The following is a 56,863-nucleotide window of genomic DNA, read 5'->3' on the forward strand; positions in this document are numbered from 1 at the left end:
CGCGCAGCGTGTGCAGCGGCACGCGGCCTTCACGGTACCACTCGGTACGGGCGATTTCCGCGCCGTTCAGGCGACCCGCGCTCATGATCTTGATGCCCTGCGCCCCCAGACGCATGGCGTTCTGCATCGCGCGCTTCATCGCGCGACGGAACATGATGCGCTTCTCGAGCTGCTGGGCGATCGAATCGGCGATCAGCTTGGCGTCGACCTCCGGCTTGCGAACTTCCTCGATATTGACGTGCACCGGCACGCCCATGATCTTCTGCAGTTCGCGCTTCAGCAGTTCGATGTCCTCGCCCTTCTTGCCGATCACGACACCCGGACGCGCACTGAACAGGGTGATCCGGGCGTTCTTGGCCGGACGCTCGATGACGATGCGGCCGACGGACGCGTGCGCGAGCTTCTTCTTAAGGAAGTCACGGACCTTGATGTCCTCGTGCAGCATCTTGGAGTAGTCGCGGCTCCCGGCGAACCAGCGCGAACTCCAGTCACGGGTGACCGCAAGACGGAATCCGGTCGGATGAATTTTCTGACCCATAATTACCCCTTATTCCCCGACGGTCACGTAGACATGGCAGGTCGGCTTGAGGATGCGGTTACCGCGCCCTTTCGCGCGCGCCGTAAAGCGCTTCAGCGACGTACCTTCCTCGACGTAGATCGTCTTCACCTTCAGGGTGTCGATGTCTGCGCCTTCATTATGTTCGGCATTGGCGATCGCCGACTCGACGACCTTGCGGATGATCTGCGCGCCTTTCTTCGGCGAGAAGGCGAGAATATTCAGGGCCTGATCAACCGGCTTGCCCCGCACCTGGTCGGCCACCAGACGGCCCTTCTGGGCCGACAGGCGAACGCCACGGAGGATTGCTTTGGTTTCCATGGTGGCTCCTTACCTCTTTGCCTTCTTGCTCGCGGCGTGACCCTTGAACGTACGGGTCAGCGCAAACTCGCCGAGCTTGTGACCGACCATGTTCTCGGAAACGAACACCGGAACGTGCTGGCGGCCGTTATGCACCGCGATCGTCAGACCGACGAAGTCGGGCAGCACCGTCGAACGGCGCGACCACGTCTTGATCGGACGCTTGTCGTTGCTCGCCCGGACGGCGTCGACCTTCTTGAGCAGGTGCGCGTCGACAAACGGGCCTTTTTTAATAGAACGTGCCATCTGTTACCCCTTAACGCTTGTGACGACGCTGCACGATCATGGTATCGGTGCGCTTGTTGCTGCGCGTGCGATAGCCCTTGGCCGGCTGGCCCCACGGGCTCCGCGGCACACCACCTTCGCCGGTACGGCCTTCGCCGCCGCCGTGCGGGTGATCAACCGGGTTCATCGCCACACCGCGAACGGTCGGACGAATACCACGCCAGCGATTCGCACCGGCCTTGCCGATCTTGCGCAGACCGTGCTCTTCATTGCCCACCACGCCAATCGCGGCGCGGCATTCGACATGCACGCGACGGACTTCGCCGGAGCGCAACCGAATCTGGGCGTAGGCGCCTTCACGCGCCAGGAGCTGCACCGAAGTACCGGCTGCACGCGCGATCTGCGCGCCCTTGCCCGGCATCATTTCGACGCAGTGGATCGTCGAACCGACCGGAATGTTGCGGATCGGCAGAACGTTGCCCGGCTTGATCGGAGCTTCAGCGCCGCTCATGACCGGCTGACCAACTTCCAGACCCTTCGGGGCGATGATGTACGCACGTTCGCCATCTGCGTAGCAGATCAGGGCGATGTTCGCCGAACGGTTCGGGTCGTACTCGATGCGCTCGACGCGCGCTACGATCCCGTCCTTGTTGCGACGAAAATCCACCAGGCGGTAGTGTTGCTTGTGACCACCGCCCTGGTGACGAACGGTGATATGGCCGTTGTTGTTACGGCCGGCATTCTTCGACTGCTTTTCGACCAAGGAGGCGAGCGGGCGGCCTTTGTACAGGTCGGCGTTCACAACCTTGACCATCGCGCGACGGCCGGCAGACGTAGGCTTGAGTTTTACCAGTGCCATGACTATTACTCCCCGGCCGCGAAGTTGATTTCCTGGCCCGGCTTCAGGCACACGAAGGCTTTCTTCCAGCCCTTGCGACGCCCCATCGTCTTGCCGAAGCGCTTGACCTTACCCTTCACGTTCGCGATCTGGACCGACTTGACCTCGACCTTGAACAGCAGCTCGACCGCAGCCTTCACTTCAGGCTTCGTTGCGCACGACGCAACCTTGAACACGACCTGCTCGTTCTTGTCGGCAACGTACGTTGCCTTTTCGGAGATCTGGGGCGCGAGCAGCACCTGCATCAGACGCTCTTGGCTAAATCCGCTCATTGCCAGGTCTCCTCCATCTTGGCCAACGCCCCCTTGGTCACGATCACGCGATCGTAGTGCACCAGGGACACCGGATCCGTCTCGCTGACCTCGAGCACCAGCACCTTGTGCAGGTTGCGCGACGACAGGAACAGGTTCTCGTCGAACTGATCCGTGATCACGAGCACGGAGTCCAACCCCATGCCCTTCAGCTTCTGCGACAGAAGCTTGGTTTTCGGCGCTTCGACGCTGAAATTCTCGACCACCGCCAGACGATCCTCGCGAGCGAGCTGCGACAGGATCGACGCGACGCCGGCGCGGTACATCTTGCGATTCAGTTTCTGGGTGAAGTTCTCGTCGGGCGAATTCGCGAAGATCCGACCACCACCACGCCACAGCGGACTCGACGCCCTACCGGCACGCGCGCGGCCGGTACCCTTCTGGCGCCACGGCTTGCGCGTCGATTTGGCAATTTCGGAGCGCCCCTTCTGCGCGCGGTCGCCCGAGCGCGCGTTCGCCATATAGGCAACGACCACCTGGTGAATCAGCGCCTCGTTATAGTCGCGCCCGAACAGCGCATCAGAAGCCTGCAGCATTGCCGCCTGCACACCCTGATCGTTCAATAGTTTAAGTTCCATTACGACCTCGCTCAGCCACGGGCCTTGACCGCGGGACGAACGATCACGTCGCCACCCTTGGACCCAGGAACAGCCCCCTTGACCAGGAGCAACTGACGCTCGACATCGACACGAACCACTTCGAGGCTCTGCGTCGTGCGGGTCACGTTGCCATACTGGCCAGCCATCCGCTTACCCGGAAAAACACGACCCGGGTCCTGCGCCATACCGATCGAACCCGGCGCGTTATGCGACACCGAGTTACCGTGCGACGCGCGGTTCGACGAGAAATTGTGACGCTTGATGACACCCGAAAAGCCCTTACCGATCGACATACCGGTCACATCGACCTTCTGCCCGACCGCAAAGAGCTCCACGCTGATCACGTCACCTGCCTTGAGACTGGCCAACTGACCCGGCTCGACCGTGAATTCGCGAAGGGTGTGACCGGCTTCGACGCCAGCCTTGGCGAGATGCCCGGCGAGCGCCTTATTGACGCGGCTCGCACGGCGCTTGCCGAAAGCCACCTGAACCGCGGCATAACCGTCGCTTTCAGGCGTCTTGACTTGGGTAACGCGGTTGTTGGCAACATCAAGCACCGTCACCGGGACACTACGACCGTCCTCGGCGAAAATGCGAGTCATGCCAACCTTGCGTCCTACAAGGCCTAGACTCATTTTCTTCTCCTGATCCCCGGTTACGATTGACCGGGCCCTATCACATGAATTGCGCCAAAAGACGCAAAGGCCGGATTATACCGGCCTCTTTGAAAACTCCGCAAGCTCGGGAGCTTACTGCAGCTTGATCTCGACGTCGACACCCGCAGGCAGATCCAGCTTCATCAGTGCGTCGACCGTCTTGTCGGTCGGATCGATGATGTCCATCAGACGCTGGTGGGTGCGAATTTCGAACTGGTCGCGCGAGGTCTTGTTGACGTGCGGCGAACGCAGAAGGTCGAAGCGCTCGATGCGCGTCGGCAGCGGCACGGGGCCACGAACAACGGCACCGGTACGCTTGGCGGTATCGACGATCTCGAGGGCCGATTGGTCGATCAGACGGTAGTCGAATGCCTTCAGACGGATCCGAATCTTCTGGTTTTGCATGTTGCAGTCCTTTAAAGAGCAAAAACCCCGGGGCGAGTGGCCCCGGGGAGATTAGTCGAAACGATTACTCGATGATCTTTGCGACGACACCGGCACCGACAGTACGACCGCCTTCGCGGATCGCGAAGCGCAGACCTTCTTCCATGGCGATCGGTGCCAGCAGCTTCACCGTGATCGACACGTTGTCGCCCGGCATGACCATCTCGGTGCCTTCGGGCAGCGCGATCGAACCGGTCACGTCGGTCGTACGGAAGTAGAACTGCGGACGGTAGTTGTTGAAGAACGGGGTGTGACGACCACCCTCTTCCTTCGACAGCACGTACACTTCGCCCGTGAAGTGGGTGTGCGGCTTGATCGAGCCCGGCTTGCACAGGACCTGACCACGCTCAACATCTTCACGCTTGGTGCCGCGCAGCAGCACGCCGACGTTGTCACCCGCCTGCCCCTGGTCAAGCAGCTTGCGGAACATTTCGACGCCAGTGCAGATGGTCTTGACCGTGGGCTTGATGCCGACGATTTCGACTTCTTCACCGACCTTGACGACGCCACGCTCGACACGGCCGGTTACGACGGTACCGCGACCCGAGATCGAGAACACGTCTTCGATCGGCAGCAGGAAGGGCTTGTCGATCGCACGCTCCGGGGTCGGGATGTACGAGTCGAGCGCATCGGCCAGCGCCATGATCGCGCCTTCGCCCAGATCGCTCTTGTCGCCTTCGATCGCCTTCAGCGCCGAGCCCTTGACGATGGGAATGTCGTCGCCCGGGAAGTCGTACTTCGACAGCAGTTCGCGCACTTCCATCTCGACGAGCTCGAGCAGCTCGGCGTCGTCGACCATGTCGCACTTGTTCATGAACACGATGATGTACGGCACACCGACCTGACGGGCGAGCAGGATGTGCTCGCGGGTCTGCGGCATCGGGCCGTCGGCGGCCGACACAACGAGGATCGCGCCGTCCATCTGCGCGGCGCCGGTGATCATGTTCTTCACATAGTCGGCATGGCCCGGGCAGTCGACGTGGGCGTAGTGACGGGTCGCGGTTTCGTACTCGACGTGCGCGGTGTTGATCGTGATGCCGCGCGCCTTTTCTTCCGGCGCCGCGTCGATCTGGTCGTAGGCCTTCGCCTCGCCGCCGAACTTCGTCGACAGGATCGTCGTGATCGCCGCGGTCAGGGTCGTCTTGCCATGGTCAACGTGGCCGATCGTCCCAACGTTTACGTGCGGTTTCGTCCGCTCAAACTTGCCTTTTGCCATTGTGAGAATCCTCGCTTGAGTTCTATTACTTGCTACGATTGCTGATCACCGCCTCCGCAACGCTCTTCGGCGCCTCGGAGTAGTGCTTGAATTCCATCGAGTACGTTGCGCGACCCTGCGTAAGCGAACGCAGCTGCGTCGCGTAGCCGAACATCTCGGCCAGCGGCACTTCGGCTTTCACTTCCTTCATGCCGCCAGGCAGGTCGTCCATACCCTGAACGATGCCGCGACGACCGGAAAGGTCGCCCATGACGTTACCCATGTAATCCTCGGGCGTCTCGACAACCACCGCCATCATCGGCTCGAGCAGCACCGGACTTGCCTTGCGCATCGCGTCCTTGAACGCCATCGACGCGGCCATCTTGAATGCGTTTTCGTTCGAGTCAACGTCGTGGTACGAACCATCGAACAGGGTGACCTTCACGTCGACCACCGGGAAGCCGGCCAGCACGCCGTTCGGCAACGTTTCCTGCAGGCCCTTGTCGACTGCCGGGATGTATTCGCGCGGAACCACACCGCCCTTGATCGCATCCACGAATTCATAGCCCTTGCCGGCTTCGTTCGGCTCGAGCTTGATCCACACGTGACCGAACTGGCCGCGACCGCCGGACTGCTTGACGAACTTGCCTTCCTGTTCGACCGCCTTGCGGATCGCTTCGCGGTAGGCAACCTGCGGGGCGCCGACGTTCGCCTCGACGTTGAATTCGCGCTTCATGCGGTCGACGATGATCTCGAGGTGCAGCTCGCCCATCCCCGAGATGATCGTCTGACCGGACTCCTCGTCGGTACGCACGCGGAAGGACGGATCCTCGGCAGCCAGGCGGCCCAGCGCGATACCCATCTTTTCCTGGTCGCTCTTGGTCTTCGGCTCCACAGCGACGTGAATCACCGGATCCGGGAAGACCATGCGCTCGAGGATAATCGGTGCGCTCGGATCGCACAGCGTCTCGCCCGTGGTCACTTCCTTCAGACCCACGCAAGCAGCGATGTCACCCGCGAGAACCTCCTTGATCTCATGACGCTCGTTGGCGTGCATCTGGAGAATGCGTCCGATGCGCTCCTTCTTGCTCTTGACCGAGTTCAGCACAGTCTCGCCCGACTGCAGAACACCGGAGTACACGCGCACGAAAGTCAGCTGACCGACAAACGGGTCGGTCATCAGCTTGAATGCGAGCGCCGAGAACTTTTCTGCGTCGTCGGCTTTGCGCGACACCGGCTGATCGTCGTCGTCCACACCGGCGACCGGCGGGATATCAACCGGCGACGGCAGCAGTTCGATGACGGCGTCGAGCATGCGCTGCACGCCCTTGTTCTTGAACGCAGTGCCGCACAACATCGGCTGGATTTCGCACGCGATCGTGCGGGAACGCAGACCGGCGTTGATCTTCTCGATCGGCAGATCACCGTTCTCGAGATATTCATTCATCAGCTCTTCGCTGGCTTCGGCCGCGGCCTCGACCATCTTCTCGCGCCACTCGGCAGCATCGGCCTGCAGTTCGGCGGGAACGTCGCGATACTCGAACTTCATGCCCTGACTGGCTTCGTCCCAGTAGATCGCCTTCATCCGCGCGAGATCGACCACACCTGCAAAGGACTCCTCTGCGCCGATCGGAATGACGATCGGCACCGGGTTCGCCTTGAGGCGGGTACGCATCTGCTCGTACACCTTGAAGAAGTTCGCGCCCTGACGGTCCATCTTGTTCACGAACGCAAGACGAGGCACCTTGTACTTGGTAGCCTGACGCCACACGGTTTCCGACTGCGGCTGAACGCCGCCGACCGCGCAGTAGACCATGCAGGCACCATCGAGCACCCGCATCGAACGCTCGACCTCGATCGTGAAGTCGACGTGTCCCGGGGTGTCGATGATGTTGAAGCGATGCTCGGGGAACGACAGGTCCATCCCCTTCCAGAAGCAGGTGGTTGCGGCCGAGGTAATCGTGATACCCCGCTCCTGCTCCTGCTCCATCCAGTCCATGGTCGCCGCGCCATCATGAACTTCACCGATCTTGTGGTTAACACCGGTGTAAAAAAGAATGCGCTCGGTCGTCGTTGTCTTGCCGGCGTCGATGTGAGCGGAGATACCGATGTTGCGGTAGCGCTCAATGGGAGTCTTGCGAGCCACGGTTTATCCTGCCTTCCAGAATTCGCGCAGGGCGCGAAAGTCCAAGTGTCGTATTACAAAACAATCGAGCCCTTGCCAGGGCCCGATTTACCGCCGCATTAAATTTCTTAGAAGCGGTAGTGCGAGAAGGCCTTGTTCGCCTCGGCCATGCGGTGCACTTCTTCGCGCTTCTTCATCGCAGCGCCACGACCTTCCGCGGCCTCGAGGAGCTCACCAGCCAAGCGCTGAGCCATCGACTTCTCGGCGCGCTTGCGGGCGGCTTCGCGCAGCCAGCGCATCGACAGCGCCATGCGGCGCGACGGACGCACTTCGACGGGAACCTGGTAGTTCGCGCCACCGACGCGGCGGCTCTTGACTTCAACCACCGGCTTGACGTTCGCAACAGCCGACGAGAAGATCTCGAGCGGATCCTTGCCCGCCTTGCCCGAGATATGCTCGAACGCACCATAGACGATGCGCTCGGCAACGGACTTCTTGCCGGACTGCATGATCACGTTGATGAACTTGGAAACATCCTGCGAACCGAACTTCGGATCCGGCAGGATTTCACGTTTGGGTACTTCGCGACGACGGGGCATGACAACCTCTAGCTATTTCTGAAAGCCGACAATTAGGACTTCTTCGGGCGCTTTGCGCCGTACTTCGAGCGCGACTGCTTACGATCCTTGACGCCCTGAAGGTCAAGAGAGCCGCGCACGATGTGATAACGCACACCCGGCAAGTCCTTCACACGACCACCGCGAATCAGGACCACGGAGTGCTCCTGAAGGTTATGACCCTCGCCGCCGATGTACGAGATCACTTCGAAACCGTTTGTCAGACGAACCTTCGCCACTTTACGCAGCGCGGAGTTCGGCTTTTTCGGCGTCGTGGTATAGACGCGGGTGCAGACGCCGCGCTTTTGCGGGCAGGCGTCGAGCGCCGGCACTTTGCTCTTTACGACTGCAAGTTGCCGGGGCTTGCGGACGAGCTGATTAATTGTTGGCATAGCTTGAGAATTTTCCATTATACCGAGGCAGCCCCAAAGGCCGCCCCGGGCGGTTGATTCCGGCTGAGGCTGACTACGATTGGTCAGTCCACAAAAAGAGGCCGGATGTTATCCCGACAGGCCAGCGAAAGTCAACCGGCCTGCACATCTTGCGAGACGCCATCGGGCACTTCCGACGGTTGTTCTTGCATCGCCGCCCATGCATGCTCGGCTGCGAGATCCTCGCCCGCCGACTGCGCCCGGCGGTTGCGGTGGTACGCCATGCCGGTACCGGCGGGAATGAGCCGGCCGACAATGACGTTTTCCTTGAGCCCGCGCAGTTCGTCGCGCTTGCCCATGATGGCCGCTTCGGTCAGCACGCGCGTCGTTTCCTGGAAGGACGCGGCGGAGATGAACGAATCGGTCGACAACGATGCCTTCGTGATACCCAGCAGGATGTTCTGATAGTGGCCCGCCAGCTTGCCGTCGGCTTCGACACGGTCGTTCTCGTCGAGCACTTCCGAACGTTCGACCTGCTCCTCGCGGATGAACTTGGTGTCACCCGCGTCGGTGATGACCACGCGGCGCAGCATCTGACGGACGATCACCTCGATGTGCTTGTCGTTGATCTTCACGCCCTGCAGACGGTACACGTCCTGGACTTCGTCGATGATGTAGCGCGCGAGCGCCTCGATGCCCTGCAGACGGAGGATATCGTGCGGGTCGGCCGGGCCGTCGACGATCAGTTCGCCCTTGTTGACGACCTGGCCGTCGTGCACCATCACGTGCTTGTCCTTCGGAATCAGGAACTCGTGCGCGGTGCCGTCGGCTTCGGTGATCACCAGGCGCTGCTTGCCCTTGGTGTCCTTGCCGAACGAAACCGTGCCGGTGTATTCGGCGAGCACCCCGGCATCCTTGGGCGGACGCGCTTCGAAGAGTTCCGCCACGCGCGGCAGACCGCCGGTGATGTCGCGGGTCTTGGCGGATTCCTGCGGGATACGCGCCAGAATGTCGCCGACGCTGACAACCTGACCATCCTTGACGGTAATCAGCGAACCGACCTGGAAGGTGATCGCCACCGAATGGTCGGTGCCTGCGATCTTCACTTCCTCGCCGCTCTCGTCGAGCAGCTTGACCTGCGGACGCACGCCCTTCGACGACGAACCCGCCTTGCGCTTGCCATCGATGACGACCAGAGTCGACAGACCTGTCACTTCATCGATCTGCTTGGCAACGGTCGCACCTTCCTCGACGTTCTCGAATTTCACGGTACCGGCGTATTCCGTGACGATCGGGCGGGTATGCGGATCCCAGGTCGCGAGCATCACGCCGGCCTTGATGGCGGCGCCGTCATCGACCAGCAGCGTTGCACCATAGGGGAGCTTGTGGCGCTCGCGCTCGCGGCCCATGTCGTCGGCGACGACGATCTCCGCCGAGCGGGCGATGATGACCTTCTCCCCCTTGGCGTTCGAAACGTAGCGCATGTTGCCGGCAAAGCGGATGGTACCGGCCGACTTCGACTCGACACCGCTCGCGGCGGCAGCTCGCGACGCCGCACCACCGACGTGGAAGGTCCGCATCGTGAGCTGCGTACCCGGCTCGCCGATCGACTGCGCGGCGATGACACCGACCGCCTCGCCGACGTTGACCAGATTGCCGCGACCGAGGTCGCGCCCGTAGCACTTGCCACACAGGCCGTAGCGGGTCTCGCAGGTCAGTGCAGTGCGCACCTTCACTTCGTCGATGCCGAGGCTCTCGATCAGATCGACCGCGTTCTCGTCGAGCAGCGTGCCGGCCTCCATGACCGTTTCCTGCGAATCGGGGTTGACGATGTCCTCGGCGCAAACACGGCCGAGGATGCGATCGCGCAGCGGCTCGATGACTTCGCCGCCCTCGATCAACGCCTTCATCACGAAGCCGTCACGCGTGCCGCAATCATCTTCGGTGACGACCAGATCCTGGGTCACGTCGACCAGGCGACGGGTCAGGTAGCCGGAGTTCGCGGTCTTCAGCGCGGTATCGGCCAGACCCTTACGGGCGCCGTGGGTCGAGATGAAGTACTGCAGAACGTTCAGCCCTTCACGGAAGTTCGTCGTGATCGGGGTCTCGATGATGGAGCCGTCCGGCTTCGCCATCAGGCCGCGCATGCCGGCGAGCTGACGGATCTGCGCGGCCGAACCGCGCGCACCCGAGTCCGCCATCATGTAGATGGAGTTGAACGACTCCTGCTTGACTGTCTCGCCCTTGCGGTTGACGACGTCTTCCTGGCCGAGTTGGTCCATCATCGCCTTGGCGACCTGGTCACCGGCGCGGCCCCAGATATCGACCACCTTGTTGTAGCGCTCGCCGTCGGTCACAAGGCCCGACGTGTACTGCCGGGCGATTTCCTTCACTTCCTGCTCGGCGGCGTGGATCAGCGAATCCTTCAGGTTCGGGACGAGCATGTCCTTGACCGCGATCGAGATACCGGCGCGGGTCGCCAGACGGAAGCCGAACTGCATCAGCTTGTCGGCAAACACGACGGTTTCCTTCAAGCCGCAACGACGGAACGACGCGTTGATCAGCCTGGAAATTTCCTTCTTCTTCAGCGGCTTGTCGATCACGCTGAAGGGAAGGCCCGGCGGCAGGATCTCGGACAGCATGGCGCGGCCGGCCGTCGTGTTGTAGCGGGTGATCTTCTCGCGGCGTTCGCCGTCGGCGCCGACTTCGATCTCCTTCAGGCGGACCGAGACACGGGCGTGGAGCGACAGCTGCTTCGACTCGTAGGCGCGCTTGAGCTCGCCCACGTCGGACAGGGCCATGCCTTCGCCGAGCACGTTGACGCCTTCGCGGGTCGCGTAGTACAGGCCCAGGACGATGTCCTGCGACGGGACGATGATCGGCTCGCCGTTCGCGGGCGACAGCACGTTGTTCGACGCGAGCATCAGCGTGCGTGCTTCCATCTGCGCCTCGAGCGACAGCGGCACGTGGACGGCCATCTGGTCGCCGTCGAAGTCGGCGTTGAACGCGACGCAGACGAGCGGGTGCAGCTGGATCGCCTTGCCTTCGATCAGCACCGGCTCGAACGCCTGGATACCGAGGCGGTGCAGGGTCGGCGCGCGGTTCAGCATGACCGGATGCTCGCGGATGACCTCTTCGAGGATATCCCAGACCACCGGCTCCTGGCCCTCGACCATCTTCTTCGCCTGCTTGATGGTCGTCGCCAGCCCCATCAGCTCCAGCTTGTTGAAGATGAAGGGCTTGAAGAGCTCGAGCGCCATCAGCTTCGGCAGGCCGCACTGATGGAGCTTCAGCTGCGGACCGACGACGATGACCGAACGGCCCGAGTAGTCGACGCGCTTGCCCAGCAGGTTCTGACGGAAGCGACCGCCCTTGCCCTTGATCATGTCGGCGAGCGACTTGAGCGGGCGCTTGTTCGCCCCGGTCATCGCCTTGCCGCGGCGGCCGTTGTCGAGCAGCGAGTCGACGGCTTCCTGCAGCATGCGCTTCTCGTTGCGCACGATGATTTCCGGCGCCTTCAGCTCCAGCAGGCGCTTCAGGCGGTTGTTGCGATTGATGACGCGACGATAGAGGTCGTTCAGGTCGGAGGTCGCGAAACGGCCGCCATCCAGGGGCACCAGCGGACGCAGGTCCGGCGGCAGCACCGGCAGGACCTCGAGAATCATCCATTCGGGCTTGATGCCGGACTGCTGGAAGGCTTCGAGCACCTTGAGGCGCTTCGAGAACTTCTTGATCTTGGCTTCGGAGTTGGTGGTCTCGAGTTCCCCGCGCAGCTTCTCAATCTCGAGCTGGATGTCGAGCGTGCGCAACAGGCCGCGGATGCCCTCGGCGCCCATCAGCGCGTCGAATTCGTCGCCATACTCCTCGACCTTCGCGAGGTAGTCGTCCTCGGTCAGGAGTTGACCACGGTTGAGCGGGGTCATACCCGGCTCGACGACGACAAAGGCTTCGAAGTACAGCACGCGCTCGATGTCGCGCAGGGTCATGTCGAGCACCATGCCGAGACGGCTCGGCAGGCTCTTCAGGAACCAGATGTGGGCGGTCGGGCTGGCGAGCTCGATGTGCGCCATGCGCTCACGGCGCACTTTCGACAGCGTCACTTCGACGCCGCACTTCTCGCAGATCACGCCGCGATGCTTGAGCCGCTTGTACTTGCCGCACAGGCATTCGTAATCCTTCACCGGCCCGAAGATCTTGGCGCAGAAGAGGCCGTCGCGCTCGGGCTTGAAGGTGCGATAGTTGATGGTCTCGGGCTTCTTGACCTCGCCGTAGGACCACGAGCGGATCTTGTCCGGCGACGCGAGGCCGATCGTGATCGCATCGAACTGGTCTTCGTTCGGCAGGGTTTGCTTGAACAGGTCAGCGAGCAGGCTTTTCATTAATCACTCCGTCCGGGTGGCTTGATGGGCATTCACCCGGTTCAGTACGTGTCCAGATCGATGTCGATCGCGAGCGAGCGGATTTCCTTCACCAGCACGTTGAAGGACTCGGGCATGCCCGCGTCGATCTTGTGCTCGCCCTTGACGATGCTTTCGTACACCTTGGTACGGCCGGTCACGTCGTCGGACTTCACGGTGAGCATTTCCTGCAGCGTGTAGGCGGCGCCGTAGGCCTCGAGCGCCCACACTTCCATTTCGCCGAAACGCTGGCCGCCGAATTGCGCCTTGCCGCCCAGCGGCTGCTGCGTGACGAGCGAATACGGGCCGGTGGAACGCGCGTGCATCTTGTCGTCGACGAGGTGGTGCAGCTTGAGCACGTGCTTGTAGCCGACGGTGACCTTGCGATCGAAGGCTTCGCCGGTGCGGCCGTCGTACAGCGTGACCTGGCCGCCGGACTCGATGCCGGCCAGCGCGAACATCGCCTCGATCTCCTCTTCCTTCGCACCGTCGAACACCGGCGTCGCGAACGGCACCCCCTTGCGCAGGTTCGACGCGAGTTCGACCACTTCCCGGTCGTCGAGGGTGTCGAGCGCCTCCGGCCGACCCTTCGTGTTGTAGATCTGCTCGAGCAGGCCCCGAATCTCGGCAGCGGCGGCATTCGACCGCACCATCTCGCCGATCTTGTTGCCAAGCGCCTTCGCCGCCCAGCCCAGATGCGTCTCGAGGATCTGGCCGATGTTCATACGCGACGGAACGCCGAGCGGGTTCAGCACGATGTCGACCGGCGTGCCGTCGGCCATGTGCGGCATGTCCTCGATCGGAACGATGCGCGACACGACGCCCTTGTTGCCGTGGCGGCCCGCCATCTTGTCGCCGGGCTGCAGGCGGCGCTTCACGGCGAGGTAGACCTTCACCATCTTCTGCACGCCCGGGGGTAATTCGTCACCCTGGGTGAGCTTCTTCTTCTTGATCTCGAAGGCCTGCTCGAAGTCCTTGCGGGTTTTCTCCAGACCTTCGCGCACCGCTTCGAGCTGCGCCGCCAGTTCCTCGTCCGCCATGCGGATGTCGAACCAGTGGTAGAACTCGAGCGAGTCGAGGTATTCGCCGGTGATCTCGGCGCCCTTCGCCAGCTTCTTCGGACCGCCGTTGGCCTTCTGGCCGGTGATCAGACGGCGGATACGTGCGAAGGCGTCGCGTTCGACGATGCGCATCTGGTCCGCGAGGTCGGTCTTGAAGCTGCGCAGCATGTCGTCGATGATCGACTGCGCGCGCTTGTCGCGCTCGATGCCTTCGCGCGTGAACACCTGCACGTCGATGACGGTGCCGTTCATGCCCGAAGGCACGCGCAGCGAGGTGTCCTTCACATCCGAGGCCTTCTCGCCGAAGATCGCGCGCAGCAGCTTCTCTTCCGGCGTCAGCTGGGTTTCGCCCTTCGGCGTGACCTTGCCGACCAGCACGTCGCCCGCATCGACTTCGGCGCCGATGTAGACGATGCCCGACTCGTCGAGGCGCGACAGCTGCGCTTCGCCCAGCGACGCGATGTCGCGGGTGATTTCCTCGGGTCCGAGCTTGGTGTCGCGCGCGACGACGGTGAGTTCCTCGATGTGGATCGAGGTGAAGCGGTCTTCGGCGACGACGCGCTCGGAGATGAGGATCGAGTCCTCGAAGTTGTAGCCGTTCCACGGCATGAACGCGACCAGCATGTTCTGGCCGAGCGCGAGTTCGCCCAGGTCGGTCGAGGCACCGTCGGCGATGACGTCGCCCCTGCCGATCAGGTCACCGACCTTCACGATCGGACGCTGGTTGATGTTCGTGTTCTGGTTCGAGCGCGTGTACTTGATCATGTTGTAGATGTCGACGCCGACTTCGCCCGCGAGGGTCTCATCGTCGTTGACACGCACCACGATCCGGTTGGCATCGACATAGTCGACAACGCCGCCACGCATCGCCTGCACGGCGGTGCCGGAGTCGACGGCGACGGTACGCTCGATGCCGGTGCCCACCAGCGGCTTCTCGGGACGCAGGCAGGGAACCGCCTGACGCTGCATGTTCGCGCCCATCAGCGCGCGGTTCGCGTCGTCGTGCTCGAGGAACGGAATCAGCGAAGCCGCGACCGACACGATCTGGCCCGGCGCGACGTCCATGTACTGGACCTGGTCCGCCGTCGCCAACAGGAATTCGCCCTTGTGCCGGCACGACACGAGGTCACCCTGCAGCGAACCATCTTCGCCGACGTCGGCGTTCGCCTGCGCGATCACGTACTGGCCTTCCTCGATCGCGGAGAGGAAGTCGATCTGATCGGTGACCTTGCCATCGGTAACCTTGCGGTACGGCGTCTCGAGGAAGCCGTGGCGGTTGGTCTGGGCATACACCGCGAGCGAGTTGATCAGGCCGATGTTCGGGCCTTCCGGCGTCTCGATCGGGCACACGCGGCCGTAGTGCGTCGGATGCACGTCGCGCACCTCGAAACCGGCGCGCTCGCGCGTCAGACCGCCCGGGCCGAGAGCCGACACACGACGCTTGTGCGTGATCTCGGACAGCGGGTTGGTCTGGTCCATGAACTGCGACAACTGACTCGATCCGAAGAATTCCTTGATCGCGGCCGAAATCGGCTTCGCGTTGATCAGGTCGTGCGGCATCAGGTTGTCCGACTCAGCCTGCGACAGGCGCTCCTTGACGGCGCGCTCGACACGGACGAGGCCCGCGCGGAACTGGTTTTCGGCGAGTTCGCCGACCGAGCGCACACGCCGGTTGCCGAGATGGTCGATGTCATCGATCTCGCCGCGACCGTTGCGCAGCTCGACGAGCACGCCCATCACCGCGAGGATGTCTTCGTTCGACAGCGTCGCCGGGCCCTCTTCTCCGCGGGCGCCGACCGCCCCGTAGAAGCGCTTGAGCCAGCCCGGTGCCTTGTCTTCGATTTTTTCCGGATAGGCGCGGCGGTTGAACTTCATGCGGCCGACCGACGACAGGTCGTAACGCTCTTCCGCATAGAAGAGCCCCTGGAACAGTGCCTCGACCGCTTCCTCGGTGGGAGGCTCGCCCGGGCGCATCATGCGGTAGATCGCGACGCGCGCGGCCCACTGGTCGGCCGTCTCGTCGATGCGCAGCGTCTGCGAAATGTACGGACCGCGATCGAGGTCATTGACGAACAGGGTCTGCAGCTCCTTGACGGCTGCATCGCGCAGCTTGCCGAGCAGATCTTCCGTGATCTCGTCGTTGGCGCGCGCGATCAGTTCGCCGGTTTCGGGATCGACGACGTTACGGGCGATGATCCGCCCCAGCAAGAACTCCTCCGGCACGACCATCGTCTTGATGCCGGCCTGTTCGATCTCGCGGATGTGCTTCGCGGTAATGCGCTTGTCGCGCGCGACGATGATCCTACCCGAATCGTCGGTGATGTCGAACTTCGCGACGTCACCGCGCAGGCGATCGGGCACCAGTTCGAAGGCAATCTCTTCGCCCTTGAGCTGGAACGTGTCGAAATCGTGGAAAGTGTCGAGGATCTGCTCGGGCGTCATGCCGATCGCGCGCAGCAGGATCGTCGCAGGCATCTTGCGGCGGCGGTCGACGCGGAAGAACAGGCAGTCCTTCGGGTCGAACTCGAAGTCGAGCCACGAGCCGCGGTAGGGGATGATGCGCGCCGAGAAGAGCAGCTTGCCGGACGAATGGGTCTTGCCCCGGTCGTGCTCGAAGAACACACCCGGCGAACGGTGCAGCTGCGAGACGATGACGCGCTCGGTGCCGTTGATCACGAACGAACCGGTAGAGGTCATGAGCGGGATCTCGCCCATGTACACCTCCTGCTCCTTGACTTCCTTCACCGTCTCCTTGGGCGCGTCGCGGTCGAGAATGACCAGGCGCACGCGCGCGCGCAGCGGCGAAGCAAAGGTCAGGCCGCGCTGCTGACATTCCTTGACGTCGAACGCCGGCTCACCAAGCATGTACTGGACGAATTCAAGCCGCGCGTTCCCGCTGTGGCTGACGATCGGGAAAATCGACGTAAAGGCGGCCTGCAAGCCCTGGTTCAGGCGCGACATCGGCGGCGTTTCAGCCTGCAGGAACGAAGCGAAGGATTCGATCTGGGTGGCGAGAAGGAAAGGGACGTTCAGCACTGTCGCGCGCTTGGCGAAACTCTTGCGGATACGTTTCTTTTCGGTGTAGGAATACGCCATGGATGCTCCGGGTAGAGGTCGGACGTCAAAGAGACAGAACACAGCGTCCCGAGGAGTTCGGGCCAGGCGATAGGCTAATAGACACCATATCTCGCGCTGGGTTCTGCCTTCTTGGATTCACAAAGCACGAAAGGGCTGGCGCCCGAACGAGCGCCAGCCCCGAGAGACAACTCGGTATTACTTGATCTCGACCTTCGCGCCGGCGTCTTCCAGCTGCTTCTTGATCGCTTCGGCGTCGGCCTTCGGTGCGCCTTCCTTGACGGTCTTCGGTGCGCCGTCGACGAGGTCCTTGGCTTCCTTCAGGCCCAGGCCGGTAGCAGCACGCACGACCTTGATGACCTCGACCTTCTTGTCGCCGGCTGCAAGCAGCACGACATCGAATTCGGTCTTCTCTTCGGCAGCCGGAGCAGCAGCGCCGCCAGCCGGAGCAGCAACTGCCATCGCAGCGGCGGAAACGCCAAACTTCTCTTCGAACGCCTTCACGAGGTCGTTCAGTTCCATAACGGTCATCGAGCCAACGGCTTCGAGGATGTCTTCTTTGCTGATTGCCATGTCAAATCACTCCTAAATCGAAACTTTTTCGGAAAACGGTCAGGCAGCTGCCTCTTCCTCGCGCTTCTTGGCGAGGGCGGCCATCGCGCAAGCGAAGCCGGAAACCGGCGCCTGCATGACGCCCAGCAGCGTGGCGAGCAACTCTTCGCGGCTCGGGATCGACGCGAGCGCCTGCACGCCGGCCTTGTCGAGCGTCTTGCCCGCGTAGGAACCGGCCTTGAGCACCAGCTTGTCGTTGCCCTTGGCGAAGTCGTTCAGCACCTTGGCTGCGGAAACCGGATCTTCCGAAATGCCATAGATCAGCGGACCGGTCAGCTGATCCGACAACCCGGCGAACGGGGTTTCGGCGATCGCACGGCGCACCAGGGTATTCTTCAGCACACGCAGGTACACGCCAGCTTCGCGGGCCTTCGCACGCAGCACAGTGAGATCACCCACTTCAATGCCGCGATACTCGGCCACCGCGATGGTCTGAGCGTTGGCCACCTGTGCCGACACCTCTGCCACTACGGCTTTCTTGTCATCAAGATTGAGACCCACAGGTCTGTCCTCCTTTCAAGTCCACACGCGAACCACACGAGCGGTTCGCACCCACGGCGACCTGGATCAGGAGCGCGGCCGACAAATCAGCCAGAATCCTGTTCTGGGCACACCGTCTGCGCAGGCCGTCCTTAAACGCTTAAGCGATCGCCGAAACGATCGCACCTGCGGTCTTTGACGATCCGCTCCGCCGCCTGCGCGGCGGAACGTCCCAAAGTTCTTTCCTGCAACCCGATCAGGCTGCGACGATGCTTGCCGGTTCGACGCGCACGCCAGCACCCATGGTGCTCGACACCGCGACGCGGCGCAGGTAAATACCCTTCGCAGCCGCCGGCTTGGCCTTCTGCAGCGCTTCGATCAGCGCGCCGAGGTTCTGCTGCAGCGCTTCGACCGAGAACGACGCACGACCGATCGTCGCGTGCACGATGCCGGCCTTGTCGGTGCGGTACTGGACCTGACCAGCCTTGGCGTTCTTGACGGCGGTGGTGACGTCCATGGTCACTGTGCCAACCTTCGGGTTCGGCATCAGGCCGCGCGGACCGAGGATCTGGCCCAGTTGGCCAACGACGCGCATGGCGTCCGGCGTGGCGATACACAGATCGAAATCGATCGTACCGGCCTTCACCTGCTCGGCGAGATCGTCGAAGCCGACGACGTCGGCACCTGCGGCGCGAGCGGCTTCAGCCTTGTCGCCCTGGGCGAACACGGCAACGCGCACCGACTTGCCAGTACCCGCGGGCAGCACGACGGAGCCGCGCACGACCTGGTCCGATTTGCGCGCATCGACGCCGAGATTCACGGAAATGTCGACCGACTCGTCAAACTTGGCGGTCGCGCACTCTTTCACCAGCGCGAGGGCGTCGGCGACGGGATAGACGCGGTTGGGGTCAACCTTGGCGCGCAGCGCCTGAACTCGTTTCGAAAGCTTCGCCATGATTACAGCCCCTCCACCGTGATGCCCATGCTGCGCGCGGAACCGGCGATGGTGCGCACGGCGGCGTCCATGTTCGCCGCGGTCAGATCAGGCATCTTGGCCTTGGCGATCTCTTCGACCTGAGCACGCGTGATCGAGCCGACCTTGTCGGTATGCGGCTTCGGCGAACCCTTCTGGATCTTCGCTGCCTTCTTGATGAGGACCGTCGCGGGCGGGGTCTTCATGATGAAGGTGAAGCTCTTGTCCGCGTAGGCGGTGATCACCACGGGGATCGGCAGACCGGGCTCCATGCCCTGGGTCTTGGCGTTGAACGCCTTGCAGAATTCCATGATGTTCAGACCACGCTGACCGAGCGCCGGGCCGATCGGGGGACTGGGGTTGGCTTTACCAGCTGGCACTTGCAGCTTGATATAGCCGATGATCTTCTTTGCCATCGCGGCTAGCTCCTGTTATGAGTGCAAACGCGCCGACAATTGCCGGCGCTCCTCCTGTCTGCCCGCGCGCGGCGGGCGTTTTCGGGCCTTGCGGCCCACCTGCATCAGGTCTTTTCGACCTGACTGAAATCCAGCTCGACCGGCGTGGCACGACCGAAAATCGTGACCATCACGCGCAGCTTGCTCTTGTCGTAGTTGACGTCTTCCACGGACCCGTGGAAATCGGTGAAGGGGCCTTCCTTGACGCGCACGACCTCGCCAAGTTCCCACAGCACTTTCGGACGCGGCTTGTCGACGCCTTCCTGCATCTGCTGCATGATCTTCTCGACTTCCTTCTCGGAAATCGGCGTCGGCTTGTTGGCGGTACCGCCAACAAACCCGGTGACCTTGGGCGTCGACTTGACCAGGTGCCAGCTCTCGTCGTTCATGTCCATCTCGACGAGCACGTAGCCGGGAAAGAACTTCCGCTCGGAAATGCTTTTCTGGCCACTCTTCATCTCGATGACTTCTTCGACGGGAACGAGGATCTGCCCGAAGGAATCCTGCATCCCGGCACGCGCAATGCGTTCCACGAGCGCGCGTTGAACGGACTTCTCGAAGCCCGAATAGGCATGCACCACGTACCAGCGCTTCGTCATGATTACTTCCAGCCCAGGATAAGGTCGTAGAGGACCCACTCGAGGCTCTTGTCAGTCAGCCACAGAAAAACCGCCATCACCACGGCGAAGGCGAACACCATTCCGGTCGTCTGCACCGTCTCCTTGCGCGAAGGCCACACGACCTTCTTCGCCTCGGTGATCGCCTCGCGCGCGAACTCGACGAAACGACGCCCGGGCTCGGACTGCCACGCAACCGCAGCTCCGGCCGCAACACCAGCCAGAACCGACAGCACGCGGAACACCATCGCTTGCTCGGAAAGCAGATAGAAGCCGACGACGCCGGCTGCAAGCAGGGCGAGAGCCAGCGCGAACTTGATCTTATCGGCCATCTGGATAGAGAGAACCACGAATTTGAGTGGCAGGGGCAGAGGGAATCGAACCCCCAACCTTCGGTTTTGGAGACCGACGCTCTGCCAATTGAGCTATACCCCTGCAGCAGAGACTACAAGGCGCCCCGACTAGCGAGACGCCCTCGATCAGGCAATCGCTACAGCAATTACTCGATAATCTTGGCGACGACACCGGCGCCGACAGTACGACCGCCTTCGCGGATCGCGAAGCGCAGACCTTCTTCCATGGCGATCGGTGCCAGCAGCTTCACCGTGATCGACACGTTGTCGCCCGGCATGACCATCTCGGTGCCTTCGGGCAGCGCGATCGAACCGGTCACGTCAGTCGTACGGAAGTAGAACTGCGGACGGTAGTTGTTGAAGAACGGGGTGTGACGACCACCCTCTTCCTTCGACAGCACGTACACTTCGCCCGTGAAGTGGGTGTGCGGCTTGATCGAGCCCGGCTTGCACAGGACCTGACCACGCTCAACGTCTTCACGCTTGGTGCCGCGCAGCAGCACGCCGACGTTGTCACCCGCCTGCCCCTGGTCAAGCAGCTTGCGGAACATTTCGACGCCAGTGCAGATGGTCTTGACCGTGGGCTTGATGCCGACGATTTCGACTTCTTCACCGACCTTGACGACGCCACGCTCGACACGGCCGGTTACGACGGTACCGCGACCCGAGATCGAGAACACGTCTTCGATCGGCAGCAGGAAGGGCTTGTCGATCGCACGCTCCGGGGTCGGGATGTACGAGTCGAGCGCATCGGCCAGCGCCATGATCGCACCTTCGCCCAGATCGCTCTTGTCGCCTTCGATCGCCTTCAGCGCCGAGCCCTTGACGATGGGAATGTCGTCGCCCGGGAAGTCGTACTTCGACAGCAGTTCGCGCACTTCCATCTCGACGAGCTCGAGCAGCTCGGCGTCGTCGACCATGTCGCACTTGTTCATGAACACGATGATGTACGGCACACCGACCTGACGGGCGAGCAGGATGTGCTCGCGGGTCTGCGGCATCGGGCCGTCGGCGGCCGACACAACGAGGATCGCGCCGTCCATCTGCGCGGCGCCGGTGATCATGTTCTTCACATAGTCGGCGTGGCCCGGGCAGTCGACGTGGGCGTAGTGACGGGTCGCGGTTTCGTACTCGACGTGCGCGGTGTTGATCGTGATGCCGCGCGCCTTTTCTTCCGGCGCCGCGTCGATCTGGTCGTAGGCCTTCGCCTCGCCGCCGAACTTCGTCGACAGGATCGTCGTGATCGCCGCGGTCAGGGTCGTCTTGCCATGGTCAACGTGGCCGATCGTCCCAACGTTTACGTGCGGTTTCGTCCGCTCAAACTTACCCTTAGCCATGCCAGTACCTCTTTGACAGAATCAGAAAACCGGACCGAACAGATCGACCACAACAACGCGAAAAGCCGTGGTGCCCATGACGTGGATTGAACACGTGGCCTCTCCCTTACCAAGGGAGTGCTCTACCACTGAGCTACATGGGCTCCGTAAAACTCAAGCACACCAAGCCTGGAGCGGGTGAAGGGAATCGAACCCTCGTCATAAGCTTGGAAGGCTTCTGCTCTACCATTGAGCTACACCCGCATACAACGCAGACGATACGTCTTTGCACCCTGACCAACCCGAACAACGAGCCGATCACAGAAACTTGGTGGAGGGGGAAGGATTCGAACCTTCGAAGGCAGTGCCGTCAGATTTACAGTCTGATCCCTTTGACCGCTCGGGAACCCCTCCAAGCGAAGACGCGCACTATAGGGGATGATTACGCGTGTGTCAAACACCACATGAGCTTTTTTGCAAAGGGCGATTCCCCGACCACGGCCTGAACGGGAATGCGGCAGTGCGACGTGCCGTGACGTGGCAAATGGGTGAAGATGACCGCCCCTTGCCTGGAGTTAACGCCGATGACGCCCCCTGCCCCTGCTTCGCGCAATCCGCTTCCCGCCGGCTTCGTTGATGCGCTGCGGGCACGCTTCGGCGAACGGTTCTCGATGGCGGAGGCGGTGCGGGCGCACCACGGACACGACGAATCACATTTCCCGGACATGCTGCCGGATGCCGTCGTGTGGCCGCGCACGACCGGCGAGGTGGTCGAGATCGCGCGGGCCTGCCACGCGCACCGCGTGCCGATCGTGCCCTTCGGCATCGGCAGCTCGCTCGAGGGTCACGTACTGGCGCTGCACGGCGGCCTGAGCGTCGATTTCTCGGAAATGAACAAGGTGCTCGCGGTCCACGGTGACGACATGGATGCGGTCATCCAGCCGGGCATCACGCGCAAGCAGCTCAATGCGGAGTTGCATGGCACGGGCCTGTTCTTCCCGGTCGATCCGGGCGCGGACGCGAGCCTTGGGGGAATGGCGTCGACGCGGGCGTCGGGAACGAACGCGGTGCGTTACGGGACGATGCGCGACAACGTGCTGGCGATGGAAGTGGTGCTCGCGGACGGGCGCGTCATCCGCACCGGCGGGCGGGCGCGCAAGTCGTCGGCAGGCTACGACCTGACCGCGCTGATGGTCGGCTCGGAGGGCACGCTGGGTCTTGTCACGGAACTCACGGTGCGGCTGCATCCGCTGCCCGAGGCCGTGTCAGCCGCGGTGTGCGCATTTGCCGATGTCGACGATGCGGTGCGCACGGTGATCCAGACGATCCAGCTGGGGGTGCCGGTCGCACGCATCGAGTTGCTCGACACGCTGACGGTGCAGGCGATCAATCGCTACAGCAAGACGAACCTGCGCGAGGCGCCGATGCTGTTCTTCGAGTTCCACGGTTCGCCGGCCGGCGTGGAGGAACAGGCGCAGACGGTGCAGGAGATCGCGCGCGAGAACGGCGGTCAGGATTTCGAGTGGGCGACGCGCCCGGAGGACCGCAGCCGGCTGTGGGCGGCGCGCCACGACGTGTATTTCGCGTCGATCAACCTGCGCCCGGGTTGTCGCGGCGTGACGACGGACGTGTGCGTGCCGATTTCGCGGCTCGCGGACTGCATCGGCGGCGCGCGTGCGGACATCGCGGAGAGCGGCTTCATCGCCCCCATCGTCGGTCATGTCGGCGACGGCAATTTCCATACGGTGATCCTGGTCGATCCCGACAGCCCGGACGAGATCGCGCGCGCCGAAGCGCTGAACCGCAGGATCGTGGAGCGCGCGCTGGCGATGGGCGGCACCTGCACGGGCGAGCACGGCATCGGTTTCGGGAAACAGGATTTCCTCGTCGCCGAGCACGGCCGCGCCGCCGTCGACGCGATGCGCGCGTTGAAGCTGGCGCTGGATCCGCACAACCTGATGAATCCGGGCAAGGTCGTCCCGGCGGGTTGACGGCCGCCGTCCGGCCCCGCCACCTCCCCCACGATGCCCCCTGCACTCCAGGCCCTCCTCGCCCAGATCGCCGGCTGGGCATGCGCCGCCGCGCTGGCGCGCACGGGCTGGCTGCCGGCGGGGATCTGGCCCTTCGTGGGTGTTCAGGCGCTGGCGGCCACCGTTGCAGCGGCGCTGCTGCGCAGCGCGCGCTGGTGGCTGCCGATCCACGCGGCCTTCGCGCCCCTGCTGATCGTCGCCGGGCGGCTCGGCATTGCGCCGGGCTGGTATCTGGCGGCCTTCGCGCTGCTGCTTGCCGTGTACTGGACGAGCTTTCGCACCCAGGTGCCACTGTTCCTTTCGAACGCGGCGACCGTCGCGGCAGTCGCGGCGCTGCTCCCGGCCGGCAGGCCGTTCCGGCTCCTCGACCTCGGCAGCGGGACCGGCGCTCTGCTGCGGCCGCTGGGGCGCTTGCATCCCGAGAGCCGCTTCGAGGGCATCGAGGCCGCGCCCGGGCCGTGGCTGCTGAGCCGCTTGCTCGCGCGCGGCGCGGGTAACGTGAGCGTCCGCCGCGGGGACTTTTTCGCCGAGCCATGGTCGCGCCACGACGTGATCTATGCGTTCCTGTCGCCGGTACCGATGGCACGGGTGTGGGCCAAGGCGGAACAGGAACTCGCTGCGGGGGCGATCGTCGTAAGCAACAGTTTTCCGATTCCCGGCCGTAAACCGGACAGGGTCGTCGAGGTCGGCGACCGGCGGGCGACTCGGCTGTACCTCTATCGGATGGCGGGCGGCCCGGCGGCGAAATAGCGGGACTATCCAGGCGCTTTTTCGCCGCTTGCGCGAGGCGCCCCGCGCCGATAATGCAATCGAGCGGCGAAGAGGCCGCGAGCGAGGAACACCGGCATGGCTGAAATCATCTGTGTGATCGGGAACAAGGGGGGTACGGGAAAGACCACCCTGTCGCACATGCTGTCGCAGGGCCTGGGGCTGTTGGGCCACCGCGCCGCATGCGTGCTGACCGACACATCGCGCGAACCGCTGAATCCGGCGGGGCGCCGCTACATCACGGCCGATGCGCGCACGCGTGAGGCGCTGACCAAGGTCGTCGACAAGCTGCGTTCGCTCGACGGCTGGCTCGGCGTGATCGACGGGGGCGGCAACCGTACGGAGATGGACCGCAAGCTGTATGCGATGTCGGACATCGTGCTGCTGCCTTTCCGCGAATCACACGAAGACATCCGCACCGTGGTGCGCGATCTGGAGATGTTTCCGCGCGCCTACGCGGTGCCGACGCAGTGGCCGACCAATGCGTGGCAGCGCGAGGCCGTCGACCGCAGCGTCGCGCAGCTGATGGGCGCCTACCGCCACCGCATCCTGAATCCCGTGCAGGCCTTGTCGGGGACCAAGCTGCTGCTGCAGAAGCAGCTTCCCGAGCACCTGCCGACCGCCGTCGCGAATGCGTGCCGTGCGCTCGCCCGGCAGGTGCTGGAATTGATGGACATCGATCACGCGGACACCGCGGCGTCCCTGGATGACGATGACGAACCGCAGCTGAGCGGCCACCTGTCGCCGGCCGACATGCCGCTGCGCCTGCAGGCGAACCGACGGCCCCACTGAGCGGGGCGCGCGACGCCGGCGGCGGATCAGAGCCGCGGGCCGTGGCGGGCGATGACGATCAGCGCCTGGGCGCGGCTGCTGACGTTGAGCGCACGGAAGATCGCCGACATGTGCACCTTCACGGTGCCTTCCGACAGGCCGAGGAGGTCGGCAATCTCCCGGTTGGTCTTGCCCTGGGCGAGAAGTTCCAGCACGCGCGTCTGGCCGGCGGTCAGGCCGAAGCGCTCGCTCACCGGGGCGCCGGCGCGCTTTGCGGCGGCGTCATTGCCGTTGTCCGGCGCGTACACGCCCCCCTCGAGAACGCAGCGCACGGCATCGCGCAGCACGTCGCCCGAACTTGCCTTCGACACGAAACCGGAAGCGCCCCCCTTCATCGCGCGCCGGATCGACGCCGGATCGTCGAGGGCCGAGACGACGATGGTGGGAATGTCGGGGAAGCGCTTCGCGAGCACGCCCAGCAGGGAAAATCCGTTCAGGTCCGGCAGCATCAGGTCGATCACCGCGAGATCCCAGTCGGGATTCGCCTCGAGCTTGGCGAGCGCGTCCTCCGAGCCCTTGGCCTCGACGCATTCGACGCCGGGCTCAAGGCGCGCGAGGGTCTGCGCCAAGGCTTCACGAACAAGTGCGTGGTCTTCGACGATGAGGATCCGGGTCACGGCGCGCTCCAATACGCTGCAAATGCAAGGCAAATAGAATAGCACGTCGAAACTGTCACAAAAGGTGGCAGGCGCCCCCCTTCCTTCGGGGAAATGGGGGAAAATCTCACTGTTATATTCCGATCGCGAGTTACCCGGGACTGGGCACGCACCGTCACGCCACCCGCCCGAAAATTATCGTCAGTCGATGAGCATACGAGTTTCGCATCCGATTCCGCCTCGCCAGACGTTCGCCGTTGCGTCCGCGCGTGTCGGCGAAACCCGCGGTCCGGGTCCCGGCACGGACAGAGGCCTGATCCGCGCGGCGTCTGCCCGGCAGCCCCGCTGAGCACCGATGCCGCACCACGTCCACGGCTTCGTGCGCGCCCTGCTGCTGGCGCTCGCCCTCCTCGCCGCCTGCTGCGGCCAGGCGCTCGCGAGCCAGCGCGTCGTCGTGGTCACCACGGATCGGAGTGGTGCGTACGAGGAGACGCTCGTCGCGCTGCGCAGCGCGCTGGCGCCGGACGTTTCCGGCAGCGATTTCGCCGTGTATGGCGTCCGCGAACTCGAGCGCGGAGTGCTCGGCGATGCGCGCGTCATCGTGACGATAGGCACGCAGGCAGCCAAGGCCGTCGCGGCCCGCACGCCGGCGGCTCCCGTGCTGCACACGCTGATTCCCCGCGACGCGCTGGAATTCGTCCAGTACGGTCCGCACCCGGACCGTTACTCGGCGATCTTCCTCGACCAGCCCGTGCACCGGCAGATCGCGCTGTTGAACATTGCCCTGCCGAACAAGCCGACGGTGGCCCTGCTCGCGAGTCCGGCCTCCTATGAGCTGGCACGCCGGCTGGCATCCGTGGCGCGGGAGCAGCAGCTCGACGCCAACATCGAGAAGATCTCGGCGGTCGACGAGATCTACCCCGCGCTGGAACGCCTCCTGGCCGAACCGGCGGTGCTGCTCGCCTTGCCCGACAGCACGCTGTTCAACAGCTACACGATCCAGAACGTGCTGCTGACGAGTTACCGGCGCCGTGCGCCGCTGGTGGGCTTCTCGCCGGCCTATGTCCATGCGGGGGCGCTGCTGGCCCTGTATTCGACCCCCGCGCAGATCGCCCGCCAGGCCGCCGAGGCGGTGCGGCGCGTGCTCGCCGGCGGAGGATTGCCGCCGCCCCAGGCACCGCGTGAATTCGAAGTCGCGACCAATCCCAATGTGGCGCGCTCGCTCGCCATCGAACTGGATTCGGCGGCGCACATCACCGCCCGCCTGCGCCAGCGCGAAGGTGGCCAACAGGAGGCCAGGCCATGATCGATGCATGGGGTATCCGCGCACGCGTGATGCTGGTGGCCCTGCTGCCGATGCTGGTGCTGGCCATCGTGCTCACGGCCTTCTACACCCGGTCGCGCGTTGCCGACCATGAGGAGGCCTACCAGGCGCGCGGGCAGGCTTTTGCGCGGCAGCTCGCGGCGGCCAGCGAGTACGCGCTGTTCTCCGGCAACCGCGACACGTTGCAACGGCTGGCGATGGCGATGCTCGCCGAGGACGACGTGACCGGCGTGCTGATCGTCGACCGCGGTGGCGAGACCCTGGCGCGCAGCGGGTACCTGGACAACTCGCTGTCCGTCGTTTCCTATCTGGCCGCCTCGCCGCGGCTGCTCGGCTCGGCGAAAACGCTGCGGGTGATCGAACCGGTACTCCCAAGCACGCTCAATCTCGACGACGACATGTCCACGGCCGCGCTTGGCACCACCACCACGTCGGCGCCGCCGACGCTCGGGGCAGTGATTGTAGATATATCGCGTGCGCGGCTCGACGCGCGCCAGCGCGAGCTCCTGCTCACCGGCAGCGTCGCGATCGTGCTCGTCCTGGTCGGCAGCATGATGCTTGCGAACTACATGAGCCGCGGCGTGACCGGACCGATCCGGCAGGTTGCCGTGACAGTCGAGCGCATCGGGCGCGGACAGTTCTCCGCGCGCGTCCCGCCGATCGGGGGGGGCACCCTGCGCACGCTCGCGGACGGGGTCAACCAGATGGCGACACAGCTCGCCAGCGCACACGATGACATGAGCCGCCAGATCGCCGAGGCGACGGCCGAACTGCGCGCGAGCCGGGACGAGGCGGAACGCGCGACCCAGTCGAAGTCGCGCTTTCTCGCGGCGGCCAGCCACGACTTGCGCCAGCCGATGCATGCGCTGGGGCTGTTCATCGCCGAACTGGCACAGCACGAACATGCGCCGGATGCACGGCGCCTCGTGGAACGCATCGGCGCCTCGGCGGCAGCGATGGGAAACCTGCTGGACAGCCTGCTGGACATCTCGCGTCTCGATGCCAACGTGGTGAAACCCAATGTGCGTCCCTTCCCGCTGCAGCCGCTGCTCGACCGCATCGCGGCCGACGAAGGCCCGGGCGCCGAGGAATACGACCTCGAGCTCAGGGCGCGGCCGACCGATGCGTGGATCAGCAGCGACCCCGTACTGTTCGAGCGCATCCTGAGCAACCTCGTGAGCAATGCGGTGCGCTACACGCGCAAGGGGCGCGTGCTGGTGGTGTGTCGCAGGCGCGGCGACCGCCTGCGCGTCGAAGTGCGCGACAACGGCATCGGCATCCCGGCCGAATCGCACGAGGTGATCTTCCAGGAATTCACGCAGCTGCATAATCCGGAGCGTTCCCGCGACAAGGGGCTGGGGCTGGGGCTCCCGATCGTGCGGCGCCTGACGGAGCTGCTCGGTCATCGCCTGACGCTGCGCTCCAGTCCCGGCGCCGGCTCGGTATTCGCCGTCGAGGTGCCGCTGGCGAAGCCGGAGGCGGACGTGCCCGCCGCCGAGACCGAACGCCTGCCCGGCGATCTGGGCGGGCTGCGCGTGGCGCTGGTCGACGACGACCCGCTCGCGCGCGGCAGCATGGAGAGCCTGTTGACTTCGTGGGGTTGCAGCGTCGCCGCGGCCGGCGATGTCGAAGCGCTGGTAGGCGCCCTGAACCGGGACGGGACGGTTCCGCAGCTGATCATCAGCGACTTCCGGCTCGACGGCCGGTGCAACGGCATCGAGGTGATCCGCAGCCTGCGCACGTGGAAGGGCGGGAACATTCCGGCGGTGCTCGTCACCGGGGACACCGGCCCCGACACCTTGCGCCAGGCGCAGGACGAGGGGCTGCCACTGCTGCACAAGCCGGTCCGGCCCGCACGCCTGCGTGCGCTGCTGAATCGCCTTCCCCGCCAGGAGGAGTAAGATGAAACACGTTCATATGAGGGGAGCGAAGCATGACGAATGACAACTCGGCGAAGGATCCGCTCGAATTCGTGCGCGGCATGTGGAACAGCATGGGGTTCTCCCTGCCCGGGATGATCACGCCGACACTGGATGTCGGCGAACTGGACAAGCGCATCGCCGACCTGAAGGCGGTCGAGAACTGGCTGAAGATGAACCTCAGCATGCTGCAGATGACGACGCAGGGGCTGGAGGTGCAGCGTGCGGCGATTGCCGCCGTGCAGGCGATGAGCGAACAGGCACGCGAATCGGGCCGTTCGGCGCAGGGCGAAGCGCCGGTCAACCCCTTCGCGACGGCCGCGATGTGGCCGTGGGCCGCAATGAGCGGGGCGCAGGCCGGCGCTCCTCAGGCCGGTGCCGCGAACCCCTCGGCCGCCGGCACGGCGGGAAGTCCGAAGGCGGCCGCCGGCAGCAAGTAGGAACGCCGCGGCCGGGTGGCGGCCCCGTCGCCCGGCGCGCCGGCTCGCCCGCTCACAGCAGGTACAGCCACAGGGTCAGCGTAGGCACGGCCAGCAGCGTCGTTGCCGAGATCAGCCATGCGACGCCGGCGCCGTCGCCGCCCATGCGCATCGCGAGGATGTAGGCGGAGCTCGCGCTCGGCAGTGCCGCGAACAGCACCAGCGTATCGAAGGCGATGCCTTCGACCCCCAGCGCGCGGCCGATCTGCCAGGCCAGGGCGGGCAAAAGCAGCAGCTTCACCGCGACGATCCACGCCGAGCCGGTCCAGCGCCCGCCGACCATTTCCCAACGCAGCGCGGCGCCGACCGCGAGCAGCCCCAGCGCCACGGCCGCATCGCCGAGACGCTTGAGGAATGCCGCCAGCGGAACGGGAACCTCGAAGCCGGCGAGGTGGTACAGCAGGCCGGCGAGCGTCGCGAGCACCAAGGGGTTGCGCGACAGTTCGCGCAGCAGGCTGCCCTGACCGTGGCGGGCGAGCATGCCGACGGCCATCAGGTTCGCGAACGGCACCATCGCGCCGCACAGGCCGCCCATCAGTGCGACGCCCGGCACGCCATGCAGCTTGCCGGCGATGGCGATGCCGATGTAGGTGTTGAAGCGATAGGCGCATTGCAGGCGCGAGGCGAAACCCATCGCGTCCAGCCCCATCAGCCCGCGCCCGATCCAGCCGAGCACGAAGCCCGCGGCCATCGTGCCGAGACCCGAGAGGAAGAGCGGCAGCGCCCGACCGGGGTCGACGTCGGCGGTCGCCAGTGCGTTGAAAAGCAGCGCCGGGAACAGCACGAAGTAGACCAGTTTCTCGACGCCGCTCCAGAAGCTCTCGCCGTCGACGAGGTGGCGGCGCAGGACGACGCCGAGCAGGATCAGGCTGAAATCGGGAAGAAGAAGGAGCAGGCTTTGCATCGGCGAAGCTTAACCCGCGGCCGGGGTGCGCTGCGATTGCGGCTTCCCCCTGCCTCCTGCAGTCGACGCTCAGATGACGCCGGATGCGCGCAGACGCGCAATGGCCGCGTCATCGAGGCCGAGCGCCGTCAGGACGGCGTCGCTGTCGGCGCCCGCCTGCGGTGCGGGCGCGAAGGGGCCGGGCTCGAAGCCGGACAGGCGCACGGGCGGGCCGAACTGGCGCACGCCCTCGACTTCCGCGACCATGCCGCGCGCGCGGAGCTGCGGGTTCTCCAGGCTTTCTTCGAGCCGCAGGACGGGCGTCACGCAGCAGTCGACGGGGTCGAAGATCACCGTCCATTCGGCCTGCGTACGGCTGCGGAAGATCGCGGCAACCTCGGCACGCGCACGCGCGCCCTCTGCTCCGGTCGCGAGATGCGCGGGCTTGAGCTCGGGGCGGCCGAGCGTGTCGCACACGAGGTGCCAGAACTTCTCCTCGAGCGACCCGACCGCCATGTGGCGGCCGTCCGCGGTCTCATACACGCCGTAGCAGGGCACGCCGCCAGTCAGGAGATCCTCGCCGCGCGGCTTCACGCCGCCGTGCGCGAGCACTTCGGCGAGCGGGAAAATCGCGTGCGCCATCGCGGCGTCGGTCATCGCGACGTCGACGTGCCGCCCCTGCCCGCTCGCGCGCGCGTCGAGCACCGCGACGAGCAGGCCGAACAGCGCCGACAGCGTGCCGCCGAGGAGATCGCCGATCTGCAGGTTGGACATTGACGGCGCACCGCCCGCGGTGCCGCTCTGGTCGAGCACGCCGGCGTAGCCGATGTAGTTGATGTCGTGGCCGGCGCGCAGCGCGTAGGGGCCGGTCTGGCCGTAACCGGAGATGCTGCACAGGACGATCTTCGGATTGCGTTCCGCGAGCGCGTCGTAGCCGAGGCCCAGCTTGTCCATCACGCCGGGGCGGAAGCCTTCGACGACGACATCCGCCGTGTCGACCAAGCGCAGGAACAGCTCGCGCCCTTCGGCCTGCTTGAGGTCGAGGCGCACGCTCTTCTTGCTGCGGTTGCACACCTGGTAGAAGAAGCTGGTGTCGCCGTTCATCGCGCCCATCGTGCGCGCATAGTCGCCGGCGCCGGTGTCCTCGATCTTGATGACTTCGGCGCCGTAGTCGGCGAGGTGCTGGGTCGCGAGCGGGCCGGGCAGCAGGCGGGTGAGATCCAGGACGCGCAGGCCGTGCAGGGGTTTGTGTCTCATGCTGTCGGAGCGATCGTTGTCGGGGCGGTCATTCTACGGCCGTCGCGCAGGGCGAACCGAAAAAATGCGCAGCAACCCTATGCCCCTCCGGCGCCCCGCCTGCGGGTCGCGGCGCGAACAGACGCCACTCGCACAGCGCCAATCCAATGAAATCGCGGGCGAACCCAAATATTACATTGTGATGAGTTAATCGAAAATGAATCGTTCCTCTTCGTCATAGCGGCCTCAATAATCCGGCATCGGATATCGGCATGCCGCCGTGGAGAAGATGAATGCTTGCACTGACAAAAGGGCGTTTCCGCAACGAGCCTTCTTTCGATGAAACCCTGTCCCGCCATCCGTCGTTTCCACGACTGGTAGCGCTGAAGATCGATGCCCAGCGGCGAGGGGTGGCGTACACGGACCGTGCCCAGGCCGCGGTCGACCCGGAGATTCACCAGTTGCGGAGTCCCTACATCTTCGGGTCACGCGACGGCGCCATCAAGCCGCTACCCGAATCGCTGCTGCTGCGTGACGGCACGACGATCCTGGCCGACCCGACGCCCGAGGATCAGGATCCCTACATCGTCGATCACATCGACGGGCGCTTCGTCCTGCTCGACCACGGCCGGCTGCTCGAAGAGGTGGATCTGTGGCCGAAGCCGGCTTACTACGGCAAGAACACCCGTTCGGGCCTGCCGATGAGCCATATCGTCAGCGCGCGGCCGCAGCGGCTCAATGTCTTTCAATCGAGCTTCTGCTATTTCTGGGCGGAGGACAAGGGCTGCAAGTTCTGCGACATCGTCACGCACACCAAACAGCAGCGCGAGGAACTCGGGGTCCCCAGCCGTCTGCGGCCGCAGGATGTCAAGGAAACCATTGCCGAGGCGCTCAAGGAACCCGGGCGCTTCACGAGCCTGTGCCTGACCGCAGGCTCGGTGATCAAGGGCGACGCGCTGTTCGATCGCGAGGTCGATTTCTACATCGAATTGCTGCAGGCCATCGGCGAGAACTTCAGGACGAAGAAATTCCCCAGCCAGCTGATCGCCTCGGCCTTCGACGAAAAGCAGTTGGCCCGCCTTTATGAGCAGACCGGCCTGACCAGCTACACCAGCGATCTGGAAGTGCTCAACGAGCGGCTGTTCGACTGGATCTGCCCCGGCAAGGCGAAATGGGTGGGCTACAAGGAGTGGCGCGACCGGCTCGTGCGGGCCGTCGATATCTTCGGCCGCGGCAATGTCGGCACGGGCATCGTTGGCGGCGTGGAAACCGCGCGCCCGAGCGGATTCACGTCCGAGAAGGATGCCCTCGCCTCGACCCTCGAAGAAGCCGAATACCTCGCCGAACGCGGTGTCAGCACCGTCTATATCGTCTGGGTGCCGCGCCCGGGCTCGGCGCTGCGCGGACAGCAGGCGCCGTCGCTGGATTACTTCATCCGCCTCGCGCAAGGGCTGCAGGATCTGCGCCTGAAGTACGGCCTGCGTATCGACTTCGACGATTACCGACGCTGCGGCAATCACCCCGACACCGACCTTGCCCGTTTGCAGTAACAAAGGACAGCCATGAGCACGCCGCTTTCAACCGAAGTCATCGAGCTTCTGAACGATGCATCGACCATCAAGGTTCTGGCCACGATCGACGGCGAGGGCTCGCCCCACGCCGTGGTCAGGAACGAGCTATATGCCGCCGGCGACGGGACGTTGATCCTTCCCGAGCTTCTGGAGTCGTCGCCGACCAATCGAAATCTGCTGCGCAGCCTGTGGTTCGACCGCAACGTCGCGGTCTCGCTGCTGGCCGGCGACGGCCGCAGCTTCCAGATCAAGGGGAAGGCTTTGAAAACGCATGTGAGCGGCGCCCTCTTTCAGCGTCACTACGTCGAGGCACGAGAGCGCCAGGGCAATGTCGGCCTCGCCGCCGTCTGGGTGATCGAGCCCGAGGAGGCCTGGAGCGAGGACTTCGGGCACCTCCGGGCGCTACAGGAAGCCGAGCGCCCGACGCTGACGCATCTGGATCAGCTGGCGAAATAGCGAGGGCGTGCGATGAAGGTAATTCTGATCAATCCGGCATTTTTCGACGGCAACGAATTTCGCAACCGTTACGAGGACTATGTCGACTGGATCAAGGGTGGCAACCTCTATGTCGCCCCGTTCGAGCCGCCGCTCGGCCTCGCGTATCTGGTTTCCTACGCCAAGACCCTCGGCCATGACGTGACCCTGCTCGACATGCAGGTGCTGATGATGGACAGCGAAGCGCTGGCCCGGCGATTGGCTGAAGAACGCCCCGACGTCGTGGGCGTCACGGCGATGACGCCCACGCTGCCGGCCGCCTTGCGCGTCGCCGAGGTGACCCGAAAGGCCTTGCCGCACGCCCACGTCGTCCTCGGCGGCGTGCACCCGACGCTCGACCCGTGGAGCGTCCTGAGCAACCCGAACGTCGACTTCGCCATTCGCGGCGAGGGTGAAACCGCCCTCGGCCAGCTGCTCGATACGCTGTCCGGAAAGGGAGGCGAACTTGCCGTCGTGCAGGGCCTTTGCTATCGGACCGACACCGGCTTGCACATTTCCGAGAAAGCGCCCCCGCTGAAGGATCTCGAACAGCTTCCCCCGGCCGATTACGACTCCTTTCCGGTCGAGCGATACATCGAGCACAACGGGTTGTTGCGCGGCATCCGCGGCATTTCGATGATCGTCTCGCGCGGATGCCCCTACTCCTGCTCGTTCTGCGCCGTGCAGCAGACGATGAGCCGGCGCTGGCGCGTGAAATCGGCATCCAAGGTGGTCGATGACATCGTCGCGCTGCGCGATCGACACGGAATCGAGGGCGTGTGGTTCAAGGACAGCATCTTCAACATGAAGCCGTCCTGGACGCGGGAGTTCTGCGAACTGATGATCGAGCGCAAGGTGGGGGTCGAATGGCAGGCCAACACGCGCATCAATCTGCTGAAGGAGGACGAGCTGGCGCTGATGAGGCGCGCCGGACTCAGCCAGATCGATCTGGGCATCGAATCCGGTTCGCCCAGGAGTCTCCTTCGTCTGAACAAGCAGATCACGGTCGACCAGATCCGCGAAAAGGTGAAGCTCGCGAAGAAACATGTGCGGGTTTTCGGATTCTTCATGATCGGGATTCCCGGCGAGGATGAGGAGGACGTCAGGCAGACGTTCGAATTCGCCAAGTCCCTGGAACTCGACCGCTGGAGCTGGAGCATCTACAGCCCGCTGCCGGGCTCGCGACTTTACGACGAGCTCATTGCCGAAGGACGCGTCGAACCCGTCCGCCTCGACCACTCCAACGTGCATTTCACGCAGGCGTACGCCGGGATCAGCAATATCGACCCGGCCCGGCTGAAAGAGTGGTACCGGGAAATCAACGACTATTTCACGCGCCGGAAGGCGGCCTGATTCATGTCCGATCCGGCCCTTCAACCGGCCTGATCGGCCTACTCGCTGCAACCTGCCATCAACATTCTGCCGAGAGACAACATGTCCGATTTTCTCTTCACTTCCGAATCCGTAGCCGAAGGTCACCCCGACAAGGTCGCCGACCAGATTTCGGATTCGATCCTCGACGCCATCCTGGCCCAGGACAAGCGCGCGCGTGTCGCTGCGGAGACGCTGGTCAACACGGGACTCGTCGTACTAGCCGGTGAAATCACGACAAGCGCCAACGTCGACTACATCCAGATTGCGCGGGATACGATCCGCCGCATCGGTTACGACCACTCCGATATCGGATTCGACTACAAGACGTGCTCTGTCCTGGTCGCCTACGACAAGCAATCGCCCGACATCGCCCAAGGCGTGAATGAAGGCCAGGGCCTGGATCTCGACCAGGGGGCCGGGGATCAGGGTTTGATGTTCGGTTACGCCAACGACGAGACGCCGCAGCTGTTGCCGGCGCCGATCTATTACGCGCACCGCCTGGTCGAGCGCCAGGCACAACTGCGCAAGGACGCCCGTTTGCCGTGGTTGCGTCCGGATGCGAAGTCCCAGGTGACGCTCAAATACTGCGGCGAGACCGGCCGGGTGCTCGAGGTAGACACCGTCGTCTTGTCCACCCAGCACCATCCCGACATTTCCCACTCGCAACTTTCGGAACTGGTGATCGAAGAAATCATCAAGCCGGTATTGCCGAAGGAATGGCTCCGCAACCCGAAATTTCTCGTCAACCCGACGGGACGTTTCGTCATTGGCGGCCCGGTGGGAGACTGCGGGCTGACCGGTCGCAAGATCGTCGTCGATACGTACGGCGGCGCTGCCCCCCACGGCGGAGGGGCCTTCTCGGGCAAGGATCCGTCCAAGGTCGATCGCTCGGCCGCCTACGCCGGCCGTTACGTGGCGAAGAATCTCGTTGCCGCAGGCGTCGCGAAGCAGGTGCAGGTACAGGTCGCCTATGCGATCGGCGTCGCCAGGCCGGTCAGTATTACGGTCGATACCTGGGGCAGCAGCAAGTTCAGCAACGAGCAGATCGTCGGCATCATCCAGCGCAATTTCGATCTGCGCCCGAAGGGCATCATTCAGGAGCTGGATCTCCTGCGCCCGATCTATTCGCAAACCGCGGCCTACGGGCATTTCGGGCGCGAGAAGGCGGAGTTTACTTGGGAACGTACCGACAAAGTCGAGCAGATCCGGGCCGACGCCGGTCTGTAAGGTATTCCATTCCGGTCGTCCATCGCCACGCACCACCGGAAGCGACATCCACGGAGTTCGTCCATGTCCCCGATTCCAGTCGGCACATACATTCGAGAACGCATTCGCACCGTCGCGGACTGGCCGCGTCGCGGCGTCCAGTTCCGCGACATTACCCCGCTGCTGCAGGACAGAAAAGTCTTCCGCGTCCTGGTGGACAGTCTTGTCGATCGCTACCGGGAGGCCGACCTCGATTACGTCGCCGGCGTCGATGCGCGCGGCTTCATTCTCGGCGCAGCCGTCGCCTGTCAGCTGAATCTCGGTTTCATTCCGGTGCGCAAGAAGGGAAAACTGCCGTGTGCGACGCTGACCGAAGATTACGCGCTGGAGTACGGATCGGCGGCGATGGAAATCCACAGCGACGCCTGCAGGTCCGGTGACCGCGTACTGCTCATCGACGATCTGGTCGCGACCGGCGGCACGCTGCTGGCCGCGTCGAAACTGTTGCGACGCACCGGAGCCGAGGTGGTCGAGGCCGCCGCGATTATCGACCTGCCGGCGCTGGGAGGTTCGGAGCGCGCGCGCCGGGAGGGCATTCCGTTCTATGCCGTTTGCGAGTTCGACGGATGCTGATCCCGGCACAGCGTCTTGCCGCGAGCGACGGATGGGAATCAATCACTTCAGGATCCGTCGCATGATCATCATTCTCGGCGCCATGGACAGCGAAATCGAGGAGTTCCTGTCGCGGCTGAGCAGCCCGCAACGCCACCAGTGGAACGGGTTTGCCCAGCATCGGGGGCAACTCGAAGGACAGGACGTGCTGGTCAGCAAGAGCGGGGTCGGCAAGGTGATGTCCGCGCTGGTGACCCAGCATCTGATCGACCGCTGGCACCCGCAGGCGGTGATATTTACCGGACTGGCCGGCAGCCTGCGTCCGCACATCGACATCGGCGACACCCTGCTCGCCGCCGATCTGGTCCAGCACGATCTCGAATCCGCGGGCCTCCAGTTGCCGCGCGGGCAGGTACCGTATTCCGATTACCGTTTCATGCCGGCCGATCCCGTCCTGCTCGAACTGGCCGCCGGCTTCGTTCCGGCCACGGGCAAGGTGCATCGGGGGCGGATCTGTACCGGCGATCAGTTCATCACCTGCCGGGAAATGGACAGCCACGCGTACCTGACCGAAGAGCTGGAAGGCGATGGTGTCGAAATGGAAGGGGCGAGCGTGGCGCTGGTTTGCAGCGTCAACCGCGTGCCGTTTCTGGTGGCGCGGACCATATCGGATCGGGCTGACGGCAGCGCGGCGGACAATTTCGAGGCGTTCTTGCCGCGCGCCAGCCGGAACAGCCTGGATCTTGTCCGGTTCCTGCTGCCGCGGATTGCGCGAGCAGAACTGCGCGGGGCGCAGGGCTCCGCGGAATAGGCTGCTGCGCGGGCGACCGACCGACGGCGGGGCGGGCTGCATATGCAGTCCGCAAATATGAAAGTGAAGTTTTCTTCGTTTGGTTTCGGGTCACCGCTGCATATATTGGCAGCGGATCCATCGCCTGCAGCACCCTTGTCTTGTTCAGCCCGCCGATCACCGCGTCGTCATCGGGCATCCCATAACCCACCTTGCCCTGCACCGGGAAGGTTCCTGATCGATAAGGACTGTCATGAAGCTACTCCGACTCGGAACCCTGCTCGCCGCGGCTGCTCTGGTCTTCGCCCCCGTCGCGGCGAACGCCGATCAGATCCGCATCGCCACCCAGCCGATCCCGCAATACGCGCCGATCTTCGTCGCCAAGCAGAAGAAGTGGCTGGACGAGGAACTCGCCAAGGCCGGCTCGCCCACGATCAAATGGGCCTCCTTCGCTGCCGGCCCTCCGATCAACGAGGCGTTCGCCGCGGGTCAGCAGGACATCGGCTTTCTCGGTGACACGCCCGCACTCATCGGCAAGTCGGCGGGCATCGACACGCGCATCGTCGGCATCACCGCGAGCGGCCCGAAGAGCCTGGCCGTCGTCGTGGCAGCCGGCTCGCCGATCAAGGCCGCGAAGGATCTGAAGGGCCGGAAGGTCGCCGTCACCAAGGGCTCGTACGCGCAACACCTGCTGGCGTTGGTGCTCGAGCAGGGGGGGCTCACTTTCAAGGACATCGAGCTGATCAATCTGCCCAATGGCGAGGTGCCCACCGCGCTGCTCGCCGGCAACATCGACGCCGGGGCGGTGTGGGATCCGGTGCTCGCAAAGTACGAAGCCGAGAAGGCGCTGCGCGTGCTGGCCGACGGCACCGGCATCAAGGCCGGCGTGCTGGTCATCCTCGCGTCCGGTGAATTCGCGACCAGGAAGCGCGATCAGGTGAAGGCTCTGCTGAAGGCCTACGAGCGCGGGGCGGAGTACATCAAGTCCAATCCCCGGGAGGCGGCGCGGCTGATCGGCGAGGACGTGAAGCTTCCGCCGGAACTGGTGGAGCAGGTCCTGGCCAAGCTCGATTTCAACGCGGCGATCCACGACCACGACGTCGACGAAATCAAGAAGACGGAGGCCTATCTGCGACAGATCGCGCTCACCAGGGAGGCGGTCGACGTGGAGCGCTTCGCCGATCGCACGCTCGGCCGGGAAGGCGGACTGAAATGACGCCCGAACTGGCTCTCGACCCGGCGCCGCAGCGGGCGGTGCGCGCCCCGATCGCGCCCCGCCTGCGCGCCTGGGCCCACGGCGCAAGAAGCGCGGCCCTCTATGTCGCGCTGCCGGTGTTCGTCGTGGCACTGTGGCAGGCGTTGTTCGAGCTCGGCCTGATCCGTCCCATCCTGTTGCCGCCGCCCAGCCGGGTGGTGGCTACGCTGTGGGAACTGGCCGCCAGCGGCGATCTGCCGCGCCACCTCTCGGTGAGCCTGCAGCGCGTGCTCCAGGGCTTCGGCATCGCCGCCGCGCTGGGAATCGCCCTCGGGATAGGCATCGGCCTGTCGCGCACGCTCGATCGCCTCACCGACCTGTCGGTCCAGGTGCTGAAACCGATTCCGCCGCTCGCCTGGATTCCCATTGCCATCCTCTGGTTCGGCATCGGGGAAGCGGCGAAGGTCTACATCATCTTCCTCGGCGCGTTCTTTCCGATCCTGGTCAATACCGTCGACGGCATTCGCCGGACCGACCACCGGCACGTCGAACTGGCGCGCATTCTCGAAGTCTCCCGCGGCCGCTTCGTGGCCCGCGTGATCTTGCCGGGCGCTTTGCCGGCGATCATGACCGGGTTGCGGGTGGGACTGATGGTGGCCTGGATCTGCGTCGTCGCCTCCGAACTGATTGCCGCGAGCAGCGGCGTCGGCTATCTCATCATGGATGCGCGCCAGCTGTCGCAGACGGACGTCGTGATCGTCGGCATGCTCACGATCGGCGCGGTCGGCAAGCTCCTGGACAGCCTGCTGAAGCGGGCAGAGCAGCATCTCATCACGTGGAATCCCGCTTACTCGGGAAGCTGGACATGACCATCACCGCCGCCCTCCCCGGCCACCTCGCCATCGGCCCCCTGTCGAAGACTTTCAGCTTGAACAAAAGCGCCGTCGAAGTGCTGAAGGACATCGAATTGCAGGTCCCGGGCGGACGTTTCGTGAGCATCGTCGGCGCCAGCGGCTGCGGCAAGAGCACGCTGCTGCGCATCATCGCGGGACTGGAGACCGCCTACGACGGCCAGGTGACGCTCGGGGGAAGAGCCGTCACCGCGCCTGGCCTCGACCGCGGCATGGTATTTCAGGAGCATCGCCTGCTGCCCTGGCTCACCGTGGCGGAGAACGTCGCTTTCGGGCTCAAGGATGCACGCCCCCGCGAACAGGCTCGTCGCGTGCATGAGCACCTCGAGTTGGTGGGACTCGCCGGATTCGCCAGTGCCCTTCCGCATCAGCTCTCGGGCGGCATGGCGCAGCGGGTGGCGATCGCCCGGGCGCTGGTGAACCAGCCGCAGGTGCTGCTGCTGGACGAACCGTTCGGCGCGCTCGACGCCTTCACCCGGATCCAGCTGCAGCAGGAAGTGCTGCGCATCTGGGAAGTCGAGCGTACGACGATGGTCCTGGTGACCCACGACATCGACGAGGCGATCTTTCTCGGTGATGAAGTGGTCGTCATGTCGAATCGTCCCGGCACGATCAAGCGCGTCGTCCCGGTCAGGCTCGCCCGACCGCGTGACCGCAGCAGCGCCGATTTCGTCGCCCTCCGCAAGCAGATCTTCCGCGAGTTCTTCGCGGAGGCGGAGCAACTGCCGGAGGACTACGCCATCTAGCAACCGGCGGGCTTCGAGCGGGGGTCCCCTTCGGGTCCGCGACGCCGCCGCACGCCCCGTGTCGGCGGCGGGCACGGTGCCCGAGGCTCGCCGCCCCGCCTCACTCGTATTCGCGCACGTCGTCGATGACCTTGCCGTCGTTGACAAGGCTGCCGGGCGCGCAGAAGCTCACCTCGCCGCGCAACTTCGTGAGCTCGCGGATGTTCGCGGCAATCGCGTCGGCGAGCGGCTCGCCGGGCTGCGCCGTCTCGCAGTGCAGCGTCATGCGGTCGTTGAGGTCCGGGTTGTCGACGACGAGGCGCGCGCGCAGGATCTCCGGGTGGCGCTTCGCGACCGCGGCGATCTGCCCCGGATGCACGAACATGCCCTTGACCTTGGTCGTCTGGTCGGCGCGTCCCATCCAGCCCTTGATGCGCACGTTGGTGCGGCCGCAGGGTGAGGCGCCGGGCAGCACCGCCGACAGATCGCCCGTGCCGAAGCGGATCAGCGGGTAGTCGGGATTGAAGGTCGTGACGACGACCTCCCCGACCTCGCCCGGCGCGACTGGGTCGCCGGTGCCGGGGCGGACGATCTCGAGGATCACGTCCTCGTCGAGCACCATGCCTTGGCGCGCCGAAGTCTCGTAGGCGATGAGGCCGATGTCTGCAGTCGCGTAGGCCTGGTACGCGGTGATCCCGCATGCGGCGAACGCCTCCTGCAGCGCGGGCGGGAAGGCTTCGCCGGAGACGAAGGCCTTCGTGAAGCTGGACGCCACGCCCTGCTCCCTGGCCTTGTCGAGGAGGATGCGCAGGAAGGACGGCGTGCCGACGTAGGCGCTGGGCCGCAGGTCGGCGATGGCGGCGAGCTGCTGCTCGGTCTGGCCGACCCCCGCGGGGAACACTGTGCAGCCCAGCGCGTGCGCGGCCGTCTCCATCATCGAGCCGGCCGGGGTGAAGTGGTAGGAGAAGGTGTTATGCACGAGGTCGCCCGCGCGGAAGCCGGCGGCATGGAAGGCGCGGGCGATGCGGTAGTAGTCGGGCCGGGCGCTTTCCGGTTCGTACAGCGGGCCGGGCGACGCGAACACGCGGCGGCAGCCGGGGCCCCACTTCGTTGCAGCGAAGCCGCCGAAGGGGCGTGACGCCTTCTGCCGCTCGACGAGTTCGGACTTGCGCGTGACGGGCAGGCGGGCGAGCGCCTCACGGCTCGTGATCGTCGCTGGATCGACGCCTTCCAGCAGCCCGGCGAAGGCCGGCGCGTTCGCCTTCGCGTGGGCGATGTGCGCAGGCAGGCGGGCCATCAGCTCCCGCTCGCGCTCGGCGGGGTCACGGGTTTCTCTGGCGTCGTAGTAGTTCATTGCTTTGATCCTGAGTGCAATACGGGGCCAAGCGGTCGATCGGGTTTGTTGTTCGATGCTGCATTGCGGACTGCCAGCCCCCCGCCGGGGCGTGTTCCGCGCCTCGTTGGCGCGCGGCGGACGCCTCGGCACGAAACACGCCCCGACGGGGGGCTACGTCACGCCGTGACCGACGGCGGGAAAGCGCGGTGCGAGGCAAGGCGCGAGGGTGCGCCGTGTGCTGCTGCACACAAGCGCCCGAGCAACGCCGCGTCGCGCCGCGATCTCCCGTCGTCAGGACAACCAGCGCTTGCGGCGGCGGTAGTGTTTGACGTCGCGGAAACTCTTCCGACCCTCGCCCGAGATGCCGAGGTAGAACTCCTTGACGTCCTCGTTATCCGCCAGGCTCTTCGCCTCGCCTTCCATCACGATGCGTCCGTTCTCGACGATGTAGCCGAAGTCCGAATAGCGCAGCGCGACCATGGTGTTCTGTTCGGCGAGCAGGAAGCTCACCTTCTCCTTCACGTTGAGGTCCTTCACGATCTCGAATACTTCCTCGACGATCTGCGGCGCCAGGCCCATCGAGGGCTCGTCGAGCAGCACCATGCGCGGGTTCGACATCAGCGCGCGGCCGATCGCGCACATCTGCTGTTCGCCGCCCGAGGTGTAGGCGGCCTGGCTGGTGCGGCGCGTCTTCAGCCGCGGGAAGTAGGTATAGACCTTGTCGAGGTTGGCGGCGATCTGGCCCTTGTCCCTGCAGGTGTAGGCACCCGCGAGCAGGTTTTCCTCGATCGTCAGGTGGGCGAAGCAGTGGCGCCCTTCCATCACCTGCACGACGCCGCGGCGCACCAGGTCCGATGGCGACAGGCTCTCGACGCGCTCGCCCTTCAGCTCGATCGTGCCCTTCGTGACCTCGCCGCGCTCGCCCTTCAAGAGGTTGGACACCGCGCGCAACGTCGTCGTCTTGCCTGCGCCGTTGCCACCCAGGATCGCGACGATGCGGCCTTCGGGCACCTGCAGCGACACGCCTTTCAGCACCAGCGCGACGTGGTTGTAGATCACCTCGATGCCGTTCACATCGAGGAGGAGATTCGACGTATCCATCGGTTCATCCGCTAAGTCGTTTTCGCTCCGGCCGCACGGAGCGGCCGGGATCTGCGTCATCCGCACGCCACGGCCGGCCGGAGCCGGGCCGCAGCGTGCTTGCGGCGGTCAAGCCGCGCAGTCGCTCGCGTCGCGGCGCTTGATCTGCTTGTCGGTCGCGTACTTGTCCGCGGCCTCCTTCACCAGCGGATCGACGACGCTCTTGTCGGCCTCGTACCAGTCCGGCTGCATCTTCCAGGTCGTGCCGTCCCAGGTGTGGATGCGCACGGAGGTCGAACCCATGTGGTTGGCGCAGCTGGTCTTGATCGGACGGATCAGGCCCGCCAGCCCCAGCTCGCCGATGCGCTTCTCATCGACGTTGAGGTTCTCGAGGCCCCAGCGCACCTGCTCCCCGGTCATGACCTTGCCCTTGCCGAACTTCGCCTGCGCCGTGCGCACCGCCTCGACCTGCAGCATCGAAATCAGCAGGCCGCGCATGTACAGCACCGAGCCGACTTCCTCGCGCGGGCCAGCGCCGTTGCCCGCGTCATGCACCTTCTTGAGGATGTCCTTGATCAGCACCGAGTCCGTGCCGTGCGGGTTGAGCGCCAGCGCGCTGTAGCCCTTGGCGTTGGCGCCGACGTCCTTGACGTCCGGCTCCGCACCCGACCACCACACGCCGAGCAGTTTCTCGCGCGGATAGCCGGTCGCGATCGCTTCCTTGAGCGCGGTGGAATTCATCACGCCCCAGCCCCACAGCAGCGTGTAGTCCGGGCGCTGCTGGCGCACCTGCAGCCAGGTGGCCTTCTGCTCGACGCCCGGCGCGGTGACAGGCAGCAGCACGAGCTCGAAGCCGTGCATCTGCGCGCGCTTCTGCAGCAGCGGGATCGGCTCCTTGCCGAAGGGCGAGTCGTGATACACCAGCGCGATCTTCTTGCCCTTGAGCTTGTCGAGCCCGCCTTCCTTCTTGCCCAGATGCTGGATCAGCGCATCGGCGGCGGTCCAGTAGCTGCCCATCAGCGGGAAGTTCCACTTGAACACGCCGCCGTCCTGCGACGCGGCGAGGCCGTAACCGAGCGTGACCAGCGGGACCTTGTCGACCGGCGCCTTCTCGGTGAGTGCGAAGGTGATGCCGGTGGCCTGCGGGTCGATCACCGTGGGCTTCTTGCTTTTCAGACGCTCGTAGCATTCGACGCCCTTGTCGGTGGCGTAGCCGGTCTCGCATTCCTCCCACGCGATCTTCACGCCGTTGATGCCGCCGGTCGCGTTGACGTACTTGACGTAGTCCTGCTTGCCGTTCGCCCACGGCGTGCCGTTCGGGGCATACGCGCCGGTGCGATAGACCAGCAGCGGGAAGAACTGTTCGGTGTCCTGCTGCGCCGCGACGGGCGCGGACAGGGTGCCGGCACCGAATGCCGCCAGAGCGGCGACGAGCGCGAAAGCCTTGCGATTCATGGTGTCTCCTCCTCTATTTTGTTTGGCACTTGCGGCGTGCCTGCCGTTTTTTGTTCCATGACGCCTTCAGGTAGAACCGGTAGCGCGCCGCGCATCAGTGCGGGAAGGGCCACAGGCGCAGCTTCTGCTTGCCGATGCTCCACAGCTTCGCCAGGCCGTGCGGCTCGGCGATCAGGAAGAACACGATCAGCGCGCCGAAGATCATGTGCACCAGGTGCGAGGTCGTCGCCGTCGATAGCGGGATGTCGAACCAGTGCGGCACCTGGTCGAGGATGATGGGCAGGACCACGATGAAGGCCGCGCCGAAGAAGGCGCCCATGATCGAGCCGAGCCCGCCGATGATGACCATGAAGAGGAGCTGGAAGGAGCGGTCGATGCTGAACGCGGCGGGCTCCCACGCGCCCAGGTGCACGAAGGCCCACAGCACGCCGGCCACGCCGACGATGAAGGAACTCACCGCGAAGGCGGTCAGCTTCGCATACACCGGGCGGATTCCGATCACCGCCGCGGCGACGTCCATGTCGCGGATCGCCATCCACTGCCGGCCGGTCGCGGTGCGGGTGAGGTTCTTCGCGGCCAGGGCGAACACGCACACGACCGTGAGGCAGAACAGGTATTTCGCGACCGGCGACTCGATCGGCAGGCCGAACACGTTGAGCCCCGCGACGCTCACCGAACCGGAGGTGGAGTTGTTCGTGAACCAGCTGATGCGCAGGAAAGCCCAGTCGGTGAAGAACTGCGCCGCGAGCGTCGCGACGGCAAGGTACAGGCCCTTGATGCGCAGCGACGGGACGCCGAACAGCACGCCGACGACGGTCGCCGTGAGCCCGCCGAGCAGCATCGCGCCGATCAGCGGCATGCCGTCGATGCGCACCATGAAGTTGTAGGCCGCGTACGCGCCGACCGCCATGAAGGCGCCGGTGCCGAGCGAGATCTGGCCGCAGTAGCCGACCAGGATGTTGAGCCCCAGCGCGGCGAGCGCGAGGATCAGGAAGGGAATCAGCACGGCGCGGAACAGGTATTCCGAGCCGGCCATCGGCATCACGACGAAGGCGACGAGGAGCAGCAGGCCGATCGCGAGGCGGTCCTGCGCGATCGGGAAGATCTGCTGGTCGGCGGCATAGCTCGTCTTGAACTGGCCGTTTTCTCTGTAGAGCATGTGGAAACTCTCCCGGGAATTGCAGCCGCGTCAGACGCGGTCGATGATTTTTTCGCCGAACAGGCCCTGCGGACGCACCAGCAGGAAGCCCAGCGCCAGGACGTAGGCGAACCAGATCTCGATGCCACCGCCGAAGAAGGCGCCGAGGTAGATCTCGGACAGCTTCTCGCCGACGCCGATGATCAGCCCGCCGAGAATCGCGCCCGGCACCGAGGTCAGACCGCCCAGGATCACCACCGGCAGCGCCTTCAGCGCGACCAGCGAGAGCGAGAACTGCACGCCGAGCTTGGAGCCCCAGATGATGCCGGCGACCAGCGCGGCAAAGCCCGCGACCGACCACACGATCACCCAGATGCGGTTGAGCGGGATGCCGATCGACTGGGCCGCCTGGTGGTCGTCCGCCACCGCACGCAGCGCGCGGCCGGTCGAGGTCTTCTGGAAGAAGAGCGCCAGCGCGAGCACCAGCGCCGCGGCGATCAACGCGGCGACGAGGTCCTCCTTGCTGATCAGGAGTCCGCCTTCGAACATGCCTTCGAGGATCATCGCCGGATCCTTAGGCATGCCGACGTTGATGCTGTAGATGTCGTTGCCGAACAGCGTCTGGCCGAGGCCGTCGAGGAAGTAGCTGATGCCAAGGGTGGCCATCAGCAGCGTGATGCCTTCCTGGTTCACGAGCTTCGACAAGCACAGACGCTCGATCAGCCACGCCAGCACCACCATCAGCGCCATCGCGACGACGAAGGCGAGCAGGTTCGCGACGATCAGGTTGTCGAACCCGAGCCACTTCGGAATCCACTCGGCGAAGCGCGCCATCGCCAGCGCCGCGAACAGCACCATCGCGCCCTGCGCGAAGTTGAACACGCCCGAGGCCTTGTAGATCAGCACGAAGCCGAGCGCGATCAGTGCATACAACATGCCGGCCATCAAACCGCCGAACAAGGTTTCAAGAAAGAATCCCATTGCCAAGCTCCCGCTCAGTGCGACGTGCCGAGGTAGGCACGGATCACGTCTTCGTTGGCGCGCACCTCGTCGGGCACGCCGTCGCCGATCTTCTTGCCGTAGTCGAGCACCACGACGCGGTCGGAGATGTCCATCACGACCCCCATGTCGTGTTCGATCAGCACGATCGTCGTGCCGAACTGGTCATTCACGTCGAGGATGAAGCGGCACATGTCCTGCTTTTCCTCGACGTTCATGCCCGCCATCGGCTCGTCGAGCAGCAGCAGGTTCGGTTCCGCGGCGAGCGCGCGGCCCAACTCGACGCGCTTCTGCAGGCCGTAGGGCAGCGCCCCCACCGGGGTCTTGCGGATGTCCTGGATCTCGAGGAAGTCGATGATCTCCTCGACCTTCACGCGATGCTCGATCTCCTCCTTCTGCGCGCGGCCCCAGTACAACGCATGGGCGAGCAGGCCCGACTTCATCTTCAGGTTGCGCCCGGTCATGATGTTGTCGAGCACGCTCATGCCCTTGAACAGCGCGATGTTCTGGAAGGTGCGCGCGATGCCCTGCCGGGCCGCCATGTGCGGCTCCATCCTGCGGCGCTCCTCGCCGCGGAACAGGATGCGACCTTCCTGCGGGTGGTAGACGCCGTTGATCACGTTCAGCATCGAGCTCTTGCCCGCGCCGTTCGGGCCGATGATCGAGCGGATCTCGTGCTCGCGCACGTTGAAGCTGATGTTGGTCAGCGCCTTCACGCCACCGAAGGACAGCGAGATGTTCTGCAGGTCGAGGACCACCTCGCCGATGCGGCCTCCGCTCACTTGCGTCGGCTCCGCCACCGGCTCCTGCACGGCCTGGGGCATGTCGTTCATCATCATCGCCTCTCCCCTCATGCCGCCTGCTTCGCCGCCTGCGGCGCGAAGGTCTTCACTTCCTCGATACGCAGGTCGGCGCTGATGCGGCCCTCGCGCCCGTCCTCGTACTTCACGACGGTCTCGATGTGCTGCGTCGCCTTGCCCTCGAACAGCGCGTCGATCAGCACCGCGTAGCGCTCGGCGATGAAGTTGCGCCGCACCTTGCGCGTGCGCGTCAGCTCGCCGTCGTCGGCGTCGAGCTCCTTGTGCAGGATCAGGAAGCGCCTCACCTGCGAGCCGCTCATCTGCGGGTCGGCGGCGAGGTCGGCATTCACCTTCTCGACGCAGTCGCGGATCAGCTCATACACCGCCGGCTGCGATGCGAGGTCGGTGTAGCCCGAGTACGCCAGGCCGCGCCGTTCGGCCCAGTTGCCGACCGCTTCGAGGTCGATGTTGATGAAGGCGGTGACGACCTCGCGGCCGCTGCCGAAGGCGACCGCCTCCTTGACGTGCTGGAAGAACTTGAGCTTGTTCTCGATGTAGTTGGGGGCGAACATCGAGCCGTCCCTGAGCTTGCCGACGTCCTTGGCGCGGTCGATGATTTTCAGGTGGCCGTCCGCGTCGAAGTAGCCCGCATCGCCGGTCATGAAGTAGCCCTCGGCGTTGATCGACTCGGCGGTCGCGTCCGGGCGCTTGTAGTAGGCCTTCAGCAGCATCGGCCCCTTGACGAGGATCTCGCCGTTGTCGGCGAGCTTCACTTCGACGAAGGGCGCCGGCTTGCCGACGGAGTCGAACTTGATCGCGCCGTCGGGCTGCAGGCACACATAGGCGCAGGTCTCGGTCTGGCCGTAGAACTGCTTGAGGTTCACGCCGATCGAGCGGTAGAAGCGGAAGAGGTCCGGCCCGATCGCCGCGCCTGCGGTGTAGGCGACACGGATGCGGCTCATGCCCAGCACGTTCTTCAGCGGGCCGTATACCAGCAGATTTCCGAGCCAGTACTGGAAGCGATCACCCACCGACACCGGCTTGCCGTCGAGGATGTCGGCGCCACAGCGGCGCGCGACGTCGAGGAAGTGGTGGAAGAGCTTGCGCTTCAGGGCGTTCGCATCCTCCATGCGGATCATCACCTGCGTGAGCAGGTTCTCGAACACGCGCGGCGGGGCGAAGTAATAGGTCGGCCCGATCTCGCGCAGGTCCGTCATCACGGTGTCGCCCGACTCGGGGCAGTTGATCGTGAAGCCCGTGACCATCGCCTGCGCGAAGGAGAAAAGGTGGTCGCCCACCCAGGCCATCGGCAGATAGGACAGGATGTCTTCCCGGTCGGTGAGCTCGTCGACCTGCATCCCGCCGGTTGCCGCGGCGATGAAGGCACCGTGCGTCTGGCACACGCCCTTGGGCTTGCCGGTGGTGCCCGAGGTGTACAGCATCACCGAGATGTCGTCGCCCGCCCCCTTGTCGATCTCGCCGTCGAGGAAATCGGTGTGGTTGCGATCGTGGATGCCGCCCATCTCCTGCAGCTCGTCGAGGCCCATCAGCATCGGCTGGCTGTAGTGGCGCAGGCCGCGCGGGTCGTCGTAGATCACGTGCTCGAGGAAAGGCACCTCGGGGTGGATCTCGAGCATCTTGTCGACCTGCTCCTGATCCTCGACCACCGCGAAGCGGATCTCCGCATCCTGCAGCACGTAGGCCATCTCGGGCGCCACGGCGTCCTGGTAGAGCATCACGGGAATGCCGCCGAGGCATTGGCAGGCGGTCACCGACCAGTACAGGCGCGGGCGGTTGTCGCCGATGATCGCGAGCCGGTCGCCACGCTTGAAGCCCAGCGCCGCCAGCCCGCAGGCGATCGCCCGCACGTTGCGCGCGACGTCGGCCCAGCTGTAGCTCTGCCAGATGCCGAACTCCTTCTCGCGCATCGCCGGCCGCGCGGGTCGCACGGCGGCGTGATGCATCAGCAGCCGCGGAAAGGTATCCAGGGCGGCCGGATGCGCGGCTTGCCCGCTCCTGTCGGACATACCCACCTCCTCCTTTGGTTTTATCCTGCGTCTCCACCCGGCCGGTCTTGTCGTTATCAGGCTCGGGGTCCGGCGCGATCGTGTGCGCCGCAGCGTCGGCGGCAGCATCGTGGGTGCCGCTCGCGCTTTTGTGTGCGTGCAGTCTCGCAAGCCATGTTTGCGCAACTGTTTGTGAAATGTAGTGAATCGTAACGACCGGTCGTGACACCCCCCGCGCCGGGCCGTGGACGAAAAAAAGGGGAGGTCGCCCTCCCCTTTTCCGTCATGCCCTCAGACTGCGATCAGCTGAGGAAACCCGTCACCACCAGCACCAGCAGCACGAGGCCGACGGTGATCAGCGTGAGGCCGAGGACCACCGAGCCGGCGTGCAGCTGGCGCGACGGCGCATCGACCAGGTACTTCTCCAGCTCGCCCGACTCGACGAGGCGCTGGTACTGCGCCGGGTGCTCGCGGCGGAACTCTTCCAGCGACTGCGTGCCGGTGAACATCACCACGTCCGGCGGCGGCAGCTTGTCGGGACGGAAGTGGTTGTTGAAGAAGTGCACCGTGAAGAGGAACACCGCCGCCAGGAAGGCTTCCTCGCCATGCACCAGCGTGCCGACGTTGAACACCCAGCCCGGCAGGAAGCTCGCCGTGACGTGCGGGAAGGCCAGCATCAGGCCGCTCCAGCCGATGATGTTCACACCCCAGAACACCGCCCAGTAGTCGAACTTCTCGAAGTAGGTCCAGCGGTCGAACTGCGGCCTCGGCCCCTTTCCGACGAACCACTTGAACATGCCCCAGCAGTCGGCGAAGTCCTTCCAGTTCGGGATCAGCGAATCCGGCCCGAACCAGCGGAACTTGCGGTTGCGCAGCAATCGCGACATCACGTACACGAAGTGGATCATGAAGATGCCGACGAAGAGCGACGCCGCGGTGCGGTGGATGATCCCCATCACCTTCGGCCCGCCGAGCAGCGCTGCGACCTTGGGTGCCCACGCGGCATGAGCGAACAACACCGTCGTGCCGGTCAGCACCAGGGTCATCGTCACGAGCGCGAACACAAGGTGCGCGAGGCGCCAGCCCCAGGCGAAACGGACGAAGTGCTTGTCCTTGTTCACTCCCAGTTCGCCGGTACGCACGTGCGGCACAGTCTTGCGCTCCTTGCGCTCCTGCCATTCGCGGTAGTACCACAGACCGCTGTGCAGCCAGAAGAAGGCGAACACGCCGATCAGCAGGGCCGTCATGAACTTGCCGGCAATCCACATCTTCGGGTACTTCTCGAAGTCGTGCGTGTTGGCGTGCGGCCCGAAAGTCACGAAGCCCGCCGTCGCCTTCACCATGCCCGGCTTCTTGTCGTCATGGCACTTCTGGCAGGTCTTCAGGCGATTGTCCGGGTGCACGCGCGACTTCGGATCGTCGCCCTTCCTGATGCCGTGGCTGCCGTGGCAGTCCGCGCACTTGGCGGTGTAGACGAAGCCGAGGCGATTCACCTGCCCGTGGTAGGTGTCGCGGTAGCTGTGCAACTCTTCCTTGTGGCAGTCGCCGCACGCGAGCACGTTCTTCAGCTTGAACGCCTCCGACGACGAGTTGCGGATTTCGTGCGTCGTGTGGCAGTCGGTACATACCGCGCCCTTCGGGTCGCCTTTCGCGATCAGCGCGCCATGCACGGAGTTCGTGAAGTCATCGAGCTGATCCTCGTGGCAGGCGGCACCGCAGGTTTCCGGGATCGTCATGCGCCACTTTTCGCGCTCGGGCGTCCCGGCCGGGGGCACCGCGAAATCGTGGGTCGCGTGGCACTGGTTGCAGTACGCCTTGGGCCGATCCGGATGATCGGTATCCGGCCGCGCGTGGAAGGATTGCTTGTACGCGGCGATGTTCTCCACGACGATGCCCAGGCGCTCCTTGCTCGCCGCCTGGTTGTTCTTCTTCGCCTCGTCCCACAGCTTCTCGTGGCAGGCGGCACAGTCGGGCTTGACCGCATTCGGCGCCTTTGCGTGCTTCTCCTTCGCGTCGACGATGTCGGTGTGGCAGGCGACGCAATCGAGCTTCGCATGCACGCCCTTCGCCACCTTGGCGGGATCGACGGGCGCCAGCTTGATCTTTTCGCCCTCGGCATCCTCGATCTGGATCGCGGGCTTGCCGCTCTGGTGGCAGTTCAGACAGGTGGCATTGTCGAGCTTGGCCGGCGCTGCACCCTCGCCCGCAGCCAGACCCGACAATGGCCACAGCAGCGCTACAGACGCGGCTGCTGCCAGCAGACCTCGCATGTTGCGTATCTTCACTTGTAAATGCTCCCATGCTTGGCGCGGCCTCGCGCCATGAAAAAAAGGGGGCCGACACGTTGCGCGCAAACTGGCTGACGCGATGCGTCAGATGCGCCCATGCCTCCCCCCTGGTCCGGCGACGCCCGGTCGCCGGACTGCACCGGGCCGTCTCCGGCCCGGTCGTCGCTGCCTTGAATCAGAACCTGTGCGATACGGTCACGCCGATGAGCTGCGTGGTCTGCTCAGGCTTCTGGAAGACCCGCGTGCCATCCGAGAACCGCCAGCTCTGCCATGTGAAGTCGTCGAACTCGCGCTTGTCCCACACATAATCCAGACGCATTGCGGTGGACTTGTTGAACGCGTACCTGGCGAACAGACGCAGCGTGTTCTGCTGGTACTTCGTGTCGGGCAGGATGCCCGCACCCGCCAGCACCGGCGACGTCGCCCCCGGCAGCGGCGAACGTACCCCCAGGTTGGCCACGGAGATGTCGTACTCGTTGACGTCGTGGCTGTAGAGGTACTGCCCGCCGACCGACAGCGCGGACGTCAGCTGCCCGTCGAATCCCGCACCGATGGCGTCGGAATTCAGGTTCAGCTGTGCGCCCCAGGGCACGCAGGTATTCCGGACCGAGGATCCATTGCACAGCGAACCGAACGTGCTCTGCAGCGAATGCTGCTCGATCTCGTTCTTGCCATGCGAATACCACATGTTCGCCTTCCACCGTTCGCTCAGACGATAGCTGCCATCGAGGGAGAACAGTTCGAACTTGCCCTTGTTCAGACCGATTTTGTCGACGCGTGTCGAGAAGTCGTCGTTCGCGTATTCGTACGAGAACTGCACCGACAGGGCGTTCGTCGGCAGCCAGTCGAGCAGCAGCCTGACCTTGTCGCGCTCGCGGTCGGAGAACTGCGTCGGCGCCGTCCAGTGCTCGCCAATCGATCCCCCCACTCGAGCGAGTTCCGCTGGAGAGTTGACGAATCGAGGACTCGGCGTACTTCCCCACTTCGAGCCGTCACGATCGCTGTGCGACACGGTGACGCTGCCGTTCAGCGTCTCGCCGAGCGACTTGCGCAGGTCGAGCCGGAAGGTGCCCTCCGTCGTCTTGTCGCGGAACAACTCGTCCATGCCATCGTACTTCCGGACGTCATAGTCGTAACCACCGGTCAGCTTGAAGCCCATGGGCAGGCGATAGCTCGCCTCCAGCTTGCCGCGCTGGGTCTTCTGCGACAGGGGATTGTTGGTCACCTGCGCACCGCCGTGGTTGTAGTCGATCAGATAGATATCTTCCGGCGTCTTGTCGTCGCGGAATTCGTACGCCCACGAGGCCAGCACGCTGAGATCCCGCGTGAGGCGCGACGTGAAGGACGCGAACGCGTTCGTCGTTTCGACCTTGCCACCGAGATCCGAACGCTTCGTCAGCACCCCCGGGCGGAACGCGCTGCCGGGAGCCCCCTGCTCGACCGCGATCAGCGAGGCCGGGATGAAGCTGTTGTTCTGATACGCGAGGGTCTTGCCGACGGAGGCCTTCAGCTGCGTGTCGCTCGAGAAGTTGTAGCCGCCCGCGAGCTGGAACTCGTGCGCGTGATTGTCCGGCGCCAACGACAGCGGGCTCATCGCCGTGCGGTTGTTGACGTTGGGCGAGGTCACGAACAGGGCGTTGCCTGCGTTGTTCTCGAAGAAGCTGCCGTAATAGCTGCCCGACAGGTAGAACTGCTTGGTCGCGTAGTCGATGGACGCCTCGACCTGCTGGTGCGTCGAATCGATCGGTTCGGGGGCGAAGATCTGCGTGCCGAGCGCCCCGCTGACGGTAGCCCCGTTGACGCCCTTGCCCGATGCGCCGTTCGCGCCGGACATGCGCACACCCTGCTTGTCTTCGTGCTTGAAGCTGAAGTTCACCTGCAGGTTGTCGCTGATGAACTTGCGCGCCGTCAGGGTGGTGCCCTTGCGCTCGGTCATCAGGGTTTCTTCGTTGCCGATCGTGCGCACCGGCGAGGTCGCGCCCGGGAAGGCCGCCGGCATCACCAGCGTATTGCTGCCGACGCCGTCGACCGGGGTGATCACCGTGAACGGTGCGAAACGCGGAATCTGGTTGTAACCGATCCCCACCGACCAGTCACCCTGCTGCTCGGCCGAGGCTTTGAACTCCTGCGTGCGCAACCCGAGGTCGCGCCCTTCCACCCGGAACCAGCGCCCCGCGTCCGAACGCTGGACGACATTGAGGTCCACGCTGCCGTTGACACCCTCGGAATTGAGGCCGGTGTATTGGCGATAGAGCGGGTTGATCTTGTCCACGTTCAGCAGACTGGCCCCGACCTCGGTCACGTTCGGACTGATCAGTTCCTGGACTTCGTCGGCCAGCGCTGCCGTAGCAGGGAAGGCGAGCCCGATCGCGACTGCGATCACTGTCGGCTTGAAAACACGATTGTTGTGCATTTTTCCTTCTCCCTGACTCTTAACGCCAGAAGCGCATTGCCTTGGAGGCATTCGCCGGGCTGTTGCTGCCGTGGATCTCCGTGTGGCAGTTCAAACAGGCGCGTCCCTGAGTGACACCCACCGAGTTCAAGCCATTCACGCCGCCAGCCGCGCTGGTGTTCGTGTTGGCCGCGACACCGGGAACGGTACCGAGGTGGTTGGCCGGGTCATGACACTGCTGGCACAGGAAGGGCGGACGGACCTTGAGCATCGAGTCGGCGACGGTGCCGTGCGGGTTGTGGCAGTTGGCGCAGTCTTCGGTGACGGGTGCGTGGTTATGCACGAAGGGACCGCGCTTTTCCGCGTGGCAGGTGTAGCAGGTCGCGTTGGTGCTGTTCTTCACGAGCAGTTTCGGACCCGTCGAGCCGTGCGGATTGTGGCAATCCGAGCAGGCCATCTTGCCTTCCGCGATCGGGTGATGCGACGGACGGTTGATCTGCGCGCGCTGCTCCTTGTGGCAGGCGAAGCAGACTTCGGGCTGGGTGCGCTTGTCGCGGACCTTGTCATCGGCCGTGTGCGTCTGGTGACAGGCGCTGCAGGCGACGTCGGCCCGTTCGTGCGTGCTGCCGGTCCACAGGTGGCGCTTGGAATCGGTCTCGTGGCACGTCAGACAGGCCGCATTGCGCTCGGACGCAGGGGTCGCGGTATTCTTGGTGAAGGTGCGGTCGGGCTTGGGCGGCTTGTCGCTGCCCTTGTAATTGACGTGCTTGTCGCTGTCGCCGTGACAGTTGGTACAGGTCGGCGCGCGGCCGTCGGCACGCGTGCCGTGTTTCGTCTTGCCGATGTGCAGCACGCCGGGAGCGTCCGCCTCGTCGTGACAGGATGTGCACTTGGCATCACCCTTGAGCACGATGTCCTTGGGCGCCTCTTTCGGCGCATCTGCGGCGTATACCGCCCCTGCGCAGATGCCGCCGATACAGGCCAGCACTGCAAGCAAGCTTCGCATTTTTTTCATGTTACCCCCTTGGCTCGAACTTCATTTTCCGCGCCGCCGGCCGGGCGGCGCGATTCAGGACATACTGCTTACTGCGAAAGGATCCACTGCATCAGGTTCTTGAGTTGGGCTTCGTCCTTCGTGTTGATGATCTTGTGATCCTCTTCGGTACCGTCCTCGAGTTTCACCTTCGGGCCGGTCGTGATGTTCTTGCGGATCTTCTCGAAGGCCTCGGCCTCCTTGCCGCGGTACTTCTCGGCGACCTTCTTGTACGAGGGGCCTTTCTTGGTCTTGTCGACGGCGTGGCACTTGAAGCAGTCGTTCTCCTTCGCGAGCGCCTTGGCGGCGTCGGCATCGACGGCCCAGGACGGCGAGGAGACGAGGATCGCGGCGGTGGCGGCCACGAGCAGCGACACGCGGTTGAGACGGAATGGCATTTGGGCTCTCCTGTTGAAGCTGAAATTTCGTCGTTCGGCCACGCGAACGGCGCAGCTCGACGTGACGAAATTTTCATGAATTCGCGCAAAACCACATATCGGACGGGGTTTAATTTGCGTGTAGGAAACTTCCTACACAGCCCCCCCCCGCCGATGCCAGCCGTAAAAACCACCGGAATATGCCATTCAACCGCGCGAGGCGCAACAAACGGGATCGCCAGCGGCATATTCGCGCGGGCGCGGAGGTTCGCCTCCGCGAACCCGGAGGGGGAGGAGAAGGGAGGTGCCGCGGCCCGCGCGCTTACACGTCGGTCGACTTCACGAGGTGGTGCGCGACCGCGTAGCGGATCAGCTCGGAGGTGTTCGTCATCGCCATCTTCTGCAGGATGCGCGTCTTGTGCGTGCTGATGGTCTTGACGCTGAGCGAGAGCTCGTTGGCGATGTCGGTGAGCCCCTGCCCCAGCACGAGCCGGTGGAAGATCTGGAATTCGCGGTCCGACAGCGCGGTGTGCGGCAGCTCGTTCGCGGCGGCCGGCATCAGGCCGCGCGCCATCAGTTCGGCAACGGTGGCGCTGACATACACGCCGCCGCGCGCGACGCGGCGGATCGCGTGCACGAGCAGGTCGGCGTCGCTCTCCTTGGTGAGATAGCCGGCGGCTCCGGCGTGGAGCGCGCGCACCGCATACTGCTCCTCGTGATGCATGCTCAGGATCAGGATCGGGAGCTTGGGCTTCTCGTCGTGGATCAGGCGGATGAGGTCGAGTCCGCTGCGGCCGGGCATCGAGATGTCGAGCACGACGACGTCCCAGTCCTGTTCGCGCACGAGCAGGAGCGCCTCGTTGCCGTTGGCCGCCTCGCCGCACACCGCGAGGTCGTCGGTATCGGCGAGGATCTGCTTCAGGCCGTCACGGATGATCGTATGGTCGTCGGCGAGCAATACCCTGAGTTTTTCCATCTTGCTTCCCTCATTGCCCGGCCGGGACGGTGGCATCTATCGCCGTGCCGTCGCCGGGCGTGGAATGGATCGCGAACGTGCCCTGCACCAGGCGGATGCGTTCGCGCATGCCGAGCAGGCCGAACCCCGCCTGGTTCGCCGCGTCGAGCACGAAGCCGATGCCGTCGTCACGCACCGTCAGGCGCCAGTCGCCGCCGTCGCGGCGGCACGAAACCCATACGGTACTCGCCCGCGCGTACTTCGTGACATTGGTGAGCGACTCTTGCAACACGCGGAACAGCGTCGTCGCCTCGGTGCTGCCCCGCTCGGGTTCGTCGTCGTCCAGATCGAGCGCCAGCTCGATGCCGGTGCGCTTGGAGAAAT

52 protein-coding genes and 4 tRNA genes (2 of these 56 running past the window's edge) are annotated in these 56,863 nt (G+C 64.6%); 15 read left to right on the top strand and 41 right to left on the bottom strand.

Going from position 1 to position 56,863, the window contains the following annotated elements; all coding sequences use genetic code 11:
• From rpsC to CDA09_RS19640, 25 genes are all read right to left on the bottom strand, one after another.
• Positions 1–538, bottom strand: the 5' portion of a protein-coding gene (rpsC, locus tag CDA09_RS19520; protein WP_121430167.1) for a 30S ribosomal protein S3. 257 nt of this gene lie to the left of the window's left edge; the window shows 538 of its 795 coding nt (coding positions 1–538); the start codon lies at positions 536–538; the stop codon falls past the left edge of the window.
• Positions 539–547: 9 nt separating this feature from the next.
• The gene (gene rplV / locus CDA09_RS19525; RefSeq protein ID WP_121430168.1) at positions 548–877 is read right to left on the bottom strand and encodes a 50S ribosomal protein L22; all 330 of its coding nucleotides are present in this window, start codon (positions 875–877) and stop codon (positions 548–550) included.
• A gap of 9 nt (positions 878–886) precedes the next feature.
• Positions 887–1,162, bottom strand: a complete 276-nt coding sequence (gene rpsS, locus CDA09_RS19530) for a 30S ribosomal protein S19 (RefSeq protein ID WP_053420931.1) — start codon at positions 1,160–1,162, stop codon at positions 887–889.
• A gap of 10 nt (positions 1,163–1,172) precedes the next feature.
• Positions 1,173–2,000 carry a 50S ribosomal protein L2 gene (gene rplB, locus CDA09_RS19535; protein ID WP_121430169.1) on the bottom strand — a complete coding sequence of 276 codons (828 nt, stop codon included), beginning with the start codon at positions 1,998–2,000 and terminating at the stop codon, positions 1,173–1,175.
• 5 nt (positions 2,001–2,005) lie between these two features.
• Complete coding sequence (rplW, locus tag CDA09_RS19540; RefSeq protein WP_121430170.1) at positions 2,006–2,311, bottom strand: 50S ribosomal protein L23; 306 nt, start codon at positions 2,309–2,311, stop codon at positions 2,006–2,008.
• Entirely contained in the window at positions 2,308–2,928 is a 621-nt protein-coding gene (rplD, locus tag CDA09_RS19545; RefSeq protein WP_121430171.1) for a 50S ribosomal protein L4, read from the bottom strand. The genes rplW and rplD overlap by 4 nt, the downstream gene beginning before the upstream one ends.
• Before the next feature lie 11 nt (positions 2,929–2,939).
• Entirely contained in the window at positions 2,940–3,584 is a 645-nt protein-coding gene (gene rplC, locus CDA09_RS19550) for a 50S ribosomal protein L3 (protein WP_121430172.1), read from the bottom strand.
• A gap of 114 nt (positions 3,585–3,698) precedes the next feature.
• Complete coding sequence (rpsJ, locus tag CDA09_RS19555; RefSeq protein ID WP_018987821.1) at positions 3,699–4,010, bottom strand: 30S ribosomal protein S10; 312 nt, start codon at positions 4,008–4,010, stop codon at positions 3,699–3,701.
• Positions 4,011–4,074: 64 nt separating this feature from the next.
• On the bottom strand, positions 4,075–5,265 hold the full coding sequence (gene tuf / locus CDA09_RS19560; protein WP_121430173.1) for an elongation factor Tu: 1,191 nt from the start codon (positions 5,263–5,265) through the stop codon (positions 4,075–4,077).
• Positions 5,266–5,290: 25 nt separating this feature from the next.
• Complete coding sequence (gene fusA / locus CDA09_RS19565; protein ID WP_121430174.1) at positions 5,291–7,390, bottom strand: elongation factor G; 2,100 nt, start codon at positions 7,388–7,390, stop codon at positions 5,291–5,293.
• Positions 7,391–7,497: 107 nt separating this feature from the next.
• Positions 7,498–7,968 (bottom strand): 30S ribosomal protein S7, encoded by a 471-nt coding sequence (gene rpsG, locus CDA09_RS19570; RefSeq protein ID WP_121430175.1) that lies wholly within the window; start codon positions 7,966–7,968, stop codon positions 7,498–7,500.
• Between the two features lie 32 nt (positions 7,969–8,000).
• Entirely contained in the window at positions 8,001–8,378 is a 378-nt protein-coding gene (rpsL, locus tag CDA09_RS19575) for a 30S ribosomal protein S12 (protein WP_018987817.1), read from the bottom strand.
• A gap of 131 nt (positions 8,379–8,509) precedes the next feature.
• On the bottom strand, positions 8,510–12,736 hold the full coding sequence (gene rpoC, locus CDA09_RS19580; RefSeq protein WP_121430176.1) for a DNA-directed RNA polymerase subunit beta': 4,227 nt from the start codon (positions 12,734–12,736) through the stop codon (positions 8,510–8,512).
• Between the two features lie 41 nt (positions 12,737–12,777).
• A complete protein-coding gene (rpoB, locus tag CDA09_RS19585; RefSeq protein ID WP_121430177.1) occupies positions 12,778–16,911 on the bottom strand; it encodes a DNA-directed RNA polymerase subunit beta in 4,134 nt (1,377 codons plus the stop codon).
• Positions 16,912–17,088: 177 nt separating this feature from the next.
• Positions 17,089–17,463: a 50S ribosomal protein L7/L12 gene (rplL, locus tag CDA09_RS19590; RefSeq protein ID WP_121430178.1), complete on the bottom strand. Its 375-nt coding sequence runs from the start codon at positions 17,461–17,463 to the stop codon at positions 17,089–17,091.
• Between the two features lie 39 nt (positions 17,464–17,502).
• The gene (gene rplJ / locus CDA09_RS19595; RefSeq protein ID WP_018987813.1) at positions 17,503–18,003 is read right to left on the bottom strand and encodes a 50S ribosomal protein L10; all 501 of its coding nucleotides are present in this window, start codon (positions 18,001–18,003) and stop codon (positions 17,503–17,505) included.
• A 235-nt stretch (positions 18,004–18,238) separates the two neighbouring features.
• A complete protein-coding gene (gene rplA, locus CDA09_RS19600; protein ID WP_121430179.1) occupies positions 18,239–18,937 on the bottom strand; it encodes a 50S ribosomal protein L1 in 699 nt (232 codons plus the stop codon).
• 2 nt (positions 18,938–18,939) lie between these two features.
• Positions 18,940–19,371, bottom strand: coding sequence for a 50S ribosomal protein L11 (rplK, locus tag CDA09_RS19605; protein WP_076604504.1), 432 nt, complete (start codon positions 19,369–19,371; stop codon positions 18,940–18,942).
• 104 nt (positions 19,372–19,475) lie between these two features.
• A complete protein-coding gene (nusG, locus tag CDA09_RS19610) occupies positions 19,476–20,009 on the bottom strand; it encodes a transcription termination/antitermination protein NusG (protein ID WP_076604503.1) in 534 nt (177 codons plus the stop codon).
• 2 nt (positions 20,010–20,011) lie between these two features.
• The gene (gene secE / locus CDA09_RS19615) at positions 20,012–20,359 is read right to left on the bottom strand and encodes a preprotein translocase subunit SecE (RefSeq protein WP_121430180.1); all 348 of its coding nucleotides are present in this window, start codon (positions 20,357–20,359) and stop codon (positions 20,012–20,014) included.
• 27 nt (positions 20,360–20,386) lie between these two features.
• A tRNA-Trp gene (locus tag CDA09_RS19620) sits at positions 20,387–20,462 on the bottom strand.
• Positions 20,463–20,526: 64 nt separating this feature from the next.
• Positions 20,527–21,717 (bottom strand): elongation factor Tu, encoded by a 1,191-nt coding sequence (gene tuf, locus CDA09_RS19625; protein ID WP_121430173.1) that lies wholly within the window; start codon positions 21,715–21,717, stop codon positions 20,527–20,529.
• Between the two features lie 68 nt (positions 21,718–21,785).
• Positions 21,786–21,860 (bottom strand) — tRNA-Thr (locus tag CDA09_RS19630).
• Between the two features lie 26 nt (positions 21,861–21,886).
• Positions 21,887–21,960 (bottom strand) — tRNA-Gly (locus CDA09_RS19635).
• A 65-nt stretch (positions 21,961–22,025) separates the two neighbouring features.
• Positions 22,026–22,110, bottom strand: a tRNA-Tyr gene (locus CDA09_RS19640).
• 170 nt (positions 22,111–22,280) lie between these two features.
• On the opposite strand from CDA09_RS19640, the gene CDA09_RS19645 reads away from it, so the two are divergent.
• The 3 genes from CDA09_RS19645 (at position 22,281) to CDA09_RS19655 (ending at position 25,286) form a co-directional block, all read left to right on the top strand.
• Positions 22,281–23,687: an FAD-binding oxidoreductase gene (locus CDA09_RS19645; RefSeq protein ID WP_121430181.1), complete on the top strand. Its 1,407-nt coding sequence runs from the start codon at positions 22,281–22,283 to the stop codon at positions 23,685–23,687.
• Between the two features lie 33 nt (positions 23,688–23,720).
• Positions 23,721–24,476: a class I SAM-dependent methyltransferase gene (locus CDA09_RS19650; protein ID WP_121430182.1), complete on the top strand. Its 756-nt coding sequence runs from the start codon at positions 23,721–23,723 to the stop codon at positions 24,474–24,476.
• Between the two features lie 96 nt (positions 24,477–24,572).
• Complete coding sequence (locus tag CDA09_RS19655) at positions 24,573–25,286, top strand: P-loop NTPase family protein (protein WP_121430183.1); 714 nt, start codon at positions 24,573–24,575, stop codon at positions 25,284–25,286.
• Positions 25,287–25,312: 26 nt separating this feature from the next.
• Here the strand turns inward: CDA09_RS19655 and CDA09_RS19660 are convergent, their stop codons facing one another.
• Complete coding sequence (locus CDA09_RS19660) at positions 25,313–25,942, bottom strand: response regulator transcription factor (protein WP_121430184.1); 630 nt, start codon at positions 25,940–25,942, stop codon at positions 25,313–25,315.
• 334 nt (positions 25,943–26,276) lie between these two features.
• Here CDA09_RS19660 and CDA09_RS19665 point away from each other — a divergent pair, with 334 nt between their 5' ends.
• From CDA09_RS19665 to CDA09_RS19675, 3 genes are read left to right on the top strand one after another with little or no spacing between them, the layout of a single operon-like run.
• Positions 26,277–27,227, top strand: a complete 951-nt coding sequence (locus CDA09_RS19665; protein ID WP_121430185.1) for an ABC transporter substrate-binding protein — start codon at positions 26,277–26,279, stop codon at positions 27,225–27,227.
• Positions 27,224–29,146: a hybrid sensor histidine kinase/response regulator gene (locus CDA09_RS19670; RefSeq protein ID WP_121430186.1), complete on the top strand. Its 1,923-nt coding sequence runs from the start codon at positions 27,224–27,226 to the stop codon at positions 29,144–29,146. The genes CDA09_RS19665 and CDA09_RS19670 overlap by 4 nt, the downstream gene beginning before the upstream one ends.
• A gap of 32 nt (positions 29,147–29,178) precedes the next feature.
• Complete coding sequence (locus CDA09_RS19675) at positions 29,179–29,604, top strand: PhaM family polyhydroxyalkanoate granule multifunctional regulatory protein (protein ID WP_121430187.1); 426 nt, start codon at positions 29,179–29,181, stop codon at positions 29,602–29,604.
• 52 nt (positions 29,605–29,656) lie between these two features.
• Here the strand turns inward: CDA09_RS19675 and CDA09_RS19680 are convergent, their stop codons facing one another.
• Positions 29,657–30,547: an AEC family transporter gene (locus tag CDA09_RS19680; RefSeq protein ID WP_121430188.1), complete on the bottom strand. Its 891-nt coding sequence runs from the start codon at positions 30,545–30,547 to the stop codon at positions 29,657–29,659.
• A gap of 69 nt (positions 30,548–30,616) precedes the next feature.
• Positions 30,617–31,783 carry a CaiB/BaiF CoA transferase family protein gene (locus CDA09_RS19685; RefSeq protein WP_121430189.1) on the bottom strand — a complete coding sequence of 389 codons (1,167 nt, stop codon included), beginning with the start codon at positions 31,781–31,783 and terminating at the stop codon, positions 30,617–30,619.
• 272 nt (positions 31,784–32,055) lie between these two features.
• Between CDA09_RS19685 and CDA09_RS19690 the strand changes: the two genes are divergently transcribed.
• The 9 genes from CDA09_RS19690 to CDA09_RS19730 all read left to right on the top strand — a co-directional run bounded on the left by CDA09_RS19690 (position 32,056) and on the right by CDA09_RS19730 (position 40,641).
• A complete protein-coding gene (locus CDA09_RS19690; protein ID WP_121430190.1) occupies positions 32,056–33,312 on the top strand; it encodes a radical SAM protein in 1,257 nt (418 codons plus the stop codon).
• 12 nt (positions 33,313–33,324) lie between these two features.
• Positions 33,325–33,789 (top strand): pyridoxamine 5'-phosphate oxidase family protein, encoded by a 465-nt coding sequence (locus CDA09_RS19695; protein WP_121430191.1) that lies wholly within the window; start codon positions 33,325–33,327, stop codon positions 33,787–33,789.
• A gap of 12 nt (positions 33,790–33,801) precedes the next feature.
• Positions 33,802–35,160: a B12-binding domain-containing radical SAM protein gene (locus CDA09_RS19700; protein WP_121430192.1), complete on the top strand. Its 1,359-nt coding sequence runs from the start codon at positions 33,802–33,804 to the stop codon at positions 35,158–35,160.
• A gap of 81 nt (positions 35,161–35,241) precedes the next feature.
• The gene (metK, locus tag CDA09_RS19705) at positions 35,242–36,408 is read left to right on the top strand and encodes a methionine adenosyltransferase (protein ID WP_121430193.1); all 1,167 of its coding nucleotides are present in this window, start codon (positions 35,242–35,244) and stop codon (positions 36,406–36,408) included.
• A gap of 63 nt (positions 36,409–36,471) precedes the next feature.
• Complete coding sequence (locus CDA09_RS19710) at positions 36,472–37,020, top strand: adenine phosphoribosyltransferase (RefSeq protein WP_121430194.1); 549 nt, start codon at positions 36,472–36,474, stop codon at positions 37,018–37,020.
• 61 nt (positions 37,021–37,081) lie between these two features.
• Positions 37,082–37,810, top strand: a complete 729-nt coding sequence (locus CDA09_RS19715) for a 5'-methylthioadenosine/adenosylhomocysteine nucleosidase (RefSeq protein WP_164844443.1) — start codon at positions 37,082–37,084, stop codon at positions 37,808–37,810.
• 232 nt (positions 37,811–38,042) lie between these two features.
• Entirely contained in the window at positions 38,043–39,005 is a 963-nt protein-coding gene (locus tag CDA09_RS19720; protein ID WP_121430196.1) for an aliphatic sulfonate ABC transporter substrate-binding protein, read from the top strand.
• Positions 39,002–39,853: an ABC transporter permease gene (locus CDA09_RS19725; protein ID WP_121430197.1), complete on the top strand. Its 852-nt coding sequence runs from the start codon at positions 39,002–39,004 to the stop codon at positions 39,851–39,853. The genes CDA09_RS19720 and CDA09_RS19725 overlap by 4 nt, the downstream gene beginning before the upstream one ends.
• Positions 39,850–40,641: an ABC transporter ATP-binding protein gene (locus tag CDA09_RS19730; protein WP_121430198.1), complete on the top strand. Its 792-nt coding sequence runs from the start codon at positions 39,850–39,852 to the stop codon at positions 40,639–40,641. The genes CDA09_RS19725 and CDA09_RS19730 overlap by 4 nt, the downstream gene beginning before the upstream one ends.
• A gap of 100 nt (positions 40,642–40,741) precedes the next feature.
• Here the strand turns inward: CDA09_RS19730 and CDA09_RS19735 are convergent, their stop codons facing one another.
• The 13 genes from CDA09_RS19735 to CDA09_RS19795 form a co-directional block, all read right to left on the bottom strand.
• Positions 40,742–41,974 (bottom strand): phenylacetate--CoA ligase family protein, encoded by a 1,233-nt coding sequence (locus CDA09_RS19735; RefSeq protein WP_121430199.1) that lies wholly within the window; start codon positions 41,972–41,974, stop codon positions 40,742–40,744.
• Between the two features lie 273 nt (positions 41,975–42,247).
• Positions 42,248–43,057, bottom strand: a complete 810-nt coding sequence (locus CDA09_RS19740) for an ABC transporter ATP-binding protein (RefSeq protein ID WP_121430200.1) — start codon at positions 43,055–43,057, stop codon at positions 42,248–42,250.
• A 108-nt stretch (positions 43,058–43,165) separates the two neighbouring features.
• Positions 43,166–44,491: an ABC transporter substrate-binding protein gene (locus CDA09_RS19745; RefSeq protein WP_121430201.1), complete on the bottom strand. Its 1,326-nt coding sequence runs from the start codon at positions 44,489–44,491 to the stop codon at positions 43,166–43,168.
• Positions 44,492–44,585: 94 nt separating this feature from the next.
• Entirely contained in the window at positions 44,586–45,650 is a 1,065-nt protein-coding gene (locus tag CDA09_RS19750; protein ID WP_121430202.1) for a branched-chain amino acid ABC transporter permease, read from the bottom strand.
• A 30-nt stretch (positions 45,651–45,680) separates the two neighbouring features.
• Positions 45,681–46,610 (bottom strand): branched-chain amino acid ABC transporter permease, encoded by a 930-nt coding sequence (locus tag CDA09_RS19755; RefSeq protein ID WP_121430203.1) that lies wholly within the window; start codon positions 46,608–46,610, stop codon positions 45,681–45,683.
• Positions 46,611–46,624: 14 nt separating this feature from the next.
• Positions 46,625–47,467 carry an ABC transporter ATP-binding protein gene (locus CDA09_RS19760; protein ID WP_121430204.1) on the bottom strand — a complete coding sequence of 281 codons (843 nt, stop codon included), beginning with the start codon at positions 47,465–47,467 and terminating at the stop codon, positions 46,625–46,627.
• 11 nt (positions 47,468–47,478) lie between these two features.
• On the bottom strand, positions 47,479–49,455 hold the full coding sequence (locus CDA09_RS19765; RefSeq protein WP_121430205.1) for an AMP-dependent synthetase/ligase: 1,977 nt from the start codon (positions 49,453–49,455) through the stop codon (positions 47,479–47,481).
• Positions 49,456–49,736: 281 nt separating this feature from the next.
• Complete coding sequence (locus CDA09_RS19770) at positions 49,737–51,719, bottom strand: cytochrome C (protein ID WP_121430206.1); 1,983 nt, start codon at positions 51,717–51,719, stop codon at positions 49,737–49,739.
• Positions 51,720–51,897: 178 nt separating this feature from the next.
• On the bottom strand, positions 51,898–54,135 hold the full coding sequence (locus tag CDA09_RS19775; RefSeq protein WP_121430207.1) for an MtrB/PioB family decaheme-associated outer membrane protein: 2,238 nt from the start codon (positions 54,133–54,135) through the stop codon (positions 51,898–51,900).
• 19 nt (positions 54,136–54,154) lie between these two features.
• Positions 54,155–55,120, bottom strand: a complete 966-nt coding sequence (locus CDA09_RS19780; protein ID WP_121430951.1) for a DmsE family decaheme c-type cytochrome — start codon at positions 55,118–55,120, stop codon at positions 54,155–54,157.
• Between the two features lie 77 nt (positions 55,121–55,197).
• The gene (locus tag CDA09_RS19785; protein ID WP_121430208.1) at positions 55,198–55,545 is read right to left on the bottom strand and encodes a c-type cytochrome; all 348 of its coding nucleotides are present in this window, start codon (positions 55,543–55,545) and stop codon (positions 55,198–55,200) included.
• 301 nt (positions 55,546–55,846) lie between these two features.
• Positions 55,847–56,500 (bottom strand): response regulator, encoded by a 654-nt coding sequence (locus tag CDA09_RS19790; protein ID WP_121430209.1) that lies wholly within the window; start codon positions 56,498–56,500, stop codon positions 55,847–55,849.
• A gap of 10 nt (positions 56,501–56,510) precedes the next feature.
• A protein-coding gene (locus CDA09_RS19795; RefSeq protein WP_121430210.1) for a PAS domain S-box protein crosses the window boundary here: on the bottom strand, positions 56,511–56,863 show its end. It continues 1,669 nt past the right edge of the window; the window shows 353 of its 2,022 coding nt (coding positions 1,670–2,022); its start codon lies off the right edge, out of view — the gene reads right to left on this strand; its stop codon occupies positions 56,511–56,513.

The sequence above is a fragment of the Azoarcus sp. DN11 genome, from assembly GCF_003628555.1.
Classification (GTDB): Bacteria; Pseudomonadota; Gammaproteobacteria; order Burkholderiales; family Rhodocyclaceae; genus Aromatoleum.

Excerpts from the sequence above, each read along its gene's own strand:
- CDA09_RS19695 (WP_121430191.1), top strand. The coding sequence starts at position 33,325 with ATGAGCACGCCGCTTTCAACCGAAGTCATCGAGCTTCTGAACGATGCA.
- CDA09_RS19700 (WP_121430192.1), top strand. The coding sequence starts at position 33,802 with ATGAAGGTAATTCTGATCAATCCGGCATTTTTCGACGGCAACGAATTT.
- rplA (WP_121430179.1), bottom strand. The coding sequence starts at position 18,937 with ATGGCGAAGCTTTCGAAACGAGTTCAGGCGCTGCGCGCCAAGGTTGAC.
- CDA09_RS19680 (WP_121430188.1), bottom strand. The coding sequence starts at position 30,547 with ATGCAAAGCCTGCTCCTTCTTCTTCCCGATTTCAGCCTGATCCTGCTC.
- CDA09_RS19790 (WP_121430209.1), bottom strand. The coding sequence starts at position 56,500 with ATGGAAAAACTCAGGGTATTGCTCGCCGACGACCATACGATCATCCGT.
- CDA09_RS19690 (WP_121430190.1), top strand. The coding sequence starts at position 32,056 with ATGCTTGCACTGACAAAAGGGCGTTTCCGCAACGAGCCTTCTTTCGAT.
- CDA09_RS19745 (WP_121430201.1), bottom strand. The coding sequence starts at position 44,491 with ATGAATCGCAAGGCTTTCGCGCTCGTCGCCGCTCTGGCGGCATTCGGT.
- CDA09_RS19675 (WP_121430187.1), top strand. The coding sequence starts at position 29,179 with ATGACGAATGACAACTCGGCGAAGGATCCGCTCGAATTCGTGCGCGGC.
- CDA09_RS19765 (WP_121430205.1), bottom strand. The coding sequence starts at position 49,455 with ATGTCCGACAGGAGCGGGCAAGCCGCGCATCCGGCCGCCCTGGATACC.
- CDA09_RS19760 (WP_121430204.1), bottom strand. The coding sequence starts at position 47,467 with ATGATGATGAACGACATGCCCCAGGCCGTGCAGGAGCCGGTGGCGGAG.
- CDA09_RS19715 (WP_164844443.1), top strand. The coding sequence starts at position 37,082 with ATGATCATCATTCTCGGCGCCATGGACAGCGAAATCGAGGAGTTCCTG.
- CDA09_RS19720 (WP_121430196.1), top strand. The coding sequence starts at position 38,043 with ATGAAGCTACTCCGACTCGGAACCCTGCTCGCCGCGGCTGCTCTGGTC.
- CDA09_RS19685 (WP_121430189.1), bottom strand. The coding sequence starts at position 31,783 with ATGAGACACAAACCCCTGCACGGCCTGCGCGTCCTGGATCTCACCCGC.
- rplW (WP_121430170.1), bottom strand. The coding sequence starts at position 2,311 with ATGAGCGGATTTAGCCAAGAGCGTCTGATGCAGGTGCTGCTCGCGCCC.
- CDA09_RS19735 (WP_121430199.1), bottom strand. The coding sequence starts at position 41,974 with ATGAACTACTACGACGCCAGAGAAACCCGTGACCCCGCCGAGCGCGAG.
- CDA09_RS19740 (WP_121430200.1), bottom strand. The coding sequence starts at position 43,057 with ATGGATACGTCGAATCTCCTCCTCGATGTGAACGGCATCGAGGTGATC.
- CDA09_RS19730 (WP_121430198.1), top strand. The coding sequence starts at position 39,850 with ATGACCATCACCGCCGCCCTCCCCGGCCACCTCGCCATCGGCCCCCTG.
- CDA09_RS19725 (WP_121430197.1), top strand. The coding sequence starts at position 39,002 with ATGACGCCCGAACTGGCTCTCGACCCGGCGCCGCAGCGGGCGGTGCGC.
- CDA09_RS19670 (WP_121430186.1), top strand. The coding sequence starts at position 27,224 with ATGATCGATGCATGGGGTATCCGCGCACGCGTGATGCTGGTGGCCCTG.
- tuf (WP_121430173.1), bottom strand. The coding sequence starts at position 21,717 with ATGGCTAAGGGTAAGTTTGAGCGGACGAAACCGCACGTAAACGTTGGG.
- secE (WP_121430180.1), bottom strand. The coding sequence starts at position 20,359 with ATGGCCGATAAGATCAAGTTCGCGCTGGCTCTCGCCCTGCTTGCAGCC.
- CDA09_RS19650 (WP_121430182.1), top strand. The coding sequence starts at position 23,721 with ATGCCCCCTGCACTCCAGGCCCTCCTCGCCCAGATCGCCGGCTGGGCA.
- nusG (WP_076604503.1), bottom strand. The coding sequence starts at position 20,009 with ATGACGAAGCGCTGGTACGTGGTGCATGCCTATTCGGGCTTCGAGAAG.
- rplC (WP_121430172.1), bottom strand. The coding sequence starts at position 3,584 with ATGAGTCTAGGCCTTGTAGGACGCAAGGTTGGCATGACTCGCATTTTC.
- rpsL (WP_018987817.1), bottom strand. The coding sequence starts at position 8,378 with ATGCCAACAATTAATCAGCTCGTCCGCAAGCCCCGGCAACTTGCAGTC.
- rplB (WP_121430169.1), bottom strand. The coding sequence starts at position 2,000 with ATGGCACTGGTAAAACTCAAGCCTACGTCTGCCGGCCGTCGCGCGATG.
- rplV (WP_121430168.1), bottom strand. The coding sequence starts at position 877 with ATGGAAACCAAAGCAATCCTCCGTGGCGTTCGCCTGTCGGCCCAGAAG.
- CDA09_RS19775 (WP_121430207.1), bottom strand. The coding sequence starts at position 54,135 with ATGCACAACAATCGTGTTTTCAAGCCGACAGTGATCGCAGTCGCGATC.
- CDA09_RS19755 (WP_121430203.1), bottom strand. The coding sequence starts at position 46,610 with ATGGGATTCTTTCTTGAAACCTTGTTCGGCGGTTTGATGGCCGGCATG.
- CDA09_RS19665 (WP_121430185.1), top strand. The coding sequence starts at position 26,277 with ATGCCGCACCACGTCCACGGCTTCGTGCGCGCCCTGCTGCTGGCGCTC.
- rpoB (WP_121430177.1), bottom strand. The coding sequence starts at position 16,911 with ATGGCGTATTCCTACACCGAAAAGAAACGTATCCGCAAGAGTTTCGCC.
- rplD (WP_121430171.1), bottom strand. The coding sequence starts at position 2,928 with ATGGAACTTAAACTATTGAACGATCAGGGTGTGCAGGCGGCAATGCTG.
- rpsS (WP_053420931.1), bottom strand. The coding sequence starts at position 1,162 with ATGGCACGTTCTATTAAAAAAGGCCCGTTTGTCGACGCGCACCTGCTC.
- CDA09_RS19780 (WP_121430951.1), bottom strand. The coding sequence starts at position 55,120 with ATGCGAAGCTTGCTTGCAGTGCTGGCCTGTATCGGCGGCATCTGCGCA.
- CDA09_RS19645 (WP_121430181.1), top strand. The coding sequence starts at position 22,281 with ATGACGCCCCCTGCCCCTGCTTCGCGCAATCCGCTTCCCGCCGGCTTC.
- rplK (WP_076604504.1), bottom strand. The coding sequence starts at position 19,371 with ATGGCAAAGAAGATCATCGGCTATATCAAGCTGCAAGTGCCAGCTGGT.
- rplL (WP_121430178.1), bottom strand. The coding sequence starts at position 17,463 with ATGGCAATCAGCAAAGAAGACATCCTCGAAGCCGTTGGCTCGATGACC.
- CDA09_RS19655 (WP_121430183.1), top strand. The coding sequence starts at position 24,573 with ATGGCTGAAATCATCTGTGTGATCGGGAACAAGGGGGGTACGGGAAAG.
- CDA09_RS19750 (WP_121430202.1), bottom strand. The coding sequence starts at position 45,650 with ATGCTCTACAGAGAAAACGGCCAGTTCAAGACGAGCTATGCCGCCGAC.
- tuf (WP_121430173.1), bottom strand. The coding sequence starts at position 5,265 with ATGGCAAAAGGCAAGTTTGAGCGGACGAAACCGCACGTAAACGTTGGG.
- metK (WP_121430193.1), top strand. The coding sequence starts at position 35,242 with ATGTCCGATTTTCTCTTCACTTCCGAATCCGTAGCCGAAGGTCACCCC.
- rpsJ (WP_018987821.1), bottom strand. The coding sequence starts at position 4,010 with ATGCAAAACCAGAAGATTCGGATCCGTCTGAAGGCATTCGACTACCGT.
- rpoC (WP_121430176.1), bottom strand. The coding sequence starts at position 12,736 with ATGAAAAGCCTGCTCGCTGACCTGTTCAAGCAAACCCTGCCGAACGAA.
- CDA09_RS19785 (WP_121430208.1), bottom strand. The coding sequence starts at position 55,545 with ATGCCATTCCGTCTCAACCGCGTGTCGCTGCTCGTGGCCGCCACCGCC.
- rpsG (WP_121430175.1), bottom strand. The coding sequence starts at position 7,968 with ATGCCCCGTCGTCGCGAAGTACCCAAACGTGAAATCCTGCCGGATCCG.
- CDA09_RS19710 (WP_121430194.1), top strand. The coding sequence starts at position 36,472 with ATGTCCCCGATTCCAGTCGGCACATACATTCGAGAACGCATTCGCACC.